Raw genomic sequence first — 57671 nt, forward strand, 5'->3', positions numbered from 1 at the left:
CTGAACAAAGCAGTCTTCTCCCCAGCCGAGGCGCCCTTCGCCAATATCTTGCACGCGTTCCAGAACGCCGCGTAACCGTACGATCCCTTATCCACCGGGAAGTTGCTCTCGAACATGCACCGCTCCGCCCCGAACGCCTCGATGCAGGTCTCCACATAAGGCTTCCAAGCAGCAGCCAGTTCTCCCGACGACGGCGGTTCCGCCTTGGTATGGAAATCCCATCCGTTGATCCGCATCGCCATGCCGCCCAGCTTCACCACCACGTTCGGGCAGGCTGCCAGCGCTTTGATCGACTTCGACCAGTCAGCAAACACCTCGGCGCGCTTGCCGTCATACGACCCGATCGCCAGCGGGCCGCCGACATGGTTCAGGCAGATCGCGGTCCCGGGAAACGCCTGCGCCAGTGCAGTCACATCGCCGATCTGCGGATGATACAGCCACGCATCGAACGACAAGTTCAGCGGCGCCAGGCAGGCAAACCCTTTTCGAAATGTCTCATCAAACATCAACCGGGGCGGAGGCGCATAAGCCGGATTCATCAAGCTCGGATCGGGGTCATACGCTGTGATATGCCGGATACCCCTGAACCGCCCGCCGCCGGCTCGGATGTGCGCTTCCAGCACCGCGCGGGCCTTCTCACCCTCGCGCAGATCGACGTGCCCCACGATACCGGCGCAGATCTTCGTCGCACCATAACCACCGGACGCGCTCATCGCCGCGACGCCGTTGACGAATTCCGTCTCTCCCACCGGCTTGAACGCCTCAGGTCCCGACGCCCGATGCATCGACCGGCACTGCACGAACACGGTGCCGACGATGTTGTGCCCGCTATTGGTATCCGCCAGCAGGTCGTCGAGCATATACAGCCAGTCCGGCCGCTCCCACAGATGGTGGTGCGGATCGACGATCGGCAGTTCCGGCTCCAGGATCGTCTCTTTGCGGCGTGCCAGCCAGTCATTCCGGACCGGCAGATACGGGCTGTGGGTCGTGGTGGTGCTCATGCGGGCGTTTCCTTATGCAGTCCCGGCATTGTTTCCCGCCGCCGGCCGAATGCCAAGACCCGCGGCTACAGACTGGTCAATGCGCCCACGTTGACAGGCTTGGTTGGAAACCGCGTGCGTAACGGCTCAACTGCCGAAACCGGGACGCCTCGAGCCTCTGCCAGCACTTCGATGCCGATGGGACCGCACATGCGGCCCTGGCACGGCCCCATGCCGCACCGCGTATAGGCCTTCAACTGGTTCATCCCCTGGCACCCGGTCCGAACCGCCTGCCGCACGGCACCGGCGGTCACTTCCTCGCACCGGCAGACCAAGGTCGTATCATCCAGCCGCATCGGCAGAGGCGCGAACAGCGTGTCCAACAACGGCCGAACCGCCAAATACCGAGCGCGTTCGGCGCGCAGGGGCGATGCGTCGCCACCAACCAGGCCCAGCGCCGCGATTCGTCCCGACAGTACGGCCGCCGCCGCACCGCCGATCCCGGCCCCATCGCCCGCGATCAGGATTCCGGGCACCGATGTCCGCCCCCATTCGTCCACCACCGGCTGCCAGCAGCGTTGCGTATCGCTCCACGTATGCACACAGCCAACCGCCCGCGACATCTGCACTGACGGAATGACGCCGTCATGCAGAAGCAGCAAGTTCGCGGCCTCGGTCTTCCAATTTTGCGAAACACGGAACGAAACCGATCGCAGCACCGTCTCACCGTCCGCCCGCACCGCCGACGCCGCGATCCACCGCACCCCCGCGTTCGACAATTGCCGCCGCCACGCCAGGCCGCGACTGATCTCCGGCCAGGCCGATACCGAAACGTGCCGCAGCGCCCGCATGGGCGCAAACCCATCCGACAGATCGATCACGCCGGCGATCGTGCCGCCCGCATCCAATACCTGGGTCGCATACAGCAGCAGCAATGGGCCTTGCCCGGCCAGCCACGTACCCTTGTCCGGCAGCAGACCACCCGTCTTCAGCGCGATCTGCGCGGCCCCAACCGTCATCACGCCAGGCAACGTCCAGCCCGGAACGGGCAACGGCCGTTCCGTGGTTCCGGTCGCCAGTAACACGTTACGGGCAAAAACCAAGTGCGCGCCGTCCGCGTCCGACCAGAACACCTGTCCATCTGGCTCGATCGCCCAGACCGTGGCGTTCCAATGCACCTGCGCCGAACCGCCGCGAAAGCGTTGGATCAGCCCCAAGGCTGCCGCGTCGTCGGCATCTTTCGCGCCACGCGTCTCCAGCGCCTGCCAGATCCGGCCGCCCGGCGCGCTGTTTTCATCCAGCACCATCACCGACAGGCCGTGACGGACCGCCTCGACCGCCGCCCCGATCCCAGCCGGTCCGGCGCCAACGATCAGAAGATCAAGGCTCACCCGATGAACTTCACCAGCTTGCCGGACGGCGCCCCCAATACCTCATCATCACGCATCACGATCTGGCCGCGGATGATCGTGGCCACCGGCCAGCCGGTGATCTGCATCCCGGCGAACGGAGTCCATCCGCAGGGCGCGGCGATCCATGATTCCTCGATCCGCCGCTGCCGCTTCATATCCACCAGCGTGAAGTCGCCATCATACCCCGCGGCCAGCCGTCCCTTGCCCACCACGCCGTAAACCCGAGCGGGACCGGCGCACATGAGATCGACCATGCGGGCCAGGGAAACACGGCCGGCGTTCACATGATCCAGCATGATCGGCACCAGCGTCTGCACACCGGTCAGGCCGGCGGGGCAATCCGGCCACGGCAACAGCTTCTTGTCGCGCGGATGCGGCGCGTGATCCGACCCGATCGTATCCACGGTGCCGTCGTTGATCGCCTTCCAAGCCGCGTCCATGTGCTCTTGCCCACGGATCGGCGGGTTCATGACGCCAAACCCCTCCAACCGCTCGTAGCAATCGGGCGCGACCTGGGTCAGGTGATTGACCAGCACCTCACACGTCGCGATGTCGCGGAAATCCTTCAGGTAATCCAGTTCCTGTAAGGTCGAGACGTGCAGGATATGCGCCGTCCGCCCAGTCTTACGAGCCAGTGCCATCAGCCGGCGCGTGCCGAGGAACGCACATTCCTCATCGCGCCAGACCATGTGGTTGGAATACGGATCGCCCGACTTGAACAGTGGCTTGCGCGCCTGCAGCCGGTATTCGTCCTCGCTGTGGAAGGCGATGCGCCGGCGGCCGGAGCGCATGGCTTTTTCCAGGTGCTCGTCGTCCTCGATCATCAGGTCGCCGGTTGAACTGCCGGCGAAGATCTTGATCCCACAGACCCCGCGGCCGAGTTCCAGCGAGGGCAGGGTGGGGATGTTGGTCTTCGTTCCGCCGACGTAGAGACCCATGTCGCACCACGCGACGTTCTCCGCGTAGTCCTGCTTCCAGGCCAGTTGTTCGGGGTCAGTGATGGACGGGCTGGTGTTCGGCATGTCGAACACCGTCGTCAGGCCGCCAAGGATCGCGCCTCTGGTGCCTGTGGGGATGGTCTCGACCGCCTTGTCACCGGGATCGCGCAGATGGACGTGCGGATCGATCAGGCCGGGCAGCACGTGCAGGCCGGTCGCGTCGATCACCTTGTCGGCGGACGCATCCGCACCCACGCCCAGCGCGGCAATCCGGCCGTCGCGCACACCGACATCGGTGTCCTCCGAACCCCACGGCAGCACGCAGGTGCCGTTGCGTATCAGAAGATCGAAATGCGCGGCCATGGGTGGTCCTTTCCCGGTTTGGCGCGACCCTATCACCCTTTGGTGCTGGCGGTCACCGGTTCGGGCCAACCAATGTCTTCCCCTTATCTCGACCGGAGCCCAACCCCGGTATATCGTCCCCCACAAAGCTCGGAGGACACCATGCTCACCCAGGCCCAGATCAATGAATACAACGACGTCGGCGCCATCGTGGTCCCCGACGTCCTGACCCCGGACGAGGTCCGCACTCTCAGCGACGTCACCGACGGCTTCATCGACCGCGCCCGCGGCCTGACCGCCCACAACAACATCTACGACCTGGAAGACAGCCACACCGCGGAAAATCCCAGGGTCCGCCGGATCAAGGCGGCACATGCGCAGCACCCTGCCTACGCTGCTCTCACCAAGCACCCGAAGATCGTCGCGGTCCTACAGTCGCTGTGGGGTCCCAACATCCGCTTCGATTCCGCTAAGCTCAACATGAAATGCGCCGGCTTCGGCGCGCCGGTGGAGTGGCATCAGGACTGGGCATTCTACCCCCACACCAACGACGACCTCGCCGCGGTCGGCGTCATGTTCGACGACATGGCGATGGAAAACGGCCCGCTGATGATCATTCCCGGCAGCCATAAAGGCCCGACCTTCGACCACCACACCGACGGCATCTTCTGCGGCGCGATGAACCCGGCGAACCGTGACGTCGACTTCAGCAAGGCCATCGCCCTGACCGGCAAGGCCGGCTCCATCACGGTGCATCACGTCAGGGCGATACATGGTTCGGCGCCGAACGTCTCCGACCGGGATCGCCGGCTGCTGCTGTTCCAGTTCCGCACGGCCGATGCCTGGCCGATCCTCGGCTTCCCCAACGGCATCGAAGCCTTCGACAAGCTGATGGTTGCCGGTGAGACCCAGCAGCCCAGGCTGGCCCCCGCGCCGATCCGCCTGCCACTGCCGCCGGCCACGCTGCAAGGGTCGTTGTATGAGAACCAGAAGGGCATGAAGACCCGCTTCTTCGACATGGTCCCCGCCGAATGACCCAGCCTGCCTGGATGGAGACGATCTTCGACCGCACCCCGCATCTGTCCGGGACCGGACCGGTCGACCCGATCGTCTACGATGCCTCAGCCGCCGCCCTGCGCCAGCGAACAGTGAATTTCGCCGCCAAACGCTACGCCGACATGATGTTCGTCAGCGGCCTGGATCGCGCCACCGCCGACCGCCATTTCCGCCTGCGTGTCGCGCAGGTACCGTCCGGCCTCAGCGCTCACGCACCGGAAGCCTCGATCCAGGCAGAGGCCGACGCCGCCTTCGCCGCCGGCCGCATCATCGTCGAGACCGATCCCGCCGCCCGTCAGGCCACCGTCCGTTGGGACAACACCGTCGGCCACGCACTGACCCGCCCCGGCTACGGCAGCATCCTGCTCGGGCCGCACACCGCCCCCGCCTTCGACCCCCAACCCATCCAACGCCACCGCCCCGCCCCCAATCAGCCCTGGCCACTCGGTGATGCCGTCGAGCCCGCCAAAGCCCCACCTGCGCCGTTCGCCGCCGCGCTGGATGCGTTCTTCGCCGGCTCTCCCGGCGCCTACGGCGTCCTGATCGCGACCCCGGACCGTGTGCTGGCCGAACGCTACAGCCCATTCGGTGCCCCGGATCGCGCGACCCCAAGCTGGTCGATGACCAAGGCCATCACCTGCACCGTCATCGGCCGCCTGATCCATGACGGCTGGCTGGCATCGATGCACGATCCGGCCCCGGCGCCACTTTGGTCCGATCCCCGCGACATACATCGCCTGATCACGCTGGACCATTTGGTCCGGATGCGCTCCGGCCTCGGCTTCCCGGTGCGGCACGGCGACGGCCGGACCACCATCGGGTTCGAGAACAGTGCCGTCTACCAGGAAGCCGGCAACGCGTTCGAATCCGCCCAACGATCCCTCGTCGCCACGATCCCCGGATCGGTGTTCCGCTACGTGAACAGCGGCATGAACGTCCTCGGCGCCATCATCCGCGACCAGATCGAGCGCCGCGGCCTGCCCTACTACCAGACCGCCTACGGCCTGTTGGTCGATCGGCTGGGCATGGGCAGCTACCAGCACTCGGCTGACATGGCCGGGAACCTGATCGCCTCCGGCGCCGGCTACGCGACATTGCGCGACTACGCCAAGCTGGGTGTGCTGTATCTGAACGACGGTGTCTGGAACCGCGAGCGCCTGCTGCCGGAGGGCTGGGTCGACTATGCCCTGACCCCGACCCACACCGGCACCAGCTACGCCGCCTGCTTCCGCAGCAACGTCAATGGCGCGTTCCCCGACCTGCCGGCGGACACAGCCTGGGCCGCCGGCGCCTCCGACCAGAAGATCTTCATCCTGCTCCGCCATCGCCTGACCGTCGCGGTGTCGAACGAAACCGATCATCCCATGGATATGCCGGCGCTGAACCGGCTGATTGCCACTGCGATCGCGTGTTTTGCGTGATACCAATCTGATGTTGGTGCGGGCCTGGCGGTCGGCTCCCGTCCGTCATGCCGATGCAGATCGGCATCCACGCCTTTTGCAGGCAAAACAAAGGCGTGGATGGCGGCCATCCGCCCGCCATGACGAGTGCGCGACGGTGCCGAAGGATCTATGGTAACATCGATTAATTTAACACCGCCCCTCCCGCAGCGGCCGTCCTGACGCATGCCGCTCATCTACCTGATCGCCGGCGAACAAAGCGGTGACATCCTGGGCGCGCGCCTGATGCACGCGATCAAGGCACGGCGCCCCGACATCGCGTTCGCCGGCGTCGGTGGCAGCGCCATGGCGGCACAGGGCCTCGACAGCCTGTTCCCGATCCGAACCGTGGCACTGATGGGGTTGCTCGAAGTCCTGCCAAAGATTTTCCAGCTTAAAACACTGCTGAAACAGACCGTCGCCGACATCAAGCACCGAACCCCTGATCTACTGGTGACGATCGATTCGCCGGGGTTCACGTTGCGCGTGCTACGGGCCTTGCAGCCCACCACCATCAAGCGGGCGCATTATGTCGCCCCCCAGGCCTGGGCCTGGCGGGAAGGCCGCGTAAAGCACTACCCCGGCCTATGGGACGAACTCCTGTGCCTGTTGCCGTTTGAGCCGGCCTTCTTCGCCGGCCACGGCCTGTCCGCCCGCTTCGTCGGCCATCCGGTGCTGGAGAGCGGCGCCGAAACCGGCAACGCCGAACGCTTCCGCACCCGCCACGCCATCCCAGCCGGTGCCAAAATCCTCACCGTCATGCCCGGCAGCCGCCAAACCGAGGTATCTCGTCTGCTGCCGATCCTGGAGGCAACGATCCGCCTCCTCCCCGAACCCGTCATCCCGGTCGTGCCGTTGGCCGGCCCGGTCGAGGCCGTCGTGCGGCAGCGAACCACATCCTGGCCGATCAAGCCGATCCTGGTCGCCGACACGCAGGGCAAGCATGATGCCTTTGCCGCTTCCGACGCCGCGCTGACCAAGTCCGGCACGTCGACGCTGGAACTGGCGGTGGCCAATGTGCCGATGCTGGTCACCTACCGGATCAATCCTATCTCGCACCAGATCGTGAAACGGGTAGTGAAGGTGAAATACGCCTCGATCGTCAATCTTCTGCTGAACCGGCAAGTGGTGCCGGAACTGCTGCAGTACGAAAGCCGGCCGGACCGCCTCGCCGCCGAACTGCACCGCCTGCTGACCGACCCGGACGCCGCCGCGGCCCAGCGTCAGGGATTCGCCGAGGCCCTGACACTGCTGCGGCCCGCGTCAGGCACACCCTCGGAGGCCGCGGCCGAAGCCGTGCTGTCGATGCTGCCGTCTCCGTAACGCGGGACCGGCGCGAACGGGTCCAGCAACTGCCCAACCAGGCCGGGCGGAACCGCGGTGTGGGTGCCGTAAACCGACGGTTGCCGATCTTTCGGCAGATAGTAGGACCCGAACAGCCGATCGACCCAGGGCAACATCGGCGCATAGTTCTTGTTGATCAGCGCCGGCCCGTCGTTCGTATGGTGCCAATGGTGAAAGGCCGGTGTCGCCACCAGCCACTCTAACGGGCCGAAGCGCCACCGCACGTTGGCATGAATGAAGAAGCCCCAGACCGGACCCAGCAGCATTACGATCAAGGGGATGGATGCGGCATCGCCGCCCATGGGATTGCCCAGACCCAGCACGAACAGCGGCATCAACCCGCAAAGCCGGGTGAAGATGAAGTCCACCGGGTGCCCGCGCGAGTTGACCAGCCAATCGACATGGGTGGGGCTGTGATGGACCGCGTGGAACCGCCACAGGAACGGAATTTCGTGGCACCAGCGGTGGCCCCAGTAAAACCCGACCTCCATCACCACAAGGGCAACGACCAAGCGGGCCGCCAGCGGTGCATGGAGGAATGCAGCCGTCGCGCTGGCCGGTACCCAGCGATGCGCGACCCATGCCGCGGCGCCGAGCGGAATGCCCAGCGCCAACGCCGGCAAGATGCCGTTGATGAAATAATACCCCAGATCGGTCAGAAATCCGGCTCGAAAGAATCGTGCCCGCCGCAGGGAGAACAGCCGCTCCAGCGGCAGGAATACCAATGCCAGGACAACCAGCCAGACCGACAGGCTGGCCGTCATTTTCGCGATTGCAAGCAGATGCTGTCCGATAAACATGTCGCAACGGCCTATACGCGGTTCCCTCGGCGCATGGGCACCGGATTCGCGTGTGCCTCGATCAGGCGCGGGTTAGGCTGCCTCCGTCCGTCGAACGGCGTCGCCGTGCCAGGCCGATCAGCCCCACGACGCCGGTCAGCACCATCGCCACGCTTGCCGGTTCAGGCACCTGCGTCACCGACACGTTGGTCAGCAGCGCGAAAGGCGGGCTGCCGCCAGGAGACATCGACGTAAACGACAGCAACTCACTGCTGCTCGTCGCGATGAAATCGAACGTTTGGTTCATCCATCCCGAGAAGGATTGCGTTGCGATCGTTTTCCCCGTCGTGTCCTGGGTTGTCGCGCTGTTGGGACCAAGGTTGACCGCCCAATAATCGTTCACCGTACCGGTGAACCCGGTCTGCTGTGCTTCCGCCCATGCGAATGACACGGCATAGGTTTGTCCGATCGTCAGTCCGTTGATCGTCTGGGTAATGGGTCCTTGTTCGTAGATGGGATCCGCCGCGGCGTAATTTTCGCCGGCGATGGGGGGCGCGGGGCTGGTGCCCAGGCTGAGCGAGCCCCCTGACCCCTGAGCCGTCGTCGAGCCTGGCAGGAAGACAAAATTGTAGCCGGCGGTCGTCCAGTCCGCCACGGATTCGCCCAGGCTATTGCTGTAGCCGGTGCCGAATTGGATCGACGTCGTTCCGCCGGTCACGGCGAAGCTGCCGTTTTGAACAAGGTTCTGGGCCATCGCCGAACCGGAGAAGGCGGCGATCAGCAGCGCGGCGGATGCACCGCGAATGGCTCGGGCGCCGAATGCCTGTGAACCCCTGACGATACAAAGGCCTGATCGCCGTGTGTCCATAATTGGACGTCCTTCAAAATATCTCATTTCGATAGTGATTTACCACCGATTGGGTGATCATTGTCAACAAAATCTGGGAATGGGAAAACAAAATCAATATTTAGATGACAAACATAAATACTACAATTTCGTCTCGTGATGGGATGCACTCACAAGCTGGTCGTGCGCCCGATGTCCCCACGGATCCTGGCGCAAACGGCGATCAAACCGTCGTGCGCCCTCTCATACGATGGCGCCGGGCGGCGGCAACCAGACCCACCAGTCCGGTGGCCATCAGCGCCAGGCTCGCGGGTTCCGGCACTTGCGTCATCGACACGTTGGCGAGCAACGCGAATGGCGGCTGGCCGGTGGGTGTTCCGGTCGCCAGGAACGAGAGCAGTTCGCTGGGACCGGTCGCGATGAAATCGAATGTCTGGTTCACCCAGGCCGAGGCGCCTTCGGTTGGAAGCGACACAAGGCTGGTTGTTTGGCTTGGGTTGGACACGGAAACCGTGCCCAGGCTGACGGTCCATTCATCGGTCGTTGCGCCGCTGAAGCCGGATTGCTGCGCCCCGGCCCAGGCAAACGACACAGCGTAAGATTTCCCCGCGGTCAGGCCGTTGATGGTCTGCGTGATGGCCGAGACCTCATACGCCCCGTCGGCGCCGATGTAATTCCCGCTGCCCGCGGTGCAGGCGCCGCTCGTTGGGGCGCACAGTGGCAGAAGCGCCGCGTTCGTCCCGCCATTGGCCGGCCCCCATAGCCTCACCGTCGCCTGGCCCGTCGCGCCGGTCGTGTCGGCGGTGTTCGGCAGGTAGACGAAATTGTAACCGGCGGTCGACCATCCGACCAGCGTCTGGGCGGGTGTGAAGCCGTTGTTCGTCGAGCCGAATTCGGCTGCCTCGGCGGCCTGGGTCACGCCACCGATCACGGCCTGGGAAAAAGTGCCGTTCACCACAAGATTCTGGGCCTGCGCGGTGGCGGCAAACATGCCCGATACCAGGACGGTCAACGCCAGGATCGACGTGCCGCGCAAGGCGGAACGCATGGCCGCCGGCCGGTCATCGCCACGATAGGTCGTCCGGCCGCAATCCACAAATAGGGATCCTGGAACACAGTGAGATGCCAGTTACAGCGGAATACGATATAGTCTGTCAATCGTAATGTGTTTGAGGAGGCTCCGCAGCCGGGCGCGATTGGGCGATCGCCCTTTGGATTCGCGCGCCACCGCCACGCTGCGACGGGATCGGGACCGCGCAGCAAATCCCGCGGTCAAGGGGGGCCACGCCGGCTTTGCCTCGGCGTGTTCCTTGACAGTCCTGACACCCGCCGCTACGCCCCCGCGCCAATCCTACACGTCTGTAACCTGACATCCTCCGAGGGTCTCCGCATCATGCCGGTTCATGCCTTCATCTTCCCGGGCCAGGGCAGCCAGGCCGTCGGCATGGGCCGCGACCTCGCCGCCGCCTTCGCCGCCGCGCGGGAGGTGTTCGAGGAAGTCGACGAAACCCTGAAGCAAAAGCTGTCCAAGCTGATGTTCGAGGGGCCGCACGAAGAGCTCACGCTGACCGAAAACACCCAGCCGGCACTGATGGCGCACTCGCTGGCTGTGCTGCGGGTGCTGGAACGGGAAGGCGGGACCAGCCTGCAACGCAAGGCGCTGGTCGTCGCGGGCCACTCGCTGGGGGAATACAGCGCGCTCGCCGCCGCCGGGGCCTTTTCGGTTACCGCCGCCGCGCGCCTGTTGAAGCTGCGCGGCCAGTCCATGCAGAAGGCGGTGCCGGCCGGCATAGGCGCGATGGCCGCCCTGCTGGGTGCCGACATGGATCAGGCACGGGCGATCTGCGCCGAGGCGGGACCGGTGCCGGAAACCGGCGTGCTGGAAGTCGTCCAACCCGCCAACGACAACGGCGGCGGCCAGGTGGTGATCTCCGGCCATCGCACGGCGATCGAACGGGCCATCGAGATCGCCAAGTCCAAGGGCGTCCGCCGGGCGATGCTGCTGCCGGTGTCCGCGCCATTCCACTGCGCGCTGATGGCCCCGGCGGCGGATGTGATGGCGGAAGCGCTTGAAACGACGATGCCCAAGGCGCCTTGTGTGCCGCTGGTGGCGAATGTCTCGGCCAAACGCGAATCCGATCCTGGGCAAATCCGCGACCTGCTGATACAGCAGGTGACCGCCACCGTGCGCTGGCGCGAATGCGTCACGGCGATGACGGACATGGGCGTCGACAGTTTTATAGAACTCGGTGCCGGCAAGGTGCTGACGGGACTGATCAAGCGAATCGCACCGGACGCGTCCGGAGCCGCCGCCGGCACGCCGGCGGAGATCGAAGCGGTGCTGAAAAGTCTCTGAGCGAGGAGGGAGAAGCGGCGATGTTCCGATTGGATGGCAAGGCCGCCCTGGTGACCGGCGCCTCCGGTGGCATCGGAGCGGCAATCGCTCGTGCCCTGCATGCCCAGGGCGCCAATGTTGCCCTGTCCGGCACAAGGCGTGAGGCGCTGGAGGCATTGGCAGCCGAACTCGGTGAGCGCGCCCATGTTTGCCCCGCCGACCTGCGTGACGCGTCGGAACCCGACGCCCTGGTCGAGATGGCGGAAAAAGCCACCGGCCCACTGCATATATTGGTGAATAACGCGGGAATGACTCGCGACATGCTGGCCCTGCGGATGTCCGACCAGGACTGGCAGTCGGTTTTGGATGTCGATTTGTCCGCGCCGTTCCGCCTGATCAGGGCCACGCTGCGCGGCATGCTGCGGCGGCGTGCCGGCCGGATCATCAACATCTCATCCATCGTCGGCGCGACCGGGAATGCCGGACAGGCCAATTATGCCGCGGCCAAGGCCGGCTTGGTCGGCATGAGCAAGGCGCTGGCGCAGGAAGTCGCTTCCCGCGGGATCACCATCAACGTGGTGGCACCGGGCTTCGTGGTCACCGCGATGACCGACGTGCTGGGCGAAGCACAGAAGACCAAACTATCCGAATCCATTCCGCTCCGGCGACTCGGTCAGCCGGATGACATCGCGGGTGCCGTTGCCTATCTGGCTTCGGATGAAGCGGGGTGGGTCACCGGCGCCACACTGCACGTTAATGGCGGAATGGCGATGATCTAGGGAGATGCGTAACCAGCCGGCAACCTTTCCCGTCCGCGGGAAACCATGCTAAGCGCCCGGTGCCATGTCTGGCGCGGCTCGCTTCATGGACCGGGACAAGGCCCGGCCGCGGAAAAGCCGGACAACGACGACAACCCAACGACAGTTCAGGAGTAGCGGAGCCGATGAGCGACATTGCCGACAAGATCAAGCGGATCGTGGTGGAACACCTCGGCGTGGACGAAGCCAAGGTGACGCCGGAAGCGTCATTCATCGACGACCTGGGCGCCGACAGCCTGGACACGGTCGAGCTGGTGATGGCATTCGAAGAAGAATTCGACGTCGAGATCCCCGAGGACGCGGCCGAGAAGATCGCGACCGTCAAGGACGCGATCGACTATATCGAAAAGCAGAAGCAGTAAGAACTGCCCTGGGATGAGCGTGAAAGGCCTGCTGTGATGCGGCGAGTGGTGGTGACGGGCATGGGCATCGCCTGTCCCCTGGGTGTGGGCGTGGAGCATGTCTGGCGCCGGTTGATCAATGCCGAGTCGGGCATCGGCGCCATCACGGCGTTCGACGCCAAGGATTCGCCCTGCAAGGTGGCTGGCCAGGTGCCCGCCGGAACCAGGGCCGACGGCGGGCTCGACATCAATGAGTGGATTCCGGTCAAGGACCAGAAAAAGATGGATCGCTTCATCCATCTGGCGATGGTCGCCGGTTCCGAGGCGGTCGAGGATTCCGGCTGGGTGCCGCAAACCGAGGATGATCACTGCGCCACCGGCGTGATGATCGGGTCCGGAATCGGTGGGCTGGAGACGATTTATCAGGCCTCCATCCAGGTCCATGAAGGCAAGGCTCGGCGGTTGTCGCCGTTCTTCATTCCTTCGGCGCTCAGTAATCTTGCGTCCGGCCATTTGTCGATCAAATACGGATTCAAGGGGCCGAACCACTCGGTGGTGACGGCTTGTGCGACAGGCGTGCATGCGATCGGCGATGCGTCGCGGCTGATCGGGCTGGGCGACGCCGATGTCATGCTGGCCGGCGGGGCGGAAGCCACGGTGTGCGAGCTTGGAATCGCCGGGTTCTGCGCCTCCCGCGCCTTGTCCACCGGGTTCAACGACCGGCCCACCGCCGCCTCGCGCCCCTGGGACAAGGATCGCGACGGGTTCGTGATGGGCGAAGGGTCCGGCTGCGTCGTGCTGGAGGAATATGAGCACGCGAGGAAGCGCGGCGCGAAGATTTACGCCGAGGTATCCGGTTATGGCATGTCCGGCGACGCGTATCACATCCCCGCCCCGGCGGAAGGCCACGACGGCGCGTTCCGGTCGATGCGCAACGCGATGAAAAGCGGCGGCTACAGCCCCGCCGACATCCAGTATGTCAACGCCCACGGCACTTCGACGCCACTGGGCGACGATCTGGAACTGGAAGCGGTCGAACGGCTGTTCGGCGACGCGGCCCGCGGTATCGCCATGTCGTCCACCAAGTCGGCCACCGGTCACCTGCTGGGTGCCGCGGGCGCGATCGAGGCGGTGTTCTCGATCCTCGCTATCCGCGACGGGGTAGCGCCGCCGACGCTGAACCTGGACGAACCGAGCCGGGAAAGCGTGATCGATCGGGTGGCGAAGGCGGCGCAGCAGCGGCGGATCAAGGTGGCCTTGTCCAACAGCTTCGGGTTTGGTGGGACCAACGCCTCTGTCATCTTCCGCGCCGCCTGATCCGGCACCGTCGTCGCGGCGGCGATGGGCGCTACTCACCGGCCTCCTGACGGTTGCCGTTTTGGGTGGCACCGCGGTGGGCGGTATTCACTGGTGGCGTGGCGCCCTGGTGCGACCCGGCCCGCTGGCGGCCTCGCGCGACATCCTGGTGCCGCACGGTGGAACGGCTCAGCTTGCTCAGGCGCTGGCGGCGGATGATCTGGTGGACCAGCCGCGTCTGTTTCGTGCGGCGGCCTGGCTGACCCGGGGTGAGGGAACACTGCATGCCGCCGAATTCGCCTTCCCCGCGCATGCATCGATCCGCCAGGTGCTGGCGATTTTGCGTTCGGCACATCCGGTCGAACACCGTCTGACGATCGCCGAGGGGCTGACCGCGCAGCAGATCGTCGGTGTGCTGGCACATGCCGACGCGATGACCGGTGAGGTGCGGACGATCGCGGAAGGGTCGGTTCTGCCGCAGACCTATGATTACGAATACGGCGCCGATCGCACGGCAATCGTGGCTCGGGCGCAGGCGGCGATGCACAAGGACCTCGCCGAGGCTTGGGCCGACCGGGCGCCCGGATTGCCGCTATCCAGTCCCCACGACGCGCTGATTCTGGCCAGTATCGTGGAGCGGGAGACAGCGAAACCGGAGGAACGGCCGCATGTCGCCGCCGTCTATCTCAATCGCCTGCGGCTGGGGATGCGGCTGCAAGCCGATCCCACCGTGATCTATTCGGCCAGCAATGGCGCCGGGGTACTGGATCACCCGCTTACCCACGCGGAGTTGGTCCGGGACGATCCCTTCAACACGTACCGCAGTGCGGGATTGCCTCCGTCGCCGATCTGCTCCCCGAGCCCCGACAGTCTGCATGCGGTGCTGCACCCGGCGGCCAGCGACGACCTGTATTTCGTCGCGGACGGAACGGGTGGACATGTGTTCTCCCGCAGCTATGCGGCGCATGACACCGCCGTGGCAAAATGGCGGGCGCTGGCCCCGTCCACGTCACACGGCAACCCGGATTGATACGCGGTCGCGCTGCACCGCGTGTTGGCACAATTCAATTCACCGCTTTTCGTCTCGCCGAACGCATGCTTCGATGGCCGCGGCAGGTAGGGGCGGCACATGTCGGTATCAGCATCGGGCTTGGCGGCCGTACGGCCGACCGCGGAACAAAGTCGTAAAGCGATCTATGCCGCGACGATCGGCAACGTCATGGAATGGTACGATTTCGGCGTGTTCGGCTACCTCGCCGGATCGTTGGCACTGAATTTCTTTCCAAAAGGCGATCCGGCCTCGGCGCTGTTGAATACCTTCCTGGTGTTCGGAGTCGGCCTGGTGTTCCGGCCGCTGGGCGGGATTGTGATCGGCCGCATGGGCGACACACGCGGCCGCAAGCCCGCTTTGGTGCTGACCATTCTACTCATGGCGTTGGGAACGGTCATCATCGGCGTGCTGCCCACCTACTCCTCGATCGGCGTCATGGCGCCGGTGCTGTTGCTGGTGGCGCGTCTGTTGCAAGGGTTTTCCACTGGTGGCGAATGGGGCGGGGCGACGGCGTTCATGGCCGAATGGTCGATGGAGGGTAAGCGCGGGCTCTACACCAGTTTCCAGCAGATGTCCGTCGCCGGCGGCGGCTTACTTGGGGTGGGCCTCGCCGCGCTGCTGACCTCATGGATCGGATCGGATGCGATCAACGATTGGGGCTGGCGGATCCCGTTCCTCCTCGGCGGATTGTTCGGGCCGATTGGCCTGTGGCTGCGGCGAAACGTCGATGAGACCCCACCCTACCGGGCGACGGTAGCCGAAGGCGAGACAGCGGAGGCGTCAACCCTCGGCCACGCCGTGCAGGCGTTCGGCTTCACCATCCTGTGGACCGTATCGTTCTACGTGTTTTTGACGTATATGCCAACGTATACACGAACGCAATTGCACCTGACCGCGGCCCAGTCGCTGTGGGCATCGACGGCCAGTTTGTTCACGCTGGTGGTCCTGGTCCCGTTGATGGGTGCGCTGTCGGATCGGATCGGGCGAAAGCGGCTGCTGCTGGCGTCGTGCGCGTTGTGCTTCATCATTCCGATTCCAGCGTTCTTAGTGCTGACGGGGGGATATGGCTTTGTCAGCGTCGTTTTGATTCAGGTTGTTTTTGCTTTTTCGATCTCGCTGTTCTCCGGTCCCGGACCGGCGGCGATTTCGGAGATCTTTCCGACGCGCGGCCGTTCCACCTGGATGTCGTCTTCCTACGCGCTGGCGGTTGCCATATTCGGCGGTTTCGCTCCGTTCATTTCGCAATGGCTGATCGACGAAACGGGGTCGAAAATGGCACCGACCGCCTATGTTATGGCGGCGGCGGCGATCAGCTTCATAACGATCGCGGGCCTGCGTGAAACGGCGCACGAACCGTTACGATAAGGCAGATCGCCGGGCGGCAAAAACGTGACGTGACGATGGGGGAAGAAGGCGTTTTTGTCCGGCGATCTGCTGCGATACGGAATGGTTCACGCGCAGGGCAAGAAAGGGGGCGCTCCGGTCGGGCGGCACCGGATACCAGCCTCGTCATGGCGCGATGCCGGGTCATGACGAGGCCGGTACGCCAGTTAGCCACGACGGCGGCGGGCAGTCGCCAAACCTACAAGGCCGGTGCCGAGCAATGCCATCGACACGGGCTCGGGCACCGGAAGGCTGCCGCCGTTGGCTCCACCACCGGTCAAATCTTCATCCGCGGCTATACCGGCGTCGGATTCGAAACTGGTGCCGTTGCTCGCGAACAACACCGGGCCGGGGCTGCTGGCAACCGAAAAATCGCCTGATTGGGCGGTCAAAATCAGATTCTCCTCACCATCGTCGGAGTCGATTTCGAAATTGGAAGCGTTGTCGCTCACAATCGTGCTGCCCGTCGCGCTGTCGAAGGTTTCCGCGCGCAGCACGCTGCCCGCCGTCGTCGTGATGTCGAAGGATGTCAGAATGCCTGCGTCGTTGGTGACGAAAGATCCCGCGGCGGTTCCACCGTCGGCGAACGCCACCCCCGACAGGGTCCAGGTCACGTCGGCATGGGCCGTCCGTGGGGCGCCGGAAACCGCCAGGGCAGTTATTCCAGCAACGATGGCCGATAGAGAGAACTTGTTTGTGGAGCGCATTTTCATCGTCCGATTTCTGGCAGGAGCCAAGTCATTGCACGCCCGTTCCGGGCAGGAAATCTGAAGGCAAATCGCGGGTCAGTCACGGCATTCGTAGTCCTCCGGCAAGAAATACACGCCTGTACAAATATGCACGCCAAAAGGTATGAAATATCGCGATATTACGAATCTGGTGTCTCCGGATGAGGCAGTCTGAGATTTTACTTTCGATCGAAACCATGGTGATCGGCGTCACGTGATGGTGGCCCCCGCCATAGCCCAGCGATGTCGGCTTTGCCACCGCAACGGGGCAGGCCGATCGGCTGTTCATCAAAAATTCACCAAGAACAGTTACGGAAAAGCCAAAATCGCAACATATTGTTTGTTTTTATTACTTTGATTGTCCCGCTGGACGTGTAACGCAGAACCTGGCGGCGTCACTAATGGTTTCGATCGTTATGAAATTCCGAACGCAGCCGGGTGGCAACCGACCTGCGTGCCAATGACGCGAAACGGAGCCTACGTCCTCCAGGCCAGCAAATGCTCCGCTGCACGCTCTATATCGAACGCCGGCCGATACGGCGTGTCGGCGATGATCCTGGCGATATCCATCGCCCCCCGGTCGTAGCCCGTGTGGCTTTCGACGTTCCACGCCTCCCCATCCCTGGCGCGACGCCACCGGAAACCGGGCAGGCGGGCCGCGACGGCCCGGCACCAATCCTCCGCCGTGGTACCTTGGCCGGTCGCCAGGTTGTAGATCGTCCGCGGCGTGGACTTCATCTCCGCCAGTGCCACCAACCCGGCGGCGATGTCGCGCGACAGCGTGTAATCCCCACGCCAGGGCGGACCCAGCACCGCCTGGATCCCCGCCGCCGCTAAATCCAGGGTCTGCAGCATTGGCGACAGCGTATCCCGTACCCCCGTGGCGTATTCCCACGGCCCATACACCACCCCGAGACGAGCAACCGTCAGCGCTACACCCTGTGTTTCGGCGATACGAGGAAGGATCGATTCCGCTGCGAATTTTGTCAGTCCATACAGGTTCACCGGCGCCGGGCGCAGTGTATCTTCGTCCATCAGATCAACCGTCGCCGCCGAGGCGCCGTAAACCGCCCCCGAACTGGGATAGACAAACCGCTTCACGCCACAACGTGCGGCGGCCATCAGCGTTGTCACCGCGCCCTGGACATTGACCGCGACGACGGACTCCGGGTCCGCGATCTCCCGCTCGGATCCGGCGGTGATGACAGCGCAATGAATGACCGCCTCGACCGGCATTGCCGTCAGGGCGCGTGACAGATCGGCGTTCGATAATATGGTCCCGTCGATCATCGTCAGCCGCCCCGGCAACGAGGCAAAATCGCGCGCCGCGCGTTCCGGCAGCTTGATGCGGTCTAGACCGACGACATCCCGACCCGCCGCAAGCAGATGTTCCACGACGTTCAAGGCGACGAACCCCGCCGCACCGGTTACCAGTATTGCCATGCGGCCCATTACACCGCCGAGCGATTGACCGTGCAAGCCAACGACCGGAGATGGTCTGCATTCAGCCGATGAGGGTCGACGACGAGGAATTCCGCTATACCAAACAGGGTGATATCGGAACGGTTTATCGGGCGGAACATCGGCCGGCATCCGCCGTAACCGGCCGGGCGGCGAATGAAAAATTGTGGCCTTAGACCGGAGCAGATGGACCTTTCCGAACAGAAGTGACCCAGTTCGGTGGACTGGGGAGAAACTCGCATGTCGCGCTTCGCTGTTGTCGGTTTGGACCATCGCCACGTCTACGATTTGACGGCCGGTTTGCTCGCCGCCGGCGCGGTCTGTGTCGGCCATGATCCGGAGACGTCGGATCCGCGCGTGCTGGCGGGGTTTCGCAAGCGGTTTCCGGATGTCCCGGCGGTGTCGCGGGATCGGTTGCTCGATGATCCGTCGATCGACTTCATCGTGCTGGGTTCGGTGCCGCGCGATCGGGCCGCGGTGGCGATCGCTGCGATGCGCCGTGGCAAGGACGTGATGGTCGACAAGCCCGGTGTGACGACACCGGAGCAACTCGCCGCTGTTGAGGCCGTGGTGGGTGAAACCGGGCGGATCTGGTCGGTTTCCCTGGGACGGCTGACGTCGCCTTCGATCCAGGCGGCGCTGGATGTGGCGCGATCGGGTGAACTCGGCCGGTTGGTCAGCCTGAACAGTCTGGCGCCGCATCGGTTGAACCGGGCGCTGCGTCCGGCCTGGTTCTTCGAACGTGAGGCGTACGGCGGGATCATCAACGATATCGGTGTCCACTCGATCGACCAGTTCCTGGCGTTCGCCGGCGCGTCCGAGGCGACGATCTCGGCCAGCACGATCGGGTGTTTTGGCACGCCGCCACAGGGGTTCGAGGATTTTGCCGAGATCACGCTGCGCAGCGAGACGATGACGGGAACGATGCGGTTGGATTGGTTCACGCCGGATGGATTGCCGGACTGGGGCGATGGGCGGTTGTTCCTGGTCGGGACCGAGGGCACGCTGGAACTGCGGAAAAACCTGGACCTCGAGGGCAGGGCAGGCGGTGACCACATGTTCGTATCGAACCGGCAGCGGACACGCTATCAGAATTGCGGTGGGCTGCCGGTGACGTACTACCGTCATTTTCTTGAGGACGTCCGGGACCGCACGGGACGGATGCTGGACGGCGGACAGGTGTTCTCGGTCTGCCGGCTGGCGTTGCAGTGCCAGGCGCAGGCGGTGCGATTCGCGCCTACGCCGGCCTGACCACCAGTTCGGTCAGTCCCATCGCCAGGACCCGTCGCAGATGATCGGGGGCGAGGGCGACGCAGCCGTCCGTGGGCGCGTAGTCGGGCCGGGCGATATGCAGGAAGATCGCCGAACCGCGACCCGGCACGACGGGTGAGTCGTTCCACCCCAATATGCCGATGATGTCGTAAACGGTGTCGTCCCGCCACAACACTTCGGCGCTGGCGGGGAACGGCAGACGCACCGCCTGATTGTAGGACGGGTTGGACGGGTCGTCGCACCAACCGTCGTCGGGTGCGAGTGCTCGTTCGGCGACCGCGCAGATGGGCGCGGTGCCGCGATCCGGCCGGTACAGCACGTTTCGCAGCGGCAATATCCCGACAGGTGTGGCGCCGTCGCCTTCCCGCTTGTCCGCTCGGACACCGCCACGTCCCAGGGCGGCGCGGAACGTTTCGTTGTTCACGGTCAGGGTGCCGTTGGCCGTAACGATCGCACGCATGGCTCAGGGGTCCTCCGGTCACGATTTTCATATCCGACGGAGTGGTTCTACGCTCAATCCATTCAATGGAGGAAACCAATGGCTCGCGTTCCGTATCTCGAACCGTCCGACCTCGCGCCCGAGGACCAGGATCTGCTGAAGCGCCCGATCTGGCTGTTCAAGGCCTTGGTCAATTCGCCCAAGGCGGCTCGGGCGTTCTCCGGGCTGGGTGGCTATATCCGGTATGGCAGCAAGCTGGACCCGAGGCTGCGCGAACTGGCGATCCTGCAGGTCGGCTGGCTGGCTCGGTCGCCGTATGAGTGGTCGCATCACGTCAAGCTGGGGCATGATTTCGGTGTCAGCGATGACGATGTGCAGGCGTTGATCGACGATACGGCCGGGAAGGCGACCAGCCTCGATCCGCTGTCGAAACTGGTGCTGAAGGCGGCGCGGGAGATGACGAAGGACGGCGCGATGGCCGAGGCGACGTTCGCGGCGCTGCAAACCGAGCTGGGCAACGAACTGGTGGTGGATCTGACGCTGACGATCGGGTTCTACAACGCCGTGGTGCGCGTGCTGGGGACGTTGCAGATCGATGTGGAGCCGGATTATCAGCCGTATCTGGACCGGTTTCCGTTGCCGGTGTGACCGGTCGGCTGCGGGAGGGGCGTCGGCTGACTCGCTTGTTGTTGGACTTCGCCCAAGCTTCTCGGAATGGCAGGTTCGGGGCGCCAGACCGGGATATTTGGGCGCGGTCTCTCCCATCGATATGGCCGGCTAAATAGAAACGCTCCATTGGTTGTCCGCGTTCGGAGGGATTCATGGTTCGTTAATATCCGCAGCGTAAGACCTTTCGGCGTCGGCGCGGACGCTTAGGCAGGTTTTATAAGGCGGATTAGCGGGATGAAGGTGGATGAAGGGGATTTGCGGTTTTGGGCGCCGGTGACCGAGCGGGTTATTGGGTGTGCTTTTCGGGTTGCCAATGCGCTCGGTCATGGGTTCGTTGAGAAGGTTTATGAGAATGCCCTGGCGCATGAGATGCGAAAAGCCGGGCTTGGTGTGGTGCAGCAGCGGGGGATCGTGGTCTTTTATGACGACGTGATTGTTGGCGAATATACCGCCGACTTGCTGGTCGAGGATCAGGTTATCGTTGAACTCAAAGTTGTGGGCGCGCTGAGCGATGTGCATGTCCCGCAATGCCGGAATTATTTGCGGGCGACCGGCAAGCCGTTGTGTCTGCTGATCAATTTTGGCCAGCCCAAAGTCGAAATTCGCCGCATCACCGCCGGGGCCTGATTGCGAGCGTCATCCCTTTCATCCCCCCCTTATCCCGCTTAATCCGCCTTAAAAGAGAGGTGCCTTGGCCGGGCACACTGCTTCGGGCGTCCCGGTCGTGACGGTATCGGAGAGTCGGTGTCACGGGGCTTGGTGTTAGCCCGGTCTGGCGGGGCTTGCGCGGCTGTTTGTGGGCAATTCGTGGCTGGCCAAACTCGATCTGGCTATGGCTTCGTGGACGGTTTGGCCTGTTTCATCGGATCGCTGGTTCCAGGGTTGGTTGCTCAGCCAGGTCTCAAAAGCCGCGTCCTGAGAATTTAGGTCGTCTTCTGAGACGTGGTGTTCAATCCTGGGGTCCGGGTTCGTTGTTAGTGCCGGTTCGGGCCACGCCGCCTGATGGGGTCCAGCATCCGGATTCACCACCCCCAGCATTGAGCGTTCGGCGATATGCTGGGCCCATGCGTCCTGGTTGGCCGCGCCCTCGATCGCCTCCCGCTTCTGGCGCACCGCCTGGACCCGCATCAGGCGTGCGTGCGCGGACAGCGATGTCCGCACCATTGATCCGTATTGGGCGTTCAGGCGCATCACCAATTGGATGTCATCGGCGTTCTGACGGATCAGGCGCAACATCTCCTCGGCCTGGGCACGAGCGGCGATGCATTGGGCGGCGAGATCGGCTTCGTTCGCGTTGACCGGCAGCAGCGCCGCCACCTTGGCGATGGCGGCGTGGTTTCTGGTGCGCAGCGCTGCGGGCGTGTCATCGAGCGGCGGCGGCAACAAGTCGGTGAGGGTATAGACAAGCTGGTAATACAGGTGCGTGGCGAGATCGATGGTCTGAGGCGGCTGGGAAAAGGTTTCCATTCCTTAGTGATAGATTAATATAGGAAATAAGTCAAGATTTGTTGATGCTGTTCTGGTCCGGTTCATCGAGTGAATATGGGCTGCGCCAGTTTTCCGTGGCTTGTCGCGGGCCGAAGCCTCCTCGTACAACGCTAGTAAAAACGGGAGGGCACGGTGATTGGTTGATCTGCAGCGAACGGATTGCGATCATCCCTCCTCCACTACCGGTCTTCGTTATGCTCGACCAAGTTCTGAACTCGTTGACTGACTTCAGCCTGGTGCTTTTCGGTGCGCTGGTTGCCGCGGCTCTGTTTGTCTCCAACGAGATCGGATACCGGATTGGCATGCATCGCGCGCAGCGCCGGCCCGCCGGGGAACAAGAGCACATCGGAATCGGCACGATTACCGCCGGCATGTTGGGGCTGCTGGCATTCACCCTCAGCCTGACGATCAATATCGCGCAAAACCGCTACGAGGCCCGACGGAGTCTTGTCCTGCAGGAAGCCAATTCCGTGCAGACAGCCTGGCTGCGATCGAAGCTGATCGGGGGTGAACGAGGTCCACCGATCACGGCGATGATCGAAGAGTTTGCCAAAGTGCAACTGGCCTATGTCAGCACGAACCGGTTTGAGGACGAAGCGGGGCTGATCGCCCGCAAGACAGCGTTAGAGGCGCAGATCTGGCACGCAATGCAGGTCCTGAGCCATGAGCAGCCGACCACCACGTCGGGCCTGGCCTTGGCACTGACCGAGATGTTCAGTGCCGCGCGGGCGGAGCGGTTTGCTTTTGCCAGCCAGGTGCCGGCCGACCTGACATGGATGTTGATGGGCGGGTCGATGTTGGCGATCGGCGCACTGGGCTACCATCTGAGGGCGTCGGGGAGCCGGCATATCGTGCTGACATCGCTCCTGCTGGTCATGTGGGCGGGCGGTATCGTGCTGATTGCCGACCTCAACCGCCCGCGGATCGGGGCGATCAGAGTGGATCCTGCCCCGCTGAGATGGACCGTTGAAGATTTTTCCGCACTGTAGGGCGGGCTCCGTGAGCCGACGCGAATGGAAACCACTCTAACTGCCGCGGCCGGCTACCCCGTCATGCCGACGGGGCGGCATCTAGGCCTTTTGCCCTCCTAACTAAAGGCGTGGATGGTGGGCCTTCGCCCACCATGACGGCGGGAGAGACGGTGGGCCTTCGCCCACCATGACGGCGCGAGAGACGGTGGGCCTTCGCCCACCATGACGGCGAGAGAGACGATGGGCCTTCGCTCACCATGACCGCGCGAGAGACGATGGGCCTTCGCTCACCATGACCGCGCGAGAGACGATGGGCCTTCCTCACAGACTCCGATTTGCCCGAGCGACCACGGCCTCGAACAATACCTGGCAGCCTGCTTCGGCTTCCTCTGGTTCGATGCTCTCGGCTTCGTTGTGTGACAGGCCGTCCTTGCAGGGGGTGAAGATCATCGCCGTCGGGACGTGGCGCGCGACGTAGACTGCGTCGTGGCCGGCGCCGGAGACGATCTCGCGGGTGCTGTAGCCGAGCCTGGCGGCGCCTTGGCGGACCAGGTCGACGCAGGACGGGTCGAAGGGTTGGGCGGGAATCTTGAACAGTGTGGTCAGTTCCAGCTTTATCCCGCAGGCGTCGGCGATGGCCTGCGCGGCCGGCGGGAACTCGGCGTCAAGAACATCGACTTCCGCATCCGAGGGGTGGCGGAATTCGATCGAGAAACGGACCTCGCCCGGCACTACGTTGCGGCTGTTGGGGGAGACGAGCAATTGGCCGACGGTTCCGCGGCCATCTTCGCCGCGTGCGCGCATCATGCGGTCGACGAGGTCGATGATGCGGGCGGCGCAGACCAGGGCGTCCTTGCGGGTGGAGGGGGGCGTGGTTCCGGCGTGGCTGTCTTGTCCGATCGTCACCGCATCGTACCAGACCTGGGACTGGGCGCCGGTCACGATACCGATCTGCCTAGCCTCGCGTTCCAGGATCGGTCCTTGCTCGATGTGGAGTTCGAAATAGGCATCGGCCTTGAAGGGGGAGGCCGGCTCCGGTCCCCGGTAGCCGATTCCGTCCAATGCAGTGGCCACAGATACGCCTTCGGTGTCGGTCAGCCCGTAGGCTTTTTCCAGTCCGAACACGCCGGCCCAGACGCCGGAGCCCATCAGGCTGTGGCCGAAGCGGCTGCCTTCCTCATCCGTCCAGTTGATCAGTTCCAGGGGGGCTTCGGTGACGACGTCCAGGTCGTTCAGGCTGCGCATGACCTCCAGACCCGCCAGCACGCCCAGCGCGCCGTCGAATTTGCCGCCGCTTGGCTGGCTGTCCAGGTGGCTGCCGAACAGCACCGGCGCCCGCGACGGGTCGCGTCCTGGCCGGCGGGCGAACATGTTGCCGATCGCGTCCACCCGGACGGTCAGGCCTAGTGCCCGACATTCGGTGCGGAATTTGTCGCGTCCGCGTTTGTCGACGTCAGTCAGGGTCAGCCGGCGCACGCCGCCTTTCGCTGTTGCGCCGATCTCGGCGTATCCCATCAGGGTGTCCCAGAGGCGCTTGCCGTCAATTCGCAGGTTTGTTTGTGTCATCGCGGCATCTTGCTCAGTGGCCGGCTTCCTGCAAGCCTGCATGTCATGAACACACCTTCGATCATGCGAAATGGCGACCTGGACAGCCCCGATGTCTGGCAGGCGCGTGTCGATCTTGCCGCCTGTTTCCGAGCGGCTGCGCGGATGGGGCTTAGCGAGGGCATCTGCAACCATTTGTCCTTCATGGTGCCCGGCCGGGACGATTTGTTCCTGGTCAACCCCGATGGCTGGTCGTTCGCGGAGATCACCGCCTCCCGCCTGTTGGTCTGCGATTTTCATCGCAATGTCATTGCCGGGGACGGGGTGCCGGAGGACACCGCTTTCTACATCCACGCCCGCCTGCATGCGCGTTTGCCGCGCGCCCGCGCCGCGTTCCACACCCACATGCCGAACGCCACGGCGCTGACGATGGTGGAGGGCGATCCGCTGATCTGGGCCGGGCAGAGTGCGCTGAAATTCTACGGCCGCACGGTGGTGGACGACGCCTATAACGGCCTGGCGCTGGACGAATCGGAGGGTGATCGTATCGCTGCCAGCGTCGGCGACGCCGACATCGTGTTCATGAAGCACCACGGTGTGCTGGTCCTGGCGCCCAGCATCGCCAAGGCCTGGGACGATTTGTATTATCTCGAACGTGCCTGTGAGGTGCAGCGGCTGGCGCAATCCACCGGCCGGCTGGTCGTGCCGGTTCCGGTTCACATCGCCGAGGCGACGGCGGAGCAGATGCGGCATGAAGGCGGACGGGATTCGCCGAAACTGCATTTGGACAGTATCAAGCGGCAACTCGATCGCGACGCGCCGGAGTATCGCCAGTGACCCGACTTGTGCCTGTTGTACTGGCGCTGCTCAGCTTCACCGGCTGTACGCTGATCGACCAGACGACTTTCGCGCCGGCGCCGGAGGCCAAGGCGCAGCCGGCTCCGCCGCAGGCTCCCGTCACGCTGGATGCGCGCACACCGCTGGTGACCATCGACTACACGGTGCCGTCGCCGGATTATGCTGAGCTGCTGCATGACGCCGTGTCCGCGGCGAGGGCCAGGTATGCGGACGTGCAATTCGACGTCGTGGCGGTCCTGAAGGACACATCGGAGATCGCTGCCGGGCAGGCACACGCCACCGGGGTGATGCGCTCGATCATGCGGGACCAGGTGCCGGCGGACCGCATCCATCTGGGCGTGCGCACCGACCCGGCCCTGGCCGCGAGCCAGGTCCGTGTCTACATCCGCTGAGTTTCGCCCAGGGCGGATCATCAGCGCACGCACCGAGGGTATTGCCCTGGTGCTGTTCACCGCCTGTAGCTGGGGACTCACCTGGCCGCAGTCGAAGTTTCTGCTGACGATGCTGCCGCCGTTCACGATGCGCGCGTCCTGCGGCGTCGCCGGGTTCAGTTTCGCGTTCCTGGTGGCTTTCATCCGGGGGGAGCGGATTTGGCCGCCGCGTGACCAGTGGCCGCGGCTGATTTTGTTCGCGATGCTGAACTATGGGCTGTTCATCGTGCTGACGACCGAGTCGCTGGTATGGCTGAAGGCGTCCGAGGCGGTGGTGATCACCTACACCCTGCCGGTCTGGGCCTCCCTGCTGGCCTGGCCGATGCTGGGGGAGCGGCCGACGGTTCGGAAAATCGTGGCGCTGGTATTGGCGCTGGGTGGCGTCGTGCTGTTGGTCGGTGCCGATACGGCCGGGGCGACCTGGCAGACGCTGCCTGCCGCGGGGATGAGCCTGGCCGCGGCGATTCTGTTCGGTCTCGGGACGGTGCTGGCGAAGAAGAAGCCGCTGCGGCTGCCGCCGACGGCCTCGGTCGCGTGGCAGGCGATGCTGGGGATGATGCTGGTTATCGCGTTGGCCTGCTTCGAGCATCCGCACTGGGGGAATGTCACCGCCGGTGGGTGGGTCTCGATCGCCTATATTTCCACGATTCCGCTGACGATCGGCTATCTGGCTTGGTTCCGGGCGTTGCGGATGGTGCCCGCTTCTACGGCGGCGACGACGGTGCTGGTGTCGCCGCTGGTGGGGGTGATCGGGTCGGGCGTGCTGTTGGGCGAGACATTCGGTCCACGCCAGATCGTGGCGTTGGCCATGACTTTGGGTGGGGTGGCGCTGGCGGCGCGAGGGTAGGGCGCGCCACGGAGATTTTGATGGGTTGTGGGGTGGTCCTTCTTGTCAGGATTGTCGGTCGGTCGGGAGGCGACTCTGAACAATGGCTGGTTTCGACCCACCTCGGCCGCCAGACTGCCGATCAGGTGATCTAGGAACCGGACATTCACCGCAGCAGGCGCGAATTTTTCATTGGAGCAAACCAATTCAACGCGAAATTGCCTCCAGCCGTAGGCCAGTGGTGCGCGGGCCCAGAAGCGCGATGATCAGAAACACCATGAACATGGCGCCGGCGACAAAAGTGAAGACACCGATTGTCCCGTAGTTTCTCAGGCACCAGGCGATCATGAAACCGACGAACACGGTGCTGACGCGGCTCCAGGAGTATGTGAAACCGACCGCGCGCGCACGAATCCGGGTCGGATACAGCTCCGACTGATAAGCATGGAACGAGTACGCCATCACGGTGTTTGAAAACGCGATCAACGCGCCGGTGACCATAATGCCTGCCGCACTGGTCTGCTGCGAAAACGCCAGGCCGAAGATCCCGATCGAAAGCGCGGACAACGCGAGCTGCCATTTTCGCTCGCAGCGATCGGCGAATTGTGTCGCGCACAGAGCGCCGAACGGATTGGCGGCCACGATAATAACCGTGTAGGCCAGCGATCGTGTGACCGTAATTCCTTGCGCCAACAGTAGCGTCGGTACCCAACTGGTAAATCCATAATAGCCGACCACCTGCAACACCTGAAACACAATCAGCATCAGGGTGCGTTGCAGATAAGGCGGGCGAAAAATTTCCGCGTAAGAACCGATACTGTGCTCAATCTCGTTGTCGAGCGTTTGTGGTGGCGGCAGCCTGCGGCCGACCTGGGTCTCGACCCGTGTCTCGATCATCCGCGTGACGCGTTCGGCTTCTGCGGCGCGGCCTTTCTGCGCGAGCCAGCGTGGCGACTCGGGTAGGGCCAGGCGCAGGAACCAGGCAATGATGGCGCCGCTCGCGCCGATGATGGCGACGCAGCGCCAACCGTCGAGACCAAAGACGGTGGTTGGAACCAGTGCCCAGGCAAGAAATGCCGTGATTGGATAGGCCGTTGTACCGATCAGGGACACGGACGCGAATGCTTTGCCGCGCCTTTCCCTGGGCACCAGTTCAGACAGATAAGTGTCAATGGTGACGAATTCGACGCCAATGCCGATGCCGGCGAGGAAGCGCCAGACGACAAGACCGACATCGCTTGTCTGCAGTGCCATGAAGAAGGTGGCCACGCTGTACCAGACCAGCGCGTAGGTGAAAACTGTCCGCCTACCGAAATAATCCGAGAGCGGAGCCAGCCACTGCGTGCCGATGAACATACCGACGAACGTCGCGGCGATCAGGCTCGCATAGCCGTGGATGTCGAAGAATCCGGCGGTCGTCGGCACCATGATGCCGGCTTTGTACAGGCCGGGCGCGATAAACGAGATCAGGCCGTTGTCGAAAACGTCGAAGAACGCGCCGAGCGCCAACAGCACGATGAAACGGCGCACATAGGGCGATGGCGGTAACCGGTCCATGCGAGCGGCGATCGTTACCCTGGGCGGCATGAGCCGCGGATCCCCGATCGGTATGGCGATGTTCTCGGCCATGGTGTTACCACCCCTTCCTTGCGTAGTTCGGGGGCGCGAGACAACTACGCTGACGTTTCCCCTATGCACGCCAATCCGGACATCATGGATGAACGATAACCGTCGGTTCGGCGGACAAGCAAGATCAACCGTAACACGACCGCGGCATATGCCATGCGTGCGCCGCTCGGGCGCGAACTGCACCCTCTCAACGCACGTCTCAGGTCGCCGGTGTGGGCCTCCATCACTGGCGCCGTCCCTCAACGTCGGACGAGCGGCAGGCCCCATGATCGCCAACAAGACGGGTTACTGAACAGACCACTTTCTGCCTGATCGACACGGCGCCAAAAGGCGCAGTCTACGCATCCATCAGCCCGGCCGCCTGGTGGGTGAAGAGATCCCGGTAAGCTCCGCCGCGCTGCATCAGTTCGACGTGCGTGCCTTCCTCGGCGATGTCGCCGCGATCGAACACCAGGATGCGGTCCAGGGCGCGGACGGTGGACAGCCGATGGGCGACCACGATGCAGGTGCGGCCCAGCATCAGGCGCTGCATCGCGTCCTGGATCAGGCCCTCGGAATGGCTGTCCAGGCTGGATGTGGCTTCGTCGAGGATCAGGATCGGCGCGTTGGCGAGGAACGCGCGTGCCAGGGCCACGCGCTGGCGTTCACCGCCGGACAGTTTTACGCCGCGTTCGCCGACCAATGTTGCGTAGCCGCGGGGCAGGCGGACGATGAAGTCGTGGGCGTTGGCGAGGTGGGCGGCGCGTTCGATCTCGGCCCGCGTGGCCGCCGGGTTGGCGTAGGCGATGTTCTCGGCCAGGGTGCGGTGGAACAGCACCGGTTCCTGGGCAACGACGGCGATCTGGTGGCGCAGGCTGGCTTGCGTTGCCTCGGCGATGTCCTGGCCGTCGATGGTGATGCGGCCGTCCGTCACGTCGTACAGCCGCTGGATCAGCTTCACGAACGTGGATTTGCCCGACCCGGAGTGGCCGACCAGGCCGACCCGTTCGCCGGCGCGGATGGTCAGCGTCAGGCGGTCGTACAGCGCCGTGGTGTGGCCGCCGTAGCGGAAGGTGACGTCCTCGAAGCCGATGCGGCCGGCGGTGATGCTGAGGTCGCGGGCGGCGGGGCGATCGGCGATGCCGATTGGTTCGGCATCGAGGGCGACCATCTCCTCCATGTCGTTCACACAGCGTTGCAGGTTGGCGATGTGGTGGCCCAGGTCGCGCAGATAGCCGTGCACGACGAAATACGCCGTCAGCACATACGTTACGTCACCCGGCGTTGCTCGGCCTTGCCACCAGAACATCAGCGCGGTGCCGACGACCGTGGTGCGCAGGATCAGCAGGGCGGTGTTCTGCGCGGTGCTGCTGTTGGTGCCACGGATCCAGGTGCGGCGGGTGCGGCGCTGCCACTTGGCGAGGATGCCGGCGAGGACCGCGTCCTCGCGCGGTTCGGCAGCGAAACCCTTGACCACGGCGTTGCAGCCGATGGCGTCGGCCAGGGCACCGCCGATGCGCGTGTCCCATCGGTTGGACAGGCGCGCGGCGGGGGCGACGTAGCGCAGGGTCGCGACGATGGACAGCACGAGAAAAACCATCGCCCCGCCGAAGACAAGTCCGCCCATCGCCGGCCAGCGCAGCCCCAGCAAAAGGGCTGATCCGAACAGGACCAGGATGGACGGGACGAAGGCCAGCACGACGGTGTCGTTCAGCAGGTCGATCGCCCACATGCCTCGGGTGACCCGGCGCACGATGGAGCCGGCGAAGCTGTTGGCGTGCCAGTCGGTGGCGAAGCGCTGGACTCGCCAGAAGGCGTCCTGTGCCGCGTCTCGCATCATGCGGGTGGTGACCCGGATGATGCCGAGGAATGAGAGGTGGCGGCCGACGATCTGCAGCGAACCAAGCGCGGCCATCGCCACCAGGGCGGCGATGGCCGCGGTCCGGCCGGTGATGCGGTCCGGTTCGGCCACTGCGTCGATGAGGCGACCGGCGTAGATGGGCATCGCCAGGTCGGCCACGGTGGCCATCAGGATGGCGGCGATGGTGGCGGCGACGGCGGCGGGCTGGCGCAACCAGCGGACGGCGGTGTAGCCAAGAACGGCCTGAAAAGACCTTCCGGAAGCGTGGGTCACGATATGGGCGGCTGCCGTTGCCGGCATACCGATCCTCTGGGGTGCCGCTGATGAGGCGGCGGCGGGGGGAAGTTAGGAGAGATGGCGCCTGGGGCGCCGCGGGCTTCGATCTAGGATCGCGAGAGCGATACGGTCGTAAGGACGCCCGAGAACCCGGCTGGGGAGGAGAAAACGCGCATAATCGTCATTCACGGCCTCCCTGGTTGCGGGTTGAGGTGCGATGTTTCCCATAGGGATCGGTGAAAAAGCAAGTACTGATTTGTGTTACTGTGTGACCGGTATGTTTCGGTGACGCCGATATGGGCGTGGCCTTATAGGCGTCAGGATAATGGATGGGTGCAGAATCGTTGGGGCGGATTGGTGGCGCCCCTTCCGTCATGGCCGGGCGTGTCCCGGCCATCCGCGCTTCATCCGCCGATGCGAAGATGGCCGGGACACGCCCGGCCATGACGGGGAGAGGGTGTCGGCCGTCCAAATCACCCAAACCGAGGCATCACCTCCGTGTAGAACCGTTCGATTGACTTCATCAGTTTCGCGTGCTGGATCAGTGAATTGTAAGTATAGCAGAATATCCAATCGACATTCTGCCGCTTCATGTTTGCCTCAACCCCGCGAATCACCGTGTCGACGGTCCCGGCCAGGATGTAGCCTTCGCGAACGGCTTCCTCCGGCGTCAGGAACGACCCGGTCTTCGGGTCCTGCATCCCGCGCCGGAAGCCGAACGGTTCGAACCAGGCGCGGCCGGAGAACTGGCCGGAATCCCGCCATAGTGCCATCGCCTCCTCATCCGTATCGGCGATGATCACGTCGCGCAGCAGCCCCGTTCCATGCCCGCGAGGACGCCCGGAGACCTCGGCGTAGACGTCGTACAGGTGGTTTTCATATACCGGCAGCATGGCAGGCAGGATTGCGGTCACGCCTTCTTTCGCGGCCCAGCGAATCGAGTTTTCCGATGACGCGAAGGGTAGGAAGACCGGGGGGTGCGGTTTCTGCAACGGCTTCGGTACCACGCCGACCGCCTTCAGGATTCCGTTCTCGACGCCCTTGCCATATTTCGCGGTCGTATCCAGAGTCCATGGAGTCTCTCCCGCCGGCACCTTCCAGAACTGACCGTCGTGGGTCAGCATCTCCTGCGTCCAGCATTTCTTGATGATCTGGAAATTCTCCTCGAATGCCGCGCGGTTGGCGGCATCGATCGCGTCGTGCTGATGCGGCAGCGCCCCGCTCACGCCGTGGGTCTGCTGCGCCATGATGTCCACCCAGCGCCGCTGATACCCCCTGGCGAACCCGGCGTTCGCACGGCCGCCGGTCATGTGATCGAGCATTGCGATATCCTCGGCGACGCGGATCGGGTTGGCCGCCGGCAATACGATGCCCAACTGTCCGACCCTGATCCGTTTCGTCTGCATCGCGAAATACAAATCGAGCAGCACCGGATTGTTGGAGACCTCGAACCCCTCGATATGGAAATGATGTTCGGTGAAGCTGACCGAGTCATACCCCAGATCGTCTGCCATCCGGATCTGTTCGGACAATTCCGCCAGCATCCGCTGATAAAGCTCGGGCCGCATGCCCGCCATACCGGCCTCGATCTCCGTTCGGCTGCCGGCGCTCGGCAGATAAAACAGCGATGCTTTCACGGCTTAATCTCCTGGTATGTTTGACTGGCGGCGTGTCCTCAAACGTGCCGCACCGCTGGCAAAATCCTGGCCGCGTTATCGCGCCCGATCCCGCGCAACACCTTGCCTTTGAACCGCTGCGCCAGCCCCGCCGCGGTCTCCGCCGATGTCCGGTAGGGGAAATCCGACCCGAACACGATCTGCGACGTCGGCACCAGTTTCGCCAGTGCCTCGATGGTGACCGCGTTCGCGACCTGGGCCGTGTCGTAGAAGAACCGGTTCAACTCATGCTGCACCTGATCGTGGGTGATCTTCCCTTTATAGGGCGGCATTCTTTCCATCTGGATCTGCAACCGCTCCGCCACTGCCGTCAGCACGCCACCACCATGGGAGAAGATGAAGCTGATGTCCTGATACCGCTGCGACGCGCCCGAGAAGATCAGGTTGACGATGGTCCGGGTGGTATCCGCGCCATACTCCACTGCCACGTCGGGCACGTCCTTAGCGAGGTTCACGCAGCAGTTCGGCGTGGTTGGGTGGGTATAGACGACGGCCTTGCGGCGGTTCAGTTCGTCGAATACCGGCTGGAATTCGGGGTAGCCGAGCCATTTGTCGCCGTAGTCGGTCATCATGCCGATGCCGTCCGCGTGCAGCGTATCCAGGGCGTAGGCGAGTTCCTTCAGGCTTTCGTCGATATGCGGCATCGGCAGCATCGCGAAGACACCGAAGCGGCCCGGATGGTCGTCGGCCAGTTTGCGGGCGTATTCGTTCGACTCGCGGGCGACCCGAGCGGCGTCGGCGGCACCCAGGAAACTGACCTGCGGCAGGGTCGGGCTGGTCATGGCGATGGCGACGCCGCCTTTGTCCATATCTTCCAGCGACTGTTCGGGCCGCCAGTTGTTCATCGGCGGCGAATCGAGCTTCGCGGCTTTCAACGCCGCCACCCAGGCCGGTGGCGCGATGTGATGGTGCACGTCGATCCGAAACGGCTTTTCGGCCGCGGAAGCCGATCCGAAAAGTCCGGCCGCACCCAGAGCCGAAGCCCCCGTCAGCAGTCCACGCCGCCCCAGGACGCCGACATCGCAGCAGGCGCAGCCGTTCATCATCCCCATCGGTTTCCCCCGTCGTCGCCAGCGGCTGATCCGCCAGTCAGTTTTGTCCCGCCACCTTGTGGTAGCCGCGCCCGTAGTAGATCAAGCCCTCATGCGCGGACCCGGTTCGCACCGCTTCAACCGAGCAGATGAATATATCGTGGGTACCGACCTCAACCACCTGAGTGATGCGGCAGTCGAACACCACCACCGCCTGGTCCAGCACCGGCGCGCCGGTTTGCAGCCGATGCCAGGCATAGCCATCGAAACGCTCATTCATCGTGTGCTGGGTCATGCCGGCGAACACAGGCGAAAGACCCTCCTGAGCCGGCGTCAGCGTGTTCACGCACAGCACGGCATTTTGCCGCATCGCCGGATACGAATCATTCGAGCGATTGGCACACACCAGAAGGGTTGGCGGCGTGTCCGTCACGCTGGTGACGGCGCTCGCGGTAAAGCCGGCACGGCCGCCTGGCCCGTCGGTGGTGATCACATTCACCGCGGCACCCAGCCGGGCCATCGCCTCGCGGTAGGCTTGCTTTTCCACCGGCACGTCTCGCATCCTCCGCTTATTCCTGTGAACGAGTATGGCGCACGTTCGTCGCGGTGGCCAGATGAGCGGCTCCGGCGATCCATGCCACGGTAATGCCACGAAAATCCATCTATACGCATGGACATGCGGTTGGTGCTGTCATTTCTGTCCTTGCTTCTTGTGGCTGGGCTTCTTGTGGCTGGTCCGGCGTGGCCCGACCAGGCTGGATTGCGGCCACCCGAAAGTGCTGTCGAATTGCGGTCCTATGGATTTGGTCTGATCCCGCTGGATGGAAAATTCACCCGTTTTCACGGCTGGATACGCTACGATCCCGCCAACACTGGCGCATGCCAGGTTATGCTGGACATCGACGCGGGGAGCCTGACGATGGCGAGCGAAACGATCCGCGATCGGATCACCGGACCGGGGATGATGGATGTGGCACGCTTCCCAGCCCTGACGTTCGACGGCAGGTGCCAGGGTGAAACGGTCACCGGCGACCTTACGTTGCACGGCGAAACACACCCGCTCGTCCTGGATACCGTTCGGTCGCGGGGAACGATCGTGGCGACTGGCCAGATCCGGCGCGCCGAGTGGGGCATCACCGGCAGCGCGCTGATCGGCGGACCGACCATTCGGATCCGGGTCACAGTGCCCGATCCCGCCAGTGGAGCGCACATCTGATGCGCGTTCCCTCCGCCCTGATACCGCTGCGAAACGGAACCTTCCGCCATCTGTGGCTTGCCAGCGTCGTCGGCTGGCTTGGCACATGGTTGCAGAACACCGGTGCCGGGTGGCTGATGACGTCACTGGACCCGCAGCCGCTGGTCGTCGCCATGGTGCAGGCCGCGACGATCATGCCCGTCTTCCTGTTGGCGCTGCCCGGCGGTGCGCTCGCCGACATCGTCGATCGCCGGGTGTTTCTGCTGGGTGCGCAGACATGGACGATCCTGGCCGCCAGCCTGCTCGCCATCCTGACCCTGTGCCACGTCATGACGGCGTTCTGGCTGCTGGCGCTGACATTCGCGATCGGCATCGGCTCCGCGCTGACCGCCCCCGCCTGGAGTGCCATCGTCCCCGAACTGGTCCCGCGTGAGGACATGGTTCAGGCCATCGCGCTGAACGGGATCGGCTACAACCTGACCCGAGCGGTGGGACCTGCGATCGCGGGGTTTCTGATTTTGCTGGGTGGGTCGAGCCTGGCTTTTTCGATGTATGCGATCTCGATCCTGGCGGTGATCAGCGCGCTGTTCGTCTGGCGCCGGGAGCGTCGGTTCACGGGTCTGCCACGGGAACATCTTGTCTCCGCCATGCGCGCCGGCATGCGGTTCGTGCGCAACACGCCGGCGATCCAGGCGGCGATGATCCGCACCGCGTCCTATTCGATCCCCGCGTCCGCCCCATGGGCGCTGCTGCCGCTGTTCGTGCGGCGCGACCTCGACCTGGGTCCCGGCATGTATGGCGTCATCCTGGGGATGATGGGCGTCGGGGGAGTCACGTCCGGCATGCTGTTGCCGATGGTGCGCGGCAAGCTGTCACGCGGCGGAACCGTGGTGGGTTGCACGCTGCTGTCCTGTGTCGGCATGGCGATTGTCGGGGTGTCCCGGCACTGGATACCAGCTTCGTTCGGCATGCTGCTGTTCGGTCTGGGATGGACCTCCGCCTTCGCCACCATCCAGGCCGCGGCGCAACTCGTCTGCCCGCCCTGGGTCCGGGCGCGCGCCTTGTCGATCTACCAGTTGGCGCAGAACGGGGCGTTGACGGTCGGATCGTTCGGCTGGGGCTGGCTCGGTGGCGCGATCGGCATTCCGTACACCTTCCTGACCGCGTCCGTCGTTGGCTTGCTCTTGATGGTTGTGGCCCGCACGTTCAGCATCGAGGCGATCGTTCGCGCGAAATCACTCACCGTCGAGCCGCCCGCACCGCTACCCGAGGCCGCCGCGCCGGAATTCGTCCCGCTGCTGCGGAACGCGCGCGGGCGGATCATGGAAATGGCCTACTACCGCGTTGAGCCGTTGCAGCGGGTCGAGTTCCTGAAGCTTATGGACGAACTGCATCACGTCCGTGGCCGCACCGGGGCGGTGTTCTGGCAGGTGTATGAGGATGTCGCCCACCCGGAAGGCTGGGTCGAGGTCTGGTCCATGGAAAGCTGGACCGAACATTTGCGGGAGACGATTCGTCTGTCGGAGGATGACAGGCGGTTGCTGGCCGCGGTCGCCGTGTTTCAGCACGAAGCTCACCGGCCGTCCCGCTACCTGGCGGTGGACCCGCACGAGTATCTCCACGCCCATCCATCCGGTCATCCCGAACGGGAGAAACTGTCGATCACCGGGCCGCCGAAGCCGGCACTTGGTTGAACGCATCGTGGCGTGCACGCCGTTGCCCGCGATATCGAGGGGGGCGTCGCACAGCGAAGCGAGGCGGATGAAGAAGCCAGTCCGCACGAAGCCGTGATGATGCATTAGCGAAATCACGCCAGTGTTGAACAAACCCGGGCGCCGCATGGTCCGTTCGAACCGTATCGGGTCCAACGATCCGAGACTTTCGGCGACTCATCAAAGGTAGTCACCATGAATGATCAAGCAGACACCGGCGCGTCACTGCGGGAGCTGCGGGCGACATTCGCCAATGCCGACCAGATGCAGGCAGCGGTCAGCAAGTTGTCGATGTCCGGTTTCGATCGTGCCGATCTCAGTCTTCCCTCACCCGGGCTGATTAAGGGGACGGAAACGCCAGAAGCAGGAACCAAGCCGGCCGCCACCGATGCGGATGCCCGTCAGGCTCGCACGTTGGGGGCCAGCACGGCGGCAACGGCGGCGGCCCTGGCCGCGGCCGGCATCACCGTTGCGACTGGAGGGGCCGCAGCGCCTGCTATCGCGGCGGCGGTTGTCGCCGGCGGGGCTGCCGGCGGGTCGGTTTTTGTGGCCCATGACATCGCCGATCACATGGAACAAGACGATCGCGACACCCGCGCGGCCCACGGCGATCTGGTCCTGGCGGTGCGCATCACATCCGCTGCGAAGCGATCCAAGGCAGAGGCGATCCTGCAGGCAGCCGGCGCGACCGGCATCGAAGCCGTGACTTAAGGTATCCGGCCTTAGGCGATCACGCTCAAGGCCTCACCTCGCGGCTGCGTGATCCTCCCGGATCATTGCGGCACCCTTCTCACCGATCATGATCGTGGGCGCGTTGGTGTTGCCGGTGGTCAAGGTCGGCATCACCGATGCGTCGATGACGCGCAGGCCCTGCAGGCCATGCACGCGCAGCCGCGAGTCCACCACCGCGGACGGCCCGTCGCCCATCCGGCAGGTTCCAACCGGGTGATAGATCGTGGTGCCGTAGTGCCGCGCATAGTCCAGCAGCCCGTCATCGGTGGTAATATCCGGTCCCGGCAGTGTCTCCACCACACTGTGTTGAGCGATCGCCGGTGCTGCGAAAATCCCGCGGGTAAACCCGATCCCTGCCTTCAGAACCTGGAAATCCGCCGGATCGGACAGGTAGTTGGGTGTGATCACCGGCTTCTGGGTCGCATCGGCACTTGCGGCCATGATCGTGCCGCGGCTGTCAGGGCGAACCGGACACACCGCAACCGTCATGCCGTCCTGGCGCTCCAGCGTCCCGAACTTGCTGGGATCGTAGCTGGCGGGCGTAAACAGAAGCTGCAGGTCGGGGCTGGCTTTTTCGGGTGTGGACCGGCAGAAGACCTGGGCTGTCGTTACGCCGAAGGTCAGGGCGCCCCGGCCTTCCAGTGCAAACCGCAATACTTCGCGTGCCAGCCTGATCCCGCGCGCTAGTTTGTTGATGGAGATCGAGCCTTTCACGCGATGCGATACGCGTGCAACGTAATGATCTTGCAGGTTGCCGCCAACGCCGCGCAGGTCGTGCACCACCGGTACGCCGATGGATTGAAGATGCTCCGCCGGTCCCACGCCGGACACCTGCAGCAAATGCGGTGAGTTCACCGCACCACCGCACAGAATGACCTCTTTATGCGCGCGGGCTTCCACGATCTGGCCGCGTTGGCGGAAGGCCACACCGACGCATCGTTTGCCCTCGAACAGCAGTTTCGTGGCCAGTGCTTCGGTCTCGACGCGCAGGTTGGGGCGGCCCTGCGCTTCCTTCAGGAATGTTTGCGCGGTCGACCCACGCCACTTTCCCTTGCGGGTCATCTGTGAGTAGCCGACGCCCTCCTGCTGCCGTCCGTTCAGGTCCTTGCTGAATTTGTAGCCGGCCTGTTGGGCGCCTTCGATGAACTTGTGGGTCAACGGCAGGATCGTGCGGTAGTCTTCGACCTTCAGTGGTCCATCCTTGCCGCGGTATTCCGGATCGTCGCCTTGCTTATAGGTCTCCGACTTGCGGAAATAGGGCAGCACATCGTCGAAGCTCCAGCCGCGGCAGCCCATCTGCGCCCAACCGTCGAAGTCGGCCGGATTGCCGCGCACGTACAGCATCCCGTTGATGGAACTTGATCCGCCCAGCGTCTTTCCGCGCGGCCAGTGGATGCGGCGTCCGCTGCTGCCTTCGCCGGCCTCGGCGCTGTAGTTCCAGTTCACCACAGGATTGTACAGCAGCTTTAGGGTGCCGGCGGGGATGTGGATCCATAGCAGCGAGTCCTTCGGACCAGCCTCGAGCAGGATGACATTCGCGCCGGTCTCGGAAAGCCTGGCGGCGACGACGCAACCGGCAGAGCCGGCGCCGACGACGATGTAGTCAGCGTCCATCGATTCAACCCTCATTCCGGAGCGGTAGCGTTTCACCGGCGAAGAAGCGTCGGGGATTGTCCTCCAGGATGGAATAAATCTCCTGCTCGGTCATACCGCGGGCTTTCAGCATCGGAACGAAATCGGTGAACAGGTAGGTATAGGGCGGCGGCCATTGTCCTTCCGCGCGCAGGGCATCCATCCTGGCCTGTTCCTGCGGGCTGACCTGACGGGCGAGCTTGCCCAGCCACCCACAGTGCCGATCCTGGCTCATCATGATCTGCGCCCGATGACCGCCCTTCACCAACCGCACCAAATTATCCGCTCGTAATTCGTCTGGTTGGAAACGTAACAACCCAATGCGGTCGAATCCGATATATGATCCGCCGTCGACGACACGCTGGTGATAAGCCGGATCGGCGTTGCCGCAACAATGTCCGATCAGGCAACGATGTGCCGGAACTCCGCCCTTGGCGAACGCTGCCTGCTGCTCCGGGCCGGCATATCCGTCCTGGGTGTGGGTGATGATTGGAACACCTGTCGCATGCTGCGCCATGCACGCTGCTTCCAGGAATTTGTGTTCCAGCGCGGTAATAGCAGGCGCGCCGGTCGCCACCTTGATCGCCCCTGCTTTTACTCCGGTTTTTCCAATTCCGTAGGTGATTTCGCGGATATACAGACCGGCGATTTCCTCCACCGTCCTCGCCCGCCAATAGACTGGCAGGCCCATTTCCTCGAAATAGAAGCCGGTGGTGCAGACGACGTTCATTTCGGATTTCTCCGCGATCTCCCGCATCAAGGCCGCATCGCGGCCGAGTTCGATGGGGCAGGGATCGACGAAGCTGCGCACGCCGTGCTCAACCCGCAACTGACGCAGCCGGCGAACTGCTTCGGCGACAAATCCCGAACGGTCGAACGTTGCGGATGGGTCGAATTCGGCACCTGCGAAGGCGATGAACAGATGCTCGTGCATCAAGGTGCGGCCGAGCTGATCCAGCCCGATCGGGCCGGTGACCGTTTGGACGTACATGGATCGTTTCCCCTATACGGTACCGGTGATATCCTGCCACAACCGGCGTGCTTCGCCACGCGGATCGTTCTCTATCCGGCATACCTTGTCCAGAACCAGGGTCGCGCGGGCCGCGGTATCATAGACAGGCCACGCGGGGATGGACGCATGATCCGGCCGGCCATTCCGAGCGAATGCCGCCCATACCGATGACATCGTGTCGGACAGCGCCTGCGCATCCGGGCTGCCACCCGTCGCGTTGGTCAGGTCCAGCGTGTTGAAGGCAAATGGCACGTCCATCGCATGCGGCGCCTTCAGCTTGCCGCCCAGCACCGGCGTTTCCCACTCGAACGAATACATCCAGACTGGACCACGATTGAGTGCCACCCGCCGTTGCGCGAGCGTCAGCGACCGGATCCGGAAATTGCTGTCAGTCGTGATCGCGATCAGCCGTTCGGCGGGGTTCAGCTTGGGATACAACTGCCCATACAGTTCGATCACCCGGCCGGCATGCGCGCCTGCGATCGCCGCGACCCGCTGTTGCATCTCGGTCTCGGTCAGCGATCGATCCCAGACCTTGTCGACAACCGCGAGGAAGCTCGTGGTCTCGGTCTTCATGTCGCCGATGATCAGCGGAATATCGGCCATGATATCGGATGCGGCGGGATCGAACGGATGTGCCGGAAGGACGTCGCCGTCGATCACCGGACCGAACGGGTAGCGATCGAACAGCGGCGCCGGCGACGGACCAAGCGCTTTCTGTGCCGGCTCGACGGCGGCCAGCAGGTCGGCGACCGGAACGGTCTGGATTGACGCCGCGGTCGCTCCGAGATGGCGCAACACGCACTCGGTCAGCGCCTGCGCCCGTTCCTGGGTGCGCAGACGGACGACGGCGCCGCTCTGGATGATGGCGCGATGGAAGAGGCCTTTTGCGCGCGGCATCGACAGCAGCGTGCTGACTTTCGCTCCGCCGCCGGATTCGCCGAAGATGGTGACGTTGCCGGGATCGCCGCCGAACGCCGCGATATTGTCGCGCACCCATTCCAGCGCGGCGACCATGTCGAGCGTCCCGGCGTTGCCCGACAGCCGGAACCGGTCATCGCCGGACGCGGACAGGTCGAGGTGGCCGAAAATGTTCAGTCGCTGATTGACCGTGACCACCACCACATCGTTGCGCGCCGCCAGGCGGCTGCCCCGCGTCCGCGGGGTGTTGGCGTTCCCGTAGGCGAAGGCGCCGCCGTGGAACCACATCATGACCGGGCGTTTCGCCGCCGCGTCGCAGCCAGGGGTCCAGACGTTCACCGTCAGGCAATCCTCGGTCTCCGGTGACGGATCGGCTGCGCCGGAAAAATTCTCCAGCTCCGGCCGCGTTGCCGGCCGCAACCCGGCCTGGGGTGCCTTGCCGGAGAAGTCCGAACAATCGTGGATGCCCGTCCACGCCGTGGCCGGACGGGGTGGCAGGAACCGGTTCGCACCCGCCGTCGAAGCGCCGTACGGGATCGTCCTGAAGGCGAGAATCCCCTCCTCGACCGTGCCTTGCACCTTGCCGGACGCTGTCTCGACCACGTTGTTCATTGTCGCCCACTCCCTTGTTCCAAAACGAGCATGCCGGAGGATCGGAAGAGAAGGGAAGGGCGCGCGGTCAGTCGAAGTCGAACGCGGTCTCTTTTCGGCCGGAAAAGCGCCGGATGGCCGCATGCACGGCGGCCAGTTCACCGGCGTCCAGATCAAGCCCGAAATGGTCGTGCAATGCGTCGCGCAACGCCGTTTCCGTCTTCAGTATCAACCGTTCCGGCCGGTTGTCCGGGTCGCGGATCGTCACCGTGCCATTCAACAATGTCTTGCGGCATCGCGTCCCGGGACGCGCGGCGATCACGTTGCTGGTGAATATCCCGTCCGGCCTGGTCGAGGTGAACCAGTTGCCGACCTCATGGTCGACGGGGTGCGATGGCAGGCCGGAAAACCGGTAGACGTTTTTCCACTCCGTCCCCAGACGAGCCTGCAACAGCGTTTCGCCGTCCAACGGTCGCAACAGGTAGTCCTCATGTCCTGTGGGTTGTGGTTGATCCCGAGCCAACATCAGCGGGGCGGTGGGCGTCAGGTTGCCGAACCCGACATCGGCCAGGCAGGCCCCATCCGGCAGGTCGACCTGCAGCAGCATATGGGTGCGCGGCGTGATGGCATCTGCGGTGGCGCCCAGGACGACTCGGGCCATAAGGCTGGTCACGGTAAATCCCAGCCGTTCCAGCGCCGCTCGCAGCAACGTGTTCTGCTCAAAGCAGTAGCCGCCGCGCCTGGCGTGAACCAGTTTGGCCTGGATCGACCCGATATCCAATCGGATCGGCCTGCCAAGGATAATATCCAGATTTTCGAACGGGATCGTGGCCGCCTGCGCGGCGACGATCGTCTGCAACAGCGTCAGGGTTGGCGGACCGGCCGCCGGCAGGCCGATCCGAGCGAGATAGGCGTCCAGGTCCAATTCAGAGGGTGGCATCGAAAACAACCTGAAAAAGCTGATGAGGCGAGGCATCATGCCTACAATGCCAGCAACGGAAGAACCAGACGGATGATCAAGCAGCCGGAGAAGTACCAGGACTTTCAGGACCCGCAGGCGCATCCCCGTTATACCGGCATCGCGACTTTTTTCCGAACACCTGCCTCGCAACAGACCGATGACGTGGATATCGGCATTGTCGGCGTGCCCTTCGATGGCGGAGTCACCAACCGCTCCGGCACGCGTCATGGCCCACGTGCGGTGCGTGAACAATCGACATTGCTTCGGCGTATCAACGCCATCACCCGGATCACGCCGTTCGCCAACGCCCGTGTCCGCGACCTGGGCGATTGCTGGATCGAGCAACCGTACGAGCTGCAGGCCGCGCTGAAAGAGATCGAGGCATTCTATCGCATCCTGATCACCGCCGGCATCGTGCCGCTGTCGGTGGGCGGCGACCACGCTATCAGCCTGCCGATCCTGCGGGCGGTGGCGGCCCGTGGTCCGGTGGGGATGATCCACATCGACGCCCACTGCGACACCGGCGACGACTATATGGGCTCGCGTTTCCATCACGGGGCGCCCTTTCGGCGGGCGGTGGAGGAAGGCCTGCTGGACCCGAACCGGGTCACCCAGATCGGCATACGCGGCACCACCAACGACCCGGACATGTGGGGGTTCAGCCAGCGCAGCGGCATGCGCGTCCTGCCGATGGAGGAATTCGACGACAAAGGCTGGCGCTACGCCGCCGAGGAAGCCCGCCGCATCGCCGGCGATGGGCCCACGTATTTGACGTTCGACATCGATAGCCTGGATCCAAGCCAGGCACCCGGCACCGGCACCCCGGAGGCTGGCGGCATCACCGCCCTGCAGGCATTGCGCCTGCTGCGCGAACTACGCGGCATCGACTTCGTGGGTGGGGATCTGGTGGAGGTCTCGCCGCCATTCGACGTCGGTTCGCTGACCGCTTTCAACGGCGCTTCGATGCTGTTCGAAATCCTGTGCCTGCTGACCGAGGCCTGGGAGGCACGTCGCGGCAAGCGTACGTGAGACTCGATAGAAACCGCCCATGGGTTGTCCGCCGTTCCGGGAGATGCATGGTTCATTGGCGCCCGCAGCTTAAGGTCTTCGCGCCCCCTTCAGGCGTCGGCACGGACGTCAAGGTAGGTTTGTTAAGGCGGATTAGCGGGATGAAGATGGATAAAGGAGATGCGCGGTTGCTGGGGCCGGTGACCGAGCGGATCATTGGGTGTGCTTTTCGGGTTGCCACTGCGCTCGGTCGTGGGTTCGTTGAAAAGGTTTCCGAGTCGAACCCGCGGTGGTCGGCGCTGAGCGACGTCCATCTCCCGCAATGCCGAAACGACTTGCGGGTGACGGGCTAACCCCTATGCCTGTTGATTAACTTCGGCCAATCCAAAGTCGAAATCCGCTACATCACCGCCCAAGCCTGATCGCGAAGGCAACCCCCTTCATCCGCCCTTATCCTGCTTCATCCGCCTGAAAAAAGAGAAGCCGTGGCTTTCGCAGGCCGCGTTTCGTTCACGGCGGGTCGGGCTGCCTGTGGAAACTCATACCGGCCGATGTTGACCGGAGAAGGCCAGGTCAACGGCGGCCGGCATGGACATCAACTCAGCAAGGACCCGGCTGACCGTTCGAGCAGCTTACGGTCGACCCCGGCGGCACGACGACCGTCGTGTGCGTCGGCGGTGGTGAGGAGGTGTCACTGAAACTCAGACAGCCTCCGAGGCTCAGGGGTATCAGCACAGCCAACAATAATTTCTTCATGCGATGATTCCTTTCAGGACGACACCGCATCTAAGTGGGCATTCGCAGAGGCATTCGGCCCGCAAATGCCTGGTTTCACCGGATTGTGCGCGTTATTGGAAGTCCGGCGCCCGTTTCGGTTGGTCGATCGGCCGCAGGGCGTCCGGCATGGGCAGGCCGTGCAGCGCATCGCTCGAGTCATTTCGCAGCGTCGAGGATTGCGCATTGGACGCGAGCGGGCCGCGGCAGCCATTGTTACCCGGCAGCTCCGCGAATGTCTGATCGGTCAGTCCGGACTGGGCGTTCGGCCGCCCTGCCAGATCAAGCGGGACCGGCATGGCCTGTCCGCTTGTCGCGTCCGGTTGGCAGTCCGGCGGGGGGGCCGCGGCGGCGCCCAGAAACAGCAATGAAAGCACGGCCGGCGTTTTCCAGTCCATGACAGCCTCTCAGGTCCGATCACGCGCGGGCGGCCGCAGGCTTGCGAGCAGCGCCGGGATGAATACCAGACTTGCCAGCAACGTACAACCCAGGCTGATCAGGAGCAATTTTCCCATGCTCGACGTGCCCGGATGCGCCGACAGCGCCAGCGATCCAAACGCCGTGCCGGTGGTCAGGGCCGAAAACAGGATCGCCCGAGCGGTTGCGCTTCCAAGCGGCCGTTGCTGCCCGGCACGCCAGTTCATTACGAAATAGATATTGAATGACACGCCGACGCCAAGCAACAACGGCAGCGCGATGATATTGGCGAAGTTGAGCGGTAGCGGCAGCCCCACGGCGACCAGCAGCGTCAGCAACGCCGACAGCAGCAGCGGGGCCATCACCAGCGCCGCATCCAGCACCCGGCGCAACAGGCCGAACAGGATCAGCGCAATCGCGATCACGGCGTAGATCGCCGCATCACGGAACGCACCGACGATCGTCTCCGCCGTGGCGGCGATCGTCACCGCGGACCCGCCTGCGTTGGGTGCGACGGCGGTAACCTGCCGCACGAACGCCTTGAGCCCCGCCGGGGTCTGCGCATCGGGTTTCGGATTGACTTGTACCCGGGCCTGGCCGTCCGGAAGCACCCAGTCCCGCGCCATATAGTCCGGGATCGAGGCCAGCGTGACCGGTTCCGCGCTCAGGGCCAGCCGCAGTCGGACAAGCTGTGTGGGCAGGAAGCGGGTCAGCGCGGCATCGGTCGCCATCAGCACCGCGTCGGGCGCTGTCTGCATCCGATGTAGATCGTCGGCGATCAACGCCAGCGGATGACCCTTGGGCAGCTTCGGCAGGGCCGGGTCGATCTGTGCCAGGGCTGCCTGGGCGGCCATCCGGATCTGGTTCGCGGTAACCGGCGCAGCCGCTCCATGCGGCGTCAGGGTGGGGGCCAGGATGGTGTTGGCGTCGGCGATCACCGCCAGCTTCTGCTGCTGATCGTCGGGAACGAAGCTGTTGATACTGATTGCCCCGGACACCGTGGGCAATTTCTCCAGTTTGCCTCCCAGCGCCTGTGCGGCCTGGGCGTTCGGTGTCAGCACGTCGATCGTGTACGGATTGGTGAGCGGATTGTCGATCAGGTCGCGCAACGTGCGCATCGCCTCGGTGTTGGGATTCTTGGTGTCCAGCGGATCGGAATCGAACACCAGCCAGGGTGAGACCGCGACCGCGGTCACCGCCAGTATGCCGAACACCAGCAGAATCCCTCGCCGGCGGTAGACGACGACCGGATCGATGTCCGCCGCGAACGTGAATCCGACCTCGGCTGCCTCGCCGGGGGGGCGGAACAGGGTGATGGCGGCCGGCAGGAAGCCCAGCGTGCAGATAAACGCCATGATCATGCCGGCACCGGCGATCAGGCCCAATTCGGCCACGCCGGAGAAGGCGGTGGGCACGAACGCCAGGAAGCCGGCGGCGGTCGCAAGCGCGGCGATCAGGATCTGCAACCCGACACGTCGTGCGGTCTCCGTCATCGCGGCGGCGGAGTCGCCGGTCTCGAACCGGAACTCGCGATAGCGAACCGAGAACTGGATGGCGAAATCGACGGCGATGCCGACGAACAGGACCCCGAATCCGACCGAAACCAGGTTCAGCGTGCCCACGGCGACGGTGGCGAACAGCACCGTCAGCATCAGTCCCAATATCAGCGTCATCAGGATCGGCACGATCAGCCGCCATGACCGGACGGCCAGGAACAGCCACAGCGTGATCAGCACCAGACTGCCGATCAGGCCCTTGACGGCGCCCTGGGCGACGCTGGCGAATTCCTCATCGGCAAGCGCCACCTGTCCGGTGATCCGCACATGCGCGTCGCCGGATTTCACGAACGGCAGTTCGGCGATGATGGCACGCATCGCCTTGGTGGCGGCGCCGCCTGGTTCCAGTGCACCGTAATCCTGGTGGGGCTGCGCCAGCACGAAACGATACGGTCCCGCCAGTTTGCTGAGGCCGCCGCCCAACAGCGTTTCCCAGGACAAGGGCTTCGGATGCCCCGCCAACGCATCGGAGAGTGCCTGATGGAAGGCCCCAATGGGCGCGATGTAGGGTGACAGGTCCGCATCGCCCTGGGTAACGCCCATCCCCAACAGGGACAGCGCGGCGAACAGGCCGCGTGCCGACGGGTCGGCGACAAGCTGGCCGAGGAACGGCTGCGCGTCGATCGTCCGGTCCATCAGGTCGGATAGCTGCTTCGGTTGCAGGAAGAGCAGCCCCTCTTTCTCCAGGAACGGGTTGGAATCGGGCCGGCGCACGGTCCGGAAATGCGCCGGATCGGCGCCAAGCCTGGCCGCGAGTTCAGCCGCGGTTGCGTCGGCTTCCTCGGGGATGCGCGCGTCCACCACGGCGACCAGCAGGTCGTGGAACTGCGGGAAATCCTTGTTCATCTCCATCGCCCGCTGGCGCCAGGGCAGGGAGTCCTTGAACAGCAGGTCGGTGTCTGTGCTGACCCCCAGATGGCGGGACGCGATCCAGCCGGCGAACACGGCCAGCAGCAGGCCGCCAAGGACGACTGGTAGCGAATGGCGGCGGCTGAAATCGACCAGACGGACGAGCAAGCGGATCAGCATACGGGAAAATGGCCCAAGGACGTGAAGGCCGCACCTGATAGTCGGTCCATCCGGGCGGGTCCATCGCTGTCGCGATCAAACTTAATGCCTTGAGCCGGCGGCGCTGCCCCGCTATAGCCCCGCGTTCGCGCGGCCGGTCGGGATCGGCGGCGCCAGCAAGGAACCAGACCATGAAGCCGGGCATTCACCCCGAATACCACGAGATCAACATCATCATGACCGATGGGACGCAGTATAAAACGCGTTCCTGCATGGGCAAGGCAGGCGACACGCTGCGCCTGGACATCGATCCGAAGTCCCACCCGGCCTGGACCGGCGTGCAGCGCATGATGGACACCGGCGGTCAGATCGCGAAGTTCAACAAGAAGTTCGCCGGGCTTGGCAGCAAGAAATAAGCTTCGGCGTGCGGGCTAAACGCCCGCTCGGCTTCTGCGAAGCCTCTTGAACGGTCAATCGCTGGTGCCTAATTCTGTCGGGGTCGGGAATGCCCATCGGGGTTCCCGACACCCACAGAAAGGGCTGGCCCCTCATGGGCGGCCCGCAACCAGTGACCTTGCTTTGCAGGAGGTTTTCTCATGTCTACCGTTGATTTTGCGCCCCTTTTCCGTACCGCCATCGGTTTTGACCGGCTGGCCCGGCTTGTGGATACCGCCGCTTCCGGTCAGGAAGCACAGGGCTATCCGCCCTACAATATCGAGAAGATCGGTGATGACTCCTACCGCCTGACCGTGGCGGTGGCGGGCTTCCGTCCCGAGGACCTGGATATCACGGTCAAGGACAACACCCTGTTTGTCTCCGGCCGCGTCGCCAATGAAGGGCAGCGGGCCGAGATCCTACATCGCGGTATCGCCGGCCGAGCGTTTGAACGTCGCTTCGTGCTCGCCGACCATATCGTGGTCGAGGGCGCCGACGTCCAACTCGGATTGCTGCATGTCGGCCTGAAACGTGTGGTGCCCGAGGCGCTGAAGCCCCGCAAGATCGCGATCGGCAACGGCGCGCCAGCGGCGACCACGCCGACGCCGATTGCCAACGACTCGCAGGAAGCCGCGAAGGCGGCGTAACGCGGAAGCGTTCGCGGGGACCGGGCAACCGGTCCCCGTTTTTCATGGCCGCTTGAAGAATGCGTCCGCGGCGCTGCGATGGCTGTTCTTCCGGCCGATATCCGCCTCGACCCGAGCGATCTCGGTTTTCAGTTCATCGATGTAGCTGCGCAATTCCTCGATCCCCAGACTATCGAGCAGCAGCGGCTCCAGCCGGCGCCGTTTCGTCAGGGGTTCGTCTTCTTCCCGGGCCATTTCGTTCTCCCTTGGACCACATCCGGCGACGCGGCGTTTCTGCCATGCGCGTCGGATCGAACATAATACCGCCAAAGTCGCTTGACCCACCCCCCTCGGCTTGTCATATCCGGCATTCGGCCGCGGCTACGATCCGTCACTTGCGCTGGATGGCCCGCAAGCGACATCGTCAGAATGAAAAACATCCGCCGGCGACCCTGAGAGTGTGAAAGCCATGACCCTTCCGTTGATGCCAAAGGCCACCGCCGTGTGGCTGATCGAGAAAACCGCCCTGACCTTCACGCAGATCGCCGACTTCTGCGGCATGCATCCGCTGGAGGTCCAAGCCATCGCCGATGGTGAGGTCGCGCAGGGCATTGTCGGCTACGATCCGGTTGCCAACGTCCAGACCACGCTGGCGAATATCCGCCAGTGTGAGGCCGATCCGCACGCGAGATTGAAGCTGATCGTCAACACCCTGCCGATGCCGAAGCGCCTGAAAGGATCGCGCTATACCCCCGTGGCGAAGCGCAATGACCGCCCGGATGCCATCGCTTTCCTGCTGCGCAATTTCCCCCAGCTTTCAGAAGCCCAGGTCGGCAAGCTGTTGGGCACCACCAAGGACACCATCCAGAAAGTGCGGGAACGCACCCATTGGAACAGCGCGAATATCAAGCCGCGCGATCCTGTCATCCTGGGTTTGTGCAGCCAGACCGACCTGAATGCCGCGGTTTCCCAGGCCAATGAGCGGTTGGAGCGGGAAGGGCGGACCGTTCCTGTACCGCCACCGCCGGAGGCGGACGAGGCCGCCTGACCGGCGTGACGGGGGGATTAACCGTGTCTCCTCAGTTGACCAGAGTTCGTAGCCTCTCCATTTCCTCCTTCAACCGCAGTTTTTCGACTTTAAGTCGCATGAGGGTCTCAGCGTCGGGTTGCGGTCGATGGTCCTCATCGAAAATTCGGGTTTCGAGGGACGCATGCCGTTCCTTTAAAGCGTCGAGACGGGTATTCAGACTCATGGACTGGGTACCTCCGCGTTTGACCGGTTGGCTGCCAGCGACCACCGCAATGGCCGCGGCAAGGGACCGTAACGCGTTTGCCATCGATCTGGCCAGACGCTATTCGCGTGTAGGAACGTTAAAAATTTCTATCGTGGGTTGCAATCATGCTGAGCGATAGAGATTCGTTATTGCGCAAACTCCACGGGCTGCGCAGCGAGCATCGGGACCTCGACACGGTCATCGCCCGATTGGCCGATCAGGGTGCGTCCGACCAATTGCACCTGCAACGCCTGAAAAAGCGCAAGCTGATGCTGCGCGATGAGATCGCCTGGCTGGAAAGCCGGCTGATCCCGGATAGCATCGCCTGAGATGTCCCCGTCCGTTGAAGCAATGCCTGTCGTCGGCATCATCATGGGTAGCCAGTCGGATTGGCCGACGCTGGCCCATGCCGCCGAGATACTGACCCGCCTTGGGGTACATCACGAAGTGAAGATCGTCTCCGCGCACCGGACGCCGGATCGCTTGCGGGATTACGCACTCACCGCTCGGGATCGCGGACTGAAGGTCGTCATTGCCGGTGCGGGCGGGGCGGCGCATCTGCCCGGCATGTGCGCATCCTGGACGTCGCTTCCGGTGCTGGGTGTTCCGGTTGAATCGCATGCGCTGAAAGGGATGGATAGCCTGCTGTCCATCGTCCAGATGCCCGCCGGCATCCCCGTTGGTACACTGGCGATCGGCCGGGCCGGGGCGGTGAACGCGGCACTGCTGGCGGCGGCCATTCTCGCGACGCATGACGATACGCTTGCCGCCCGGCTGGATGCGCTGCGGGCGGAACAGACCGCGGGGGTGGCGGACGCGCCGCAACAGGCGCCAGCCGACCCGTCATGACGCGTTTTCCGACAGATTTCCCGACTCATTTCCCTTTGGCGCCCAACGCGACCATCGGACTTGTCGGGGGCGGGCAACTTGGCCGGATGTCAGCGCTGGCTGCCGCGCGCCTGGGTTACCGCTGCCACATCCTGACGCGCGAAACCGACAGTCCCGCCGCGCAGGTGTCCCATGCCGTCACCATCAGCGACTACAGCGATCCGGTGTCGCTGCGGGCGTTCGCCGATGCCGTGGACGTGATCAGCTTCGAATTCGAGAATGTCAGCGCCGAGGGGTTGGACTTGCTCGACTCCATCCGTCCTGTCCGCCCGGCACCGTCGGTGCTGCGGATCAGCCAGGACCGGGTGAATGAAAAGACGTTCCTCAACGGCGCCGGCGTCGCGACAGCGCCGTGGGCCCGTGTTGATTCGCGCCAGGAACTTGACGAAGCGGTTCAGCGCCTGGGACTTCCCGCTGTGCTGAAGACCACCCGCCTCGGGTATGATGGCAAGGGTCAGGCTATGCTGCGGACGCCGGCGGACCTGGACGCAGCCTGGGACCGGCTCAGTCCGAAGCCCCTCGTCCTGGAAGGCTTCATCGATTTCGACCGGGAAATCAGCGTGGTCGTGGCGCGCGGCGCCGATGGCAGCCTGTCGTCGTTCGACACCGTGGAGAACCGCCATCGCGACCACATCCTCGACCTGACCCTGGCCCCCGCTCGGATTTCCGAAGCAACCGATCAGGCTGCGCAGGCGATCGGCCGTCGCGTGGCGGAGGCACTGGACCTGATCGGCCTGCTGGCGGTGGAGATGTTTGTCGACAGCGCCGGCACGGTGCTGGTGAACGAGATCGCGCCGCGTCCGCACAACTCCGGCCACTGGACCATCGACGCCTGTCCCGCGAGCCAGTTCGAACTGCATATACGGGCTATTGCCGGGTTGCCCTTGCCGCCGGCGACACGGCATTCGGACGCCGTCATGAAGAACCTGATCGGGCCGGACGGCATGGCGCTCTGGCCGGCGGCCCTGGTCGAGCCGGGTGTGATCCCGCATTTGTATGGCAAGGCCGAGGCGTTGCCGGGCCGCAAGATGGGGCATGTGACGAAGCTGTTCCCGCGCGGCGCCCTGCCTGGGGATTTCGGCATCGAGGCTGCCTTGGGCAGGCTGTCGCAAACCTGACCGCCCCGGGTTCTCCGGCCCGGAAATAAGACCTGCCGGGTTGCCGGACCACGCCTTGCCGCCTATAGCGCCGGCCCAAGGAGTTCGCATGGCTGTTGCAGCCGAGTCATCGCCCAATTATCCAACCCTGGCTATTCAGGCGGGAATTTTGGCCCGCCCCGTGACTCCGGAGCGGCGCATGGCGGATGCGATCCGGGCTTTGGTGATCGATGCCACGGAACAGGCGAAGTCCGGGCATCCTGGCCTGCCAATGGGCATGGCCGATGTCGCGACCGCGTTATGGACCCGCTTTCATAAATTTGATGCCGCCGATCCACGCTGGCCTGACCGCGACCGTTTCATCCTGTCCGCCGGTCATGGGTCGCTGTTGCTGTACGCGCTGATCCATCTGACCGGACATGCAGGCATGTCCGTCGACGACATCAGGGGATTCCGGACGTTACACTCGCCTGCCGCCGGCCATCCCGAGTATGGCGCGCACCCGGCGATCGAGGCCACGACCGGTCCGTTGGGCCAGGGCCTGGCGACCGCGGTGGGCATGGCGATCGCCGAACGCAACATGGCGGCGCGTTTCGGTAAATCGCTGGTGGATCACCGGACCTGGGTGATCGCGTCGGACGGCGACATGATGCAGGGGATCAGCCATGAGGCCGCGGCGCTGGCCGGACACCTGGCACTGTCGAAGCTGACCGTCATGTACGACGACAATCAGGTATCGATTGATGGCGATGCGGCGCCGACTTACTCGGATGACGTGCTGAAGCGCTTTTCCGCCTGTGGCTGGGCGACCAAGCAGGTGGACGGCCACGACCCGAACCAGATCAATGCGGCGTTGTCATTTGCCGTGCGTTCGAAGAAGCCAACCCTGATCGCGTGCAGCACCATCATCGGTGCGGATGCGCCGGCCAAGGCGGTGATCAATGGCGTTGACGGCTTATCCTCGACGCCGCGGGAGGTCGCTGAGGCGAAGGGGCGTCTGGGCTGGCACGGATTACCCTTCGACACACCGGGCGACCTGCTGGATCGGTGGCAGGCGGCCGGCACAAGGGGCGCCACATCCCGCCGGTCCTGGTTGAAGCGCCTCGCCCGGCATCACCAGCGCGGCGAGTTCGAGCGGGTCATGGCCGGCCGCCTGCCGGACAACTGGCATGAGGCCGTGGCCGAACTGAAACAGGACATCGCCGACGGCCGGCCCAATCGCGCCAGCCGAACATCCAGTCAGGCGTGTCTGGAAACCCTGGTCCCCGCGACACCCGAACTGCTTGGCGGGTCCGCCGGCCTGACCGGATCCAACCTGGCTCCAGTCAGGGGCATGGCCTCGATTTCCGCCGGCAACTACGGTGGCCGTCACATCCATTTCGGCATTCGCGAGCACGGCATGGCCGCCGCCGCCGCCGGCATGGCGCTGCATGGCGGGATCATCCCCTATATCGGCACGCTCTTCGTGTTCAGCGACTACCTGCGGCCGGCGTTGCGCCTGTGCGCGATCATGCGCCAGCGGGTTGTGTACGTGCTGACCCACGACTCCATCGGTCTCGGCGAGGACGGTCCGACGCATCAGCCGATCGAGCATCTTGCCAGCCTGCGCGCTATGCCCAACCTTCACGTCTTCCGTCCGGCCGATGCGATGGAGACGGCTGAGTGCTGGGAGCTCGCGGTGCGTCGTTCGGATGGACCGAGCCTATTGGTGCTGTCGCGGCAGGAGTTGCCGGCATGGCGGACGGATATAACCGAGAATCGCAGTGCGCGCGGTGGCTACGTCCTCGCGGAAGCCGACGGTGCGCGCCAGGCCACCCTTATCGCCACCGGGTCGGAAGTGCCGATCGCGATGGCCGCGCGGGAGAAGCTGGCCGGGGACAACATCGCGGTCGCGGTCGTCTCGCTGCCCTGCTGGGAACTGTTCGCGCAGCAGGACGCGGCTTATCGTGCCCAGGTGCTGGGTGGCGCGCCACGTGTCGGGATCGAAGCCGCAAGCGGCTTTGGTTGGGATCAGTGGCTGGGGCCCGACGGCACGTTCATCGGCATGACCGGCTTCGGCGCGTCGGCTGGATACGAGGACCTGTATACGCATTTCGGCATCACGCCGGAGGCCGTGATCGCGGCGGTGATACGCCGTCTTGGGTAAAACGCGCGTCAAATCCGCGATTTGCGCAGAGCCCGACCGTTGATTTATCTTAATGATGTGCCAATAAGCAGATGTGAGTTACCGGCAAGTAGCGGAAAGGAAGCAAATCATGGCCGTCAAGGTCGCGATCAACGGGTTTGGACGCATCGGGCGCCTCGTACTGCGCGCCATTATCGAAAGCGGCCGGGATGACGTGGTCCCCGTCGCCATCAACGACCTCGGCAGCGTCGAGACCAACGCCCATCTTTTTGCCTACGACAGCGTGCATGGCCGCTTTCCCGGCCAGGTCGAGGTGTCGGGCGACACCATCACCATCCGCCACAACGGCAAGGTCTATGGGCCGCTGAAGGTGTCGGCCGAACGCGATCCGACCAAGGTGCCTTACCAGGGCGTCGATGTGGCGCTGGAATGCACCGGAATCTTTACCAGCAAAGCCAAGGCATCGGCACTGATTACGGCGGGCGCGCGCAAGGTGCTGATCTCCGCCCCGGCGGATGAGGTCGATGCGACGATCGTTTATGGCGTCAATCACAAGACGATCACCAAGGATATGACGGTGATCTCCAACGCCTCCTGTACCACCAACTGCCTGGCGCCGATGGCGAAGGTGCTGCACGAGCGGTTCGGCATCCTGCGCGGCTACATGGTCACCATCCATGCCTATACCGGCGACCAGAACCTGCAGGACTCGCTGCATAAGGACCCGCATCGCGCCCGAGCGGCGGCGGTTTCCGCGATCCCGACCTCGACTGGTGCGGCTCGCGCGGTGGGTTTGGTATTGCCGGAGTTGAAGGGCAAGCTGGACGGCACGGCCATCCGCATTCCGACGCCGAATGTTTCGCTGGTGTCGCTGGACGTGAACCTGTCGAAGCCGGCGACCAAGGACGAGATCAACGCGGCGATGCAGGACGCCTCCAAAGGCGAACTGGCCGGCATCATGGATTACAACAAGGTGCCGCTGGTCAGCATCGACTTCAACCACAATCCGGCGTCTTGCACGTTCGATGCGACCCAGACCTCGGTGGTCGATGGCGCGCTGGCGCGGGTCATGGGGTGGTACGACAACGAGTGGGGTTTCTCCAACCGTATGTCCGACACCGCCGCGTTGTTCGGAAGCATTTAGAAGCGGTCGGTTCCGGAGCGCTGACGGCGCTCCGGAACCGACCTTCATGCGGTGGTCTTTCAGGCGACCGCTGCAACTTCCCCGTCATCGACGTACCTGGTGGTGCCGCCGATATGCACCACCAATTCGCACGGGCCGGAAAAGTCGGCGAACAGCGCCCCCGGCAGCGCTGCGTTGCCGTCCGTCCAGCGTAGTCCGGAGCCGGCCTCGAGCGGGTGCCAGCCCGCCTCCAGCCGCGCATCGTCGCCACGAGCGACCCGGAACCGCGTGCCCTGTCGCACCACCACCTGCCGCACTGTGACACCCAGGCAGCGTGGGTCCCGAGCCACCCCGAGTTCCTGAGGCACCGCCGCGCGCGACACCAGCCGCACCGTCGAAGCCGTGGCGTCTACCGCGAACACGTGGGTGTCCCCTGTCCGGTGGGATGCCTCCACCCGCGCCCCGTCCACCAGCAGGTGCAGATCCGGATCCTCCGTCAGCGGCACCGATGGCCTCGGGCCGCACGCGTCCAGCAGCCGCCGCCACACCGCATCCACCACCGGGCCGCCGGTCAGCACCGGCGCGCACGGCGTTTTCGCCGGCTGGTCCCACCCGCTGTTGGCGTTGTGGAACAACCACCGGTTGCCGTCGTCGCGGTAGCTTTCCGCCGCCGCGCCGTTGGCCACCAGCACGTCGTGCGTCTCCAGTTCCACGTGGAAGACCGACACCTCCTGCGCTCGGTCGTCCCACAGGATCGAGCGGTGATTGACCAGGAACTCCACCGGGATCAGCACGCCGTCGAACCACAGCGCGTGCCCCTTGGTCACGCGCAGGCCCCGCGACGGCACGTTCGGCCCCAGCGCGCCCTTTCGCACGATCACCGGGGTGGCGGCACTGCGCCGCCCACGCGTCGCCAGCACCCGGCCGTGGCCCACCCACATCACCGGCCGCACCGCACCGCTCGCCATTCGCACGCGATCGCCGGCCGCCAGCCGCTCCACCGCCACCGGTCCGTCCGGCGTGTCGATCAGCGTGCCGGCCAGGAAGCACAGCGCGTTGTCCACCAGCGCATCCGCCGTCACGAACGCCGCCTGCGCCATCTGCGGCGTGGCGAAGTCCAGCGTGCCCAGGGTCGTGCCGTTCTGCACCACCGACACCACCGAACCGTTCTGGGTGAACGTCGCCGGCGTCGGCGTGTCCACGACGATCGTGTCGCCCGCCACGAAGTTGGTGATGACGGCCTGGAACCCGCCGATGTCGCCCACCACCAGCGCGCCGCTGTTGGCACCGAACACCACCGATTGCGAGCCGTCCACCGGCCCGCCGGTCAGCTCCAGGGTCGAGCCGGCGTTGATCAGCAACTCACCCGAACCGGATAGCCCGTCGAAGGTGCCGACGATCGTGCCGATCACGGTTTCGACTTTCTGCGACGGCTTGGTGCCGGCCGCGGCCTCGATCAGGCCGTCGTTGACGATGACCGCGCCGATGGCGCCCTCGGTGCCGAAGCCGACGATCGACTGGCCCTGGGTGATGTCGATCTCGGTCGGGTCGAGCAGGCCGCCTTCGTTGACCACGGCGCCTTGCAGCACGATTTTCGAGGCGAATACCGAGGCGTTTGGGCCGAGCGTCAGTTCGCCCACGCCAAGGGCGGTGCCGACGTTGAGGGTGCCGGCGATGTCGAGCGCACTGCCCGCATCGGACAGGAAGACCGCGCCGCTACCGGTGCCCTGCGACCCGATGGTCAGGTTGCCGGCGGCGAAGGTGGCGCCGTCGAGGATCGACAGATTGGCTGAACCGGCGTCGCCGATGGTGGCGCCTCCGCTGATGTCGAGGTTGCTGCCGGCCCCCGAGAGGCTGATCTGGCCGGTGCCTTCGGTGGTGCCCGAGGTTTGCACCCCGGCATCCAGCGCGGCAGCGGTGACGGTGGCGTCGTTGGTGATGGATAGAACCCCGGCGCCGGCCATGCCGACGTCCAGGCTGCCGGTGATCCGCCAGCCGGAGCCGCCGCCGGTGACGGTGACCGAAGAGCCGGCGGCCGAGGACTGCGCCGCGATGACGGCGCCGGCAAGGTCCGCGACTGTGCCGGGGGAGGTGATGACCGTGCCGCCGGACTGGATCGACAGGCTGCCCAGGCCGGCGTCGCCCACGATGAACGCACCGGTGTTGGAGAGGAGGGACGCAGGGCCGGTGATGGTGGCGGCGCCGGAGGCACCAGCGTCCGTTCCGACGTCAAGGCCCTGCGCCGGATCGTTGACGTAGCCGCCGGTGAACGCACTCGCCTGATTCTGAATCAGCAGGCTTCCGATTCCGGACCAGCCAACGTTCAACTGGCCGAGCGCGGTGAGACCGGAACCCAGGTCGGTGACGGTCACTGCACCGGTGCCGCTGATCGTGCCGGTGTCCGTCGCGCCGATATACATGGCCGGGCTGCCGACGCCAGCGCTTTCGGCAAACGCCGATCCACCTTGACTGATGAGCAGGCTGCCCTCGCTGTCGTCGCCGACACCCAGGCGGTTGTTCCCGGCCGACAGCAGCGCGCCGGCGCCGTGTACCGTGACGCCGGCGACGACACCGACACCCCCGCCGATGACGATGCTGGAGGTTCCGGAGGCGGCGATGCTCAGCGCCGCGCTGGTCGAGATCAACGTCCCGCCGGGGCCGATATCCACTGAACCATTGCCCGCTTCCAGTGTGGGAGCGGTCACAGCCGTCGTGCCGGCCGCGGTGATGATCGTATCGCCGACCGCGGCTGTCGTGCTGATGCCGATATGGATTAATTGGCTGGTTTCGACAATGCCGTGGTTGATCGACAGGGTGCCATTCGAGCCGTCGTAGCCGACATCGATGTTGAGTTGGCTGCTGACGATCCCGCCGCTTTCAACCTCCATGCTTCCGGTGCCGCCGACGTAGAGCAGCGTGCCGGCTGTGTAGCCGGCGCCGCCGACCTGGAGAGCGCCGTCGGTCGTGCTGCCGGTGCCGTCCAGGCCGACATGCACACTGCCGTTGTTTTCGACCAGCAGATCTCCGCTTCCAGCTCGCCCGAGAAAGGCTTCGCCGTTTGCCAGAAGAGTGCCGCTGTCGAC

General features: G+C 64.4%; 53 protein-coding genes (1 of these 53 only partly in view). 28 read left to right on the forward strand and 25 right to left on the reverse strand.

Features of this window, described 5'->3' with window-relative positions; translation table 11 throughout:
* The 3 genes from GSQ89_RS06670 to GSQ89_RS06680 form a co-directional block, all read right to left on the reverse strand.
* Positions 1-1001, reverse strand: a 1001-nt coding sequence (locus GSQ89_RS06670; RefSeq protein ID WP_158923275.1) for an amidohydrolase, incomplete at its 3' end; no start/stop codon positions are given.
* Between the two features lie 65 nt (positions 1002-1066).
* Entirely contained in the window at positions 1067-2371 is a 1305-nt protein-coding gene (locus GSQ89_RS06675; RefSeq protein WP_158923277.1) for an NAD(P)/FAD-dependent oxidoreductase, read from the reverse strand.
* Positions 2368-3693 carry a dihydroorotase gene (locus GSQ89_RS06680; protein WP_158923279.1) on the reverse strand — a complete coding sequence of 442 codons (1326 nt, stop codon included), beginning with the start codon at positions 3691-3693 and terminating at the stop codon, positions 2368-2370. Before GSQ89_RS06680 ends, GSQ89_RS06675 begins: the two co-directional genes overlap by 4 nt.
* 141 nt (positions 3694-3834) lie before the next feature.
* On the opposite strand from GSQ89_RS06680, the gene GSQ89_RS06685 reads away from it, so the two are divergent.
* From GSQ89_RS06685 to lpxB, 3 genes are all read left to right on the forward strand, one after another.
* Positions 3835-4707, forward strand: a complete 873-nt coding sequence (locus GSQ89_RS06685) for a phytanoyl-CoA dioxygenase family protein (RefSeq protein ID WP_158923281.1) — start codon at positions 3835-3837, stop codon at positions 4705-4707.
* A complete protein-coding gene (locus tag GSQ89_RS06690) occupies positions 4704-6149 on the forward strand; it encodes a serine hydrolase (protein WP_158923283.1) in 1446 nt (481 codons plus the stop codon). The genes GSQ89_RS06685 and GSQ89_RS06690 overlap by 4 nt, the downstream gene beginning before the upstream one ends.
* A 204-nt stretch (positions 6150-6353) precedes the next feature.
* Positions 6354-7490, forward strand: a complete 1137-nt coding sequence (gene lpxB, locus GSQ89_RS06695) for a lipid-A-disaccharide synthase (protein ID WP_158923285.1) — start codon at positions 6354-6356, stop codon at positions 7488-7490.
* Here the strand turns inward: lpxB and GSQ89_RS06700 are convergent.
* From GSQ89_RS06700 to GSQ89_RS06710, 3 genes are all read right to left on the reverse strand, one after another.
* Positions 7391-8311, reverse strand: a complete 921-nt coding sequence (locus tag GSQ89_RS06700; protein ID WP_216856040.1) for a sterol desaturase family protein — start codon at positions 8309-8311, stop codon at positions 7391-7393. The genes lpxB and GSQ89_RS06700 overlap by 100 nt on opposite strands.
* 61 nt (positions 8312-8372) lie before the next feature.
* Entirely contained in the window at positions 8373-9158 is a 786-nt protein-coding gene (locus GSQ89_RS06705; protein WP_158923287.1) for a PEP-CTERM sorting domain-containing protein, read from the reverse strand.
* Between the two features lie 202 nt (positions 9159-9360).
* On the reverse strand, positions 9361-10233 hold the full coding sequence (locus GSQ89_RS06710; protein ID WP_158923289.1) for a PEP-CTERM sorting domain-containing protein: 873 nt from the start codon (positions 10231-10233) through the stop codon (positions 9361-9363).
* A 297-nt stretch (positions 10234-10530) separates the two neighbouring features.
* Between GSQ89_RS06710 and fabD the strand changes: the two genes are divergently transcribed.
* The 6 genes from fabD (at position 10531) to GSQ89_RS06740 (ending at position 16343) form a co-directional block, all read left to right on the forward strand.
* Positions 10531-11493, forward strand: a complete 963-nt coding sequence (gene fabD / locus GSQ89_RS06715) for an ACP S-malonyltransferase (RefSeq protein ID WP_158923291.1) — start codon at positions 10531-10533, stop codon at positions 11491-11493.
* Between the two features lie 20 nt (positions 11494-11513).
* Entirely contained in the window at positions 11514-12251 is a 738-nt protein-coding gene (gene fabG, locus GSQ89_RS06720; protein WP_158923293.1) for a 3-oxoacyl-[acyl-carrier-protein] reductase, read from the forward strand.
* Between the two features lie 164 nt (positions 12252-12415).
* Positions 12416-12652 (forward strand): acyl carrier protein, encoded by a 237-nt coding sequence (locus GSQ89_RS06725; RefSeq protein ID WP_158923295.1) that lies wholly within the window; start codon positions 12416-12418, stop codon positions 12650-12652.
* Positions 12653-12688: 36 nt separating this feature from the next.
* A complete protein-coding gene (gene fabF, locus GSQ89_RS06730) occupies positions 12689-13948 on the forward strand; it encodes a beta-ketoacyl-ACP synthase II (RefSeq protein ID WP_158923612.1) in 1260 nt (419 codons plus the stop codon).
* A 76-nt stretch (positions 13949-14024) separates the two neighbouring features.
* Entirely contained in the window at positions 14025-14957 is a 933-nt protein-coding gene (gene mltG / locus GSQ89_RS06735) for an endolytic transglycosylase MltG (RefSeq protein ID WP_254073103.1), read from the forward strand.
* A gap of 99 nt (positions 14958-15056) precedes the next feature.
* Entirely contained in the window at positions 15057-16343 is a 1287-nt protein-coding gene (locus GSQ89_RS06740; protein WP_158923297.1) for an MFS transporter, read from the forward strand.
* Between the two features lie 185 nt (positions 16344-16528).
* On the opposite strand, the gene GSQ89_RS39075 is transcribed toward GSQ89_RS06740, so the two are convergent.
* The gene (locus GSQ89_RS39075; RefSeq protein WP_254073104.1) at positions 16529-16954 is read right to left on the reverse strand and encodes a PEP-CTERM sorting domain-containing protein; all 426 of its coding nucleotides are present in this window, start codon (positions 16952-16954) and stop codon (positions 16529-16531) included.
* 612 nt (positions 16955-17566) lie between these two features.
* Positions 17567-18532, reverse strand: coding sequence for an NAD(P)-dependent oxidoreductase (locus tag GSQ89_RS06750; RefSeq protein WP_158923299.1), 966 nt, complete (start codon positions 18530-18532; stop codon positions 17567-17569).
* Positions 18533-18790: 258 nt separating this feature from the next.
* Between GSQ89_RS06750 and GSQ89_RS06755 the strand changes: the two genes are divergently transcribed.
* Positions 18791-19801 carry a Gfo/Idh/MocA family protein gene (locus GSQ89_RS06755; RefSeq protein ID WP_158923301.1) on the forward strand — a complete coding sequence of 337 codons (1011 nt, stop codon included), beginning with the start codon at positions 18791-18793 and terminating at the stop codon, positions 19799-19801.
* Here GSQ89_RS06755 and GSQ89_RS06760 read toward each other — a convergent pair.
* A complete protein-coding gene (locus tag GSQ89_RS06760; protein WP_158923303.1) occupies positions 19788-20282 on the reverse strand; it encodes a L,D-transpeptidase in 495 nt (164 codons plus the stop codon). The two genes, GSQ89_RS06755 and GSQ89_RS06760, sit on opposite strands and share 14 nt — an antisense overlap.
* Before the next feature lie 78 nt (positions 20283-20360).
* Between GSQ89_RS06760 and GSQ89_RS06765 the strand changes: the two genes are divergently transcribed.
* Complete coding sequence (locus tag GSQ89_RS06765) at positions 20361-20909, forward strand: carboxymuconolactone decarboxylase family protein (RefSeq protein WP_158923305.1); 549 nt, start codon at positions 20361-20363, stop codon at positions 20907-20909.
* Between the two features lie 255 nt (positions 20910-21164).
* On the forward strand, positions 21165-21557 hold the full coding sequence (locus GSQ89_RS06770; RefSeq protein ID WP_158923307.1) for a GxxExxY protein: 393 nt from the start codon (positions 21165-21167) through the stop codon (positions 21555-21557).
* Positions 21558-21692: 135 nt separating this feature from the next.
* Here the strand turns inward: GSQ89_RS06770 and GSQ89_RS06775 are convergent, their stop codons facing one another.
* Positions 21693-22397, reverse strand: a complete 705-nt coding sequence (locus GSQ89_RS06775; protein ID WP_158923309.1) for a hypothetical protein — start codon at positions 22395-22397, stop codon at positions 21693-21695.
* A 38-nt stretch (positions 22398-22435) separates the two neighbouring features.
* Here GSQ89_RS06775 and GSQ89_RS06780 point away from each other — a divergent pair, with 38 nt between their 5' ends.
* On the forward strand, positions 22436-23407 hold the full coding sequence (locus GSQ89_RS06780) for a hypothetical protein (protein WP_158923311.1): 972 nt from the start codon (positions 22436-22438) through the stop codon (positions 23405-23407).
* 303 nt (positions 23408-23710) lie between these two features.
* On the opposite strand, the gene GSQ89_RS06785 is transcribed toward GSQ89_RS06780, so the two are convergent.
* Entirely contained in the window at positions 23711-24955 is a 1245-nt protein-coding gene (locus tag GSQ89_RS06785) for a Zn-dependent hydrolase (RefSeq protein ID WP_158923313.1), read from the reverse strand.
* A gap of 45 nt (positions 24956-25000) precedes the next feature.
* Between GSQ89_RS06785 and GSQ89_RS06790 the strand changes: the two genes are divergently transcribed.
* Genes GSQ89_RS06790 through GSQ89_RS06800 form a run of 3 tightly spaced genes read left to right on the forward strand, consistent with a single transcriptional unit; the run spans position 25001 to position 27070 of the window.
* Positions 25001-25771: an aldolase gene (locus tag GSQ89_RS06790; protein WP_158923315.1), complete on the forward strand. Its 771-nt coding sequence runs from the start codon at positions 25001-25003 to the stop codon at positions 25769-25771.
* Entirely contained in the window at positions 25768-26184 is a 417-nt protein-coding gene (locus GSQ89_RS06795) for a hypothetical protein (RefSeq protein WP_158923317.1), read from the forward strand. Before GSQ89_RS06790 ends, GSQ89_RS06795 begins: the two co-directional genes overlap by 4 nt.
* Positions 26168-27070, forward strand: a complete 903-nt coding sequence (locus tag GSQ89_RS06800; RefSeq protein ID WP_158923319.1) for a DMT family transporter — start codon at positions 26168-26170, stop codon at positions 27068-27070. Before GSQ89_RS06795 ends, GSQ89_RS06800 begins: the two co-directional genes overlap by 17 nt.
* A 186-nt stretch (positions 27071-27256) precedes the next feature.
* Here GSQ89_RS06800 and GSQ89_RS06805 read toward each other — a convergent pair whose 3' ends face one another.
* The 5 genes from GSQ89_RS06805 to GSQ89_RS06825 form a co-directional block, all read right to left on the reverse strand.
* Positions 27257-28579 carry an MFS transporter gene (locus GSQ89_RS06805; protein ID WP_216856041.1) on the reverse strand — a complete coding sequence of 441 codons (1323 nt, stop codon included), beginning with the start codon at positions 28577-28579 and terminating at the stop codon, positions 27257-27259.
* 436 nt (positions 28580-29015) lie between these two features.
* Positions 29016-30818: an ABC transporter ATP-binding protein gene (locus GSQ89_RS06810; protein ID WP_158923321.1), complete on the reverse strand. Its 1803-nt coding sequence runs from the start codon at positions 30816-30818 to the stop codon at positions 29016-29018.
* A 449-nt stretch (positions 30819-31267) separates the two neighbouring features.
* Entirely contained in the window at positions 31268-32431 is a 1164-nt protein-coding gene (locus GSQ89_RS06815; protein ID WP_158923323.1) for an LLM class flavin-dependent oxidoreductase, read from the reverse strand.
* 38 nt (positions 32432-32469) lie between these two features.
* Entirely contained in the window at positions 32470-33516 is a 1047-nt protein-coding gene (locus GSQ89_RS06820; protein WP_158923325.1) for an amidohydrolase family protein, read from the reverse strand.
* A 43-nt stretch (positions 33517-33559) separates the two neighbouring features.
* Complete coding sequence (locus tag GSQ89_RS06825) at positions 33560-34063, reverse strand: flavin reductase (protein WP_158923327.1); 504 nt, start codon at positions 34061-34063, stop codon at positions 33560-33562.
* Positions 34064-34186: 123 nt separating this feature from the next.
* Between GSQ89_RS06825 and GSQ89_RS06830 the strand changes: the two genes are divergently transcribed.
* The 3 genes from GSQ89_RS06830 to GSQ89_RS06840 all read left to right on the forward strand — a co-directional run bounded on the left by GSQ89_RS06830 (position 34187) and on the right by GSQ89_RS06840 (position 37119).
* Complete coding sequence (locus tag GSQ89_RS06830) at positions 34187-34717, forward strand: YceI family protein (protein ID WP_158923329.1); 531 nt, start codon at positions 34187-34189, stop codon at positions 34715-34717.
* Positions 34717-36390 (forward strand): MFS transporter, encoded by a 1674-nt coding sequence (locus tag GSQ89_RS06835; protein ID WP_158923331.1) that lies wholly within the window; start codon positions 34717-34719, stop codon positions 36388-36390. The genes GSQ89_RS06830 and GSQ89_RS06835 overlap by 1 nt, the downstream gene beginning before the upstream one ends.
* A gap of 213 nt (positions 36391-36603) precedes the next feature.
* The gene (locus GSQ89_RS06840; RefSeq protein ID WP_158923333.1) at positions 36604-37119 is read left to right on the forward strand and encodes a hypothetical protein; all 516 of its coding nucleotides are present in this window, start codon (positions 36604-36606) and stop codon (positions 37117-37119) included.
* Between the two features lie 33 nt (positions 37120-37152).
* On the opposite strand, the gene GSQ89_RS06845 is transcribed toward GSQ89_RS06840, so the two are convergent.
* The 4 genes from GSQ89_RS06845 to GSQ89_RS06860 all read right to left on the reverse strand — a co-directional run bounded on the left by GSQ89_RS06845 (position 37153) and on the right by GSQ89_RS06860 (position 42236).
* Complete coding sequence (locus tag GSQ89_RS06845; RefSeq protein WP_216856042.1) at positions 37153-38754, reverse strand: GMC family oxidoreductase; 1602 nt, start codon at positions 38752-38754, stop codon at positions 37153-37155.
* 4 nt (positions 38755-38758) lie between these two features.
* Complete coding sequence (locus tag GSQ89_RS06850) at positions 38759-39763, reverse strand: phosphotriesterase (protein ID WP_158923337.1); 1005 nt, start codon at positions 39761-39763, stop codon at positions 38759-38761.
* Between the two features lie 12 nt (positions 39764-39775).
* Positions 39776-41317: a carboxylesterase/lipase family protein gene (locus GSQ89_RS06855; RefSeq protein WP_158923339.1), complete on the reverse strand. Its 1542-nt coding sequence runs from the start codon at positions 41315-41317 to the stop codon at positions 39776-39778.
* A 67-nt stretch (positions 41318-41384) separates the two neighbouring features.
* Positions 41385-42236: an arylamine N-acetyltransferase gene (locus GSQ89_RS06860; RefSeq protein WP_158923341.1), complete on the reverse strand. Its 852-nt coding sequence runs from the start codon at positions 42234-42236 to the stop codon at positions 41385-41387.
* A 72-nt stretch (positions 42237-42308) separates the two neighbouring features.
* Between GSQ89_RS06860 and speB the strand changes: the two genes are divergently transcribed.
* Positions 42309-43286 (forward strand): agmatinase, encoded by a 978-nt coding sequence (gene speB, locus GSQ89_RS06865; protein WP_158923343.1) that lies wholly within the window; start codon positions 42309-42311, stop codon positions 43284-43286.
* 827 nt (positions 43287-44113) lie between these two features.
* Here the strand turns inward: speB and GSQ89_RS06870 are convergent.
* On the reverse strand, positions 44114-44437 hold the full coding sequence (locus GSQ89_RS06870) for a hypothetical protein (RefSeq protein ID WP_158923345.1): 324 nt from the start codon (positions 44435-44437) through the stop codon (positions 44114-44116).
* 9 nt (positions 44438-44446) lie between these two features.
* Entirely contained in the window at positions 44447-47041 is a 2595-nt protein-coding gene (locus GSQ89_RS06875; RefSeq protein ID WP_158923347.1) for an MMPL family transporter, read from the reverse strand.
* A gap of 170 nt (positions 47042-47211) precedes the next feature.
* Between GSQ89_RS06875 and rpmE the strand changes: the two genes are divergently transcribed.
* The gene (gene rpmE, locus GSQ89_RS06880; RefSeq protein ID WP_158923349.1) at positions 47212-47436 is read left to right on the forward strand and encodes a 50S ribosomal protein L31; all 225 of its coding nucleotides are present in this window, start codon (positions 47212-47214) and stop codon (positions 47434-47436) included.
* A gap of 180 nt (positions 47437-47616) precedes the next feature.
* Entirely contained in the window at positions 47617-48102 is a 486-nt protein-coding gene (locus GSQ89_RS06885) for an Hsp20 family protein (protein WP_158923351.1), read from the forward strand.
* Between the two features lie 42 nt (positions 48103-48144).
* Here the strand turns inward: GSQ89_RS06885 and GSQ89_RS06890 are convergent, their stop codons facing one another.
* Positions 48145-48336: a DUF1192 domain-containing protein gene (locus tag GSQ89_RS06890; RefSeq protein WP_158923353.1), complete on the reverse strand. Its 192-nt coding sequence runs from the start codon at positions 48334-48336 to the stop codon at positions 48145-48147.
* Positions 48337-48550: 214 nt separating this feature from the next.
* On the opposite strand from GSQ89_RS06890, the gene GSQ89_RS06895 reads away from it, so the two are divergent.
* Positions 48551-49129: a DUF1013 domain-containing protein gene (locus GSQ89_RS06895; protein WP_158923355.1), complete on the forward strand. Its 579-nt coding sequence runs from the start codon at positions 48551-48553 to the stop codon at positions 49127-49129.
* Between the two features lie 31 nt (positions 49130-49160).
* Here the strand turns inward: GSQ89_RS06895 and GSQ89_RS06900 are convergent, their stop codons facing one another.
* Positions 49161-49418: a YdcH family protein gene (locus GSQ89_RS06900; RefSeq protein WP_371734220.1), complete on the reverse strand. Its 258-nt coding sequence runs from the start codon at positions 49416-49418 to the stop codon at positions 49161-49163.
* A 62-nt stretch (positions 49419-49480) separates the two neighbouring features.
* On the opposite strand from GSQ89_RS06900, the gene GSQ89_RS06905 reads away from it, so the two are divergent.
* From GSQ89_RS06905 to gap, 5 genes are all read left to right on the forward strand, one after another.
* On the forward strand, positions 49481-49684 hold the full coding sequence (locus GSQ89_RS06905) for a YdcH family protein (RefSeq protein WP_104522304.1): 204 nt from the start codon (positions 49481-49483) through the stop codon (positions 49682-49684).
* Between the two features lies 1 nt (position 49685).
* On the forward strand, positions 49686-50204 hold the full coding sequence (gene purE / locus GSQ89_RS06910; protein WP_158923359.1) for a 5-(carboxyamino)imidazole ribonucleotide mutase: 519 nt from the start codon (positions 49686-49688) through the stop codon (positions 50202-50204).
* The gene (locus tag GSQ89_RS06915) at positions 50201-51361 is read left to right on the forward strand and encodes a 5-(carboxyamino)imidazole ribonucleotide synthase (protein ID WP_158923361.1); all 1161 of its coding nucleotides are present in this window, start codon (positions 50201-50203) and stop codon (positions 51359-51361) included. Before purE ends, GSQ89_RS06915 begins: the two co-directional genes overlap by 4 nt.
* An 88-nt stretch (positions 51362-51449) precedes the next feature.
* Positions 51450-53486, forward strand: a complete 2037-nt coding sequence (tkt, locus tag GSQ89_RS06920; protein ID WP_254073105.1) for a transketolase — start codon at positions 51450-51452, stop codon at positions 53484-53486.
* A 109-nt stretch (positions 53487-53595) separates the two neighbouring features.
* Complete coding sequence (gene gap, locus GSQ89_RS06925; protein ID WP_158923363.1) at positions 53596-54609, forward strand: type I glyceraldehyde-3-phosphate dehydrogenase; 1014 nt, start codon at positions 53596-53598, stop codon at positions 54607-54609.
* Between the two features lie 59 nt (positions 54610-54668).
* Here the strand turns inward: gap and GSQ89_RS06930 are convergent, their stop codons facing one another.
* Positions 54669-57671 carry the 3' portion of a Hint domain-containing protein gene (locus GSQ89_RS06930; RefSeq protein WP_158923365.1) on the reverse strand. Its footprint extends 1926 nt past the window's final position, so only the last 3003 of its 4929 coding nucleotides appear in the window; its start codon lies beyond the right edge, outside the window; its stop codon occupies positions 54669-54671.

This window comes from Acidisphaera sp. S103 (assembly GCF_009765975.1).
Classification (GTDB): domain Bacteria; phylum Pseudomonadota; class Alphaproteobacteria; order Acetobacterales; family Acetobacteraceae; genus Rhodopila.

Coding starts and splice junctions, on each gene's coding strand:
- GSQ89_RS06705 (WP_158923287.1), bottom strand. CDS start 9,158: ATGGACACACGGCGATCAGGCCTTTGTATCGTCAGGGGTTCACAGGCA.
- purE (WP_158923359.1), top strand. CDS start 49,686: ATGTCCCCGTCCGTTGAAGCAATGCCTGTCGTCGGCATCATCATGGGT.
- GSQ89_RS06825 (WP_158923327.1), bottom strand. CDS start 34,063: ATGCGAGACGTGCCGGTGGAAAAGCAAGCCTACCGCGAGGCGATGGCC.
- GSQ89_RS06760 (WP_158923303.1), bottom strand. CDS start 20,282: ATGCGTGCGATCGTTACGGCCAACGGCACCCTGACCGTGAACAACGAA.
- GSQ89_RS06885 (WP_158923351.1), top strand. CDS start 47,617: ATGTCTACCGTTGATTTTGCGCCCCTTTTCCGTACCGCCATCGGTTTT.
- GSQ89_RS06775 (WP_158923309.1), bottom strand. CDS start 22,397: ATGGAAACCTTTTCCCAGCCGCCTCAGACCATCGATCTCGCCACGCAC.
- GSQ89_RS06755 (WP_158923301.1), top strand. CDS start 18,791: ATGTCGCGCTTCGCTGTTGTCGGTTTGGACCATCGCCACGTCTACGAT.
- GSQ89_RS06810 (WP_158923321.1), bottom strand. CDS start 30,818: ATGCCGGCAACGGCAGCCGCCCATATCGTGACCCACGCTTCCGGAAGG.
- GSQ89_RS06770 (WP_158923307.1), top strand. CDS start 21,165: ATGAAGGTGGATGAAGGGGATTTGCGGTTTTGGGCGCCGGTGACCGAG.
- GSQ89_RS06765 (WP_158923305.1), top strand. CDS start 20,361: ATGGCTCGCGTTCCGTATCTCGAACCGTCCGACCTCGCGCCCGAGGAC.
- GSQ89_RS06870 (WP_158923345.1), bottom strand. CDS start 44,437: ATGGACTGGAAAACGCCGGCCGTGCTTTCATTGCTGTTTCTGGGCGCC.
- gap (WP_158923363.1), top strand. CDS start 53,596: ATGGCCGTCAAGGTCGCGATCAACGGGTTTGGACGCATCGGGCGCCTC.
- GSQ89_RS06905 (WP_104522304.1), top strand. CDS start 49,481: ATGCTGAGCGATAGAGATTCGTTATTGCGCAAACTCCACGGGCTGCGC.
- GSQ89_RS06790 (WP_158923315.1), top strand. CDS start 25,001: ATGAACACACCTTCGATCATGCGAAATGGCGACCTGGACAGCCCCGAT.
- GSQ89_RS06890 (WP_158923353.1), bottom strand. CDS start 48,336: ATGGCCCGGGAAGAAGACGAACCCCTGACGAAACGGCGCCGGCTGGAG.
- GSQ89_RS06915 (WP_158923361.1), top strand. CDS start 50,201: ATGACGCGTTTTCCGACAGATTTCCCGACTCATTTCCCTTTGGCGCCC.
- GSQ89_RS06840 (WP_158923333.1), top strand. CDS start 36,604: ATGAATGATCAAGCAGACACCGGCGCGTCACTGCGGGAGCTGCGGGCG.
- GSQ89_RS06750 (WP_158923299.1), bottom strand. CDS start 18,532: ATGGCAATACTGGTAACCGGTGCGGCGGGGTTCGTCGCCTTGAACGTC.
- speB (WP_158923343.1), top strand. CDS start 42,309: ATGATCAAGCAGCCGGAGAAGTACCAGGACTTTCAGGACCCGCAGGCG.
- GSQ89_RS06835 (WP_158923331.1), top strand. CDS start 34,717: ATGCGCGTTCCCTCCGCCCTGATACCGCTGCGAAACGGAACCTTCCGC.
- GSQ89_RS06850 (WP_158923337.1), bottom strand. CDS start 39,763: ATGTACGTCCAAACGGTCACCGGCCCGATCGGGCTGGATCAGCTCGGC.
- GSQ89_RS06860 (WP_158923341.1), bottom strand. CDS start 42,236: ATGCCACCCTCTGAATTGGACCTGGACGCCTATCTCGCTCGGATCGGC.
- rpmE (WP_158923349.1), top strand. CDS start 47,212: ATGAAGCCGGGCATTCACCCCGAATACCACGAGATCAACATCATCATG.
- lpxB (WP_158923285.1), top strand. CDS start 6,354: ATGCCGCTCATCTACCTGATCGCCGGCGAACAAAGCGGTGACATCCTG.
- GSQ89_RS06725 (WP_158923295.1), top strand. CDS start 12,416: ATGAGCGACATTGCCGACAAGATCAAGCGGATCGTGGTGGAACACCTC.
- fabG (WP_158923293.1), top strand. CDS start 11,514: ATGTTCCGATTGGATGGCAAGGCCGCCCTGGTGACCGGCGCCTCCGGT.
- GSQ89_RS06895 (WP_158923355.1), top strand. CDS start 48,551: ATGACCCTTCCGTTGATGCCAAAGGCCACCGCCGTGTGGCTGATCGAG.
- GSQ89_RS06820 (WP_158923325.1), bottom strand. CDS start 33,516: ATGATGAACGGCTGCGCCTGCTGCGATGTCGGCGTCCTGGGGCGGCGT.
- GSQ89_RS06690 (WP_158923283.1), top strand. CDS start 4,704: ATGACCCAGCCTGCCTGGATGGAGACGATCTTCGACCGCACCCCGCAT.
- GSQ89_RS06855 (WP_158923339.1), bottom strand. CDS start 41,317: ATGAACAACGTGGTCGAGACAGCGTCCGGCAAGGTGCAAGGCACGGTC.
- GSQ89_RS06685 (WP_158923281.1), top strand. CDS start 3,835: ATGCTCACCCAGGCCCAGATCAATGAATACAACGACGTCGGCGCCATC.
- tkt (WP_254073105.1), top strand. CDS start 51,450: ATGGCTGTTGCAGCCGAGTCATCGCCCAATTATCCAACCCTGGCTATT.
- GSQ89_RS06680 (WP_158923279.1), bottom strand. CDS start 3,693: ATGGCCGCGCATTTCGATCTTCTGATACGCAACGGCACCTGCGTGCTG.
- GSQ89_RS06740 (WP_158923297.1), top strand. CDS start 15,057: ATGTCGGTATCAGCATCGGGCTTGGCGGCCGTACGGCCGACCGCGGAA.
- GSQ89_RS06875 (WP_158923347.1), bottom strand. CDS start 47,041: ATGCTGATCCGCTTGCTCGTCCGTCTGGTCGATTTCAGCCGCCGCCAT.
- fabD (WP_158923291.1), top strand. CDS start 10,531: ATGCCGGTTCATGCCTTCATCTTCCCGGGCCAGGGCAGCCAGGCCGTC.
- GSQ89_RS06845 (WP_216856042.1), bottom strand. CDS start 38,754: ATGGACGCTGACTACATCGTCGTCGGCGCCGGCTCTGCCGGTTGCGTC.
- GSQ89_RS06785 (WP_158923313.1), bottom strand. CDS start 24,955: ATGACACAAACAAACCTGCGAATTGACGGCAAGCGCCTCTGGGACACC.
- fabF (WP_158923612.1), top strand. CDS start 12,689: ATGCGGCGAGTGGTGGTGACGGGCATGGGCATCGCCTGTCCCCTGGGT.
- GSQ89_RS06900 (WP_371734220.1), bottom strand. CDS start 49,418: ATGGCAAACGCGTTACGGTCCCTTGCCGCGGCCATTGCGGTGGTCGCT.
- GSQ89_RS06700 (WP_216856040.1), bottom strand. CDS start 8,311: ATGTTTATCGGACAGCATCTGCTTGCAATCGCGAAAATGACGGCCAGC.